We start from the raw sequence: 56604 nt of genomic DNA on the forward strand, positions 1-56604 counted from the left end.
TAGGCGACCTGAGGCGGCGTGCCGGGCCGTGCTGAGTGGTCGGGCTACGGTTGTGAACTTGTCTATAACCGTCTTGATTGCCTGAATAGAAAATCGTGACTCTATCCGGTTGGATACTGCGCATATACTCTCGGGCACAACCGTGATTCGGCGCGGCGGAGGCACTTGCTCAAAACACTTCTGCCGCGCAGACTCCTAGACAGCAAACCCATGCATTGGCATATTATGCCAATGCAACGCTGACAGGATGACTCTCATGGCGACGAGAAACATAGTGCTCACGGACCATCAATCCCAGGTAGTCGATCACCTGGTTGCCTCGGGCCGTTATCAAAATGCGAGTGAGGTACTTCGAGCCGGCCTGAGAATGGTCGAAGAAGCCGAGTCCCGATACGTCACGAAAATGAATGACCTCAGAGCCGCCATCGATGCAGGCCAGGAAGACCTGGAGGCTGGCAGAACAAGAACCTTCACGGGTGACGAGTTCGCTACGTACCTTTCTGGGCGTGCTAAGCAAGCCTTCAGGAAAAAACAGGGTGCTTGATTACTATGAAACCATGGAACGTTGTTTTCACAGAAGCTGCTAAAGCCGATCTCGACGATATTCTCAAGACCAACCTAGAATGATTCGGCAAACTGCATATTACGACCATCAGCTCTAGAACACAGATCTGCCCGGATTTCGACAAAGATACGCGAAACTAACATTTATCTTGGTACTAAAAGTACTCGATTCAGGAACCCAACGGAGCAAGAACTCTGGCGAGCCATCAGCTTCATTAGTCCAGAGTCGGACTTTACGATATAATTTCGCAAAAGCTTGAACGCACTACTAAGGACACTAATTGATTGAAATCAATAAGACTCCGCCGAAACCTTTCTTGAAGTGGGCCGGAGGTAAGCGATGGCTTACCCAAGGCAATTTCAATGTTTTCCCGGCGGACTTCAACACCTACATCGAGCCATTCCTAGGAGGTGGCGCTGTCTACTTTCACTTACAGCCTGAAAATGCAATATTATCTGACTTAAACAATGAATTGATATCTACTTACAAAGCGATAAAGGAAAACCAAGAGCTAGTTGTAAAGCATTTAAAAAAACACCACTCAAACCATAGCAAAGAATACTATTACAAAGTTAGATCAGAAAAGCCTAGATCTATCTTCACACGCGCCGCTAGGATGCTCTATCTCAATCGCGCTTGCTGGAACGGTTTATATAGAGTCAACCTTAAAGGTGAGTTCAATGTCCCTATTGGCACAAAAACCAACATTCTCTTTGATATTGATAATTTCAAAATCACTTCTAGCTCGCTCAAGAATGCTACGCTACTTAGCAATGACTTTGAAGAAACCGTAAATCTCGCTGGTCCTGACGACTTTGTTTTCGTGGATCCCCCATATACTGTAAAACACAACTGCAATGGCTTTATAAAATACAATGAGAGCTTATTCTCGTGGAAAGATCAAATACGCCTCCGGAACGCCATAGACCGCGCAGTAACAAGAGGAGCCAAAGTTCTCTTACTTAACGCAGCCCACCAATCGATTGTTGACTTGTATGACGGCTTCAACCAAATCACCCTTTCTAGAAAGAATGCACTATCGGGAGACTCAAGATATCGTGGAAGATATGAGGAGCTTGCTATCATTTGCGGGTACAATATCTAAAACTCAATCCCCCAACAAAGGCTCGCTTTTAACTGCCCTGCGCGAGATGCACTTTCTGGTTCCTCAAGCCAAACCCGTCTAAGATTTAATTCTGCCACTTCAACCGCTGCATCCGCGAAGCTCTCAGAACTCCCTGCAACATCTTCTCTCGACACATCGTCATGTAATACACCAGATTCTTCCAGCCATCTCCGAATCCATTCTAGAGCTTGCTGGCATTTGCTTTTCGATAAATTAACGTTCAGCTTATTAGTTGCAAAGCGTGCTAATATAAACGCCCTTGCAACAACATTCTTTACGTCAGTACTACTAGATGCAGCGATATCGAAGAGATCAAACCTACTATCATCTTTATCGAAATCAAAATGCATTCGTAAAGACTCTATCGGAACTCCGGTATCCTTGCTAAGCTGTTCCAGTGTACTTTCTAGCTTCCTGTCAAACTCTGATTCTTCATCCTCAGCACCGGAACTATAGTCCTTGCAAGCGCCAGCTAACAAATATTGGGCATAAATCTTTTCAAAATATAACTGACCATCACTGCCAGTTGAAGACAAATGGCTCCAGATTAACGAAAGCAACTCCCCGTGCTTTTTCGAGTCCGAATCACCAATGCCGTTATAAACACGATAAACCTGATAGCTCGATCTATTGCGAGATGTGTGGTCTTTATCGAAGTTGAGCAGTTCATAACCCCATTTAAGAAGGCTCTGACTAGGGCTCTGCCTCAAATTAAGAGAGTTATAAACGTCAAAAAGGGTGACTGAAGGCAATACTTTAAGCGAAGTGAATGCTTCAACAGTATCAGGACGCTTACACCAGTCGTGCCAAACATCTCTCACAAACTGATGGGTCTTCACCCTACGTGCCCTTCGCTTTTGATTTGAATCTATGAAATAACTCTTATTTTCCTTATTTGCGATCCCTGTAGCAGCCAGTAGCGAATTTGCAGAGCGAAGCTCTGAATAATAGGCCATGTGAATAGCTATATCATCTTGGCAACCAAGCATTGCCAAGATCGCTTGCGATAGATACTCCCACGCTTCCAAGCAATGCTCGATTTGTCTTGCAGCGAGATCGGCTTGCATTTCACTTACTACGTTCGATGAGGATTTTTGATCTACCAATATATCGCCGAACTTTAACTCTGGAAACCCTTTCAAGGATGCATCCAACAACGCTTCTTTAGCAGCTTTAATTGCGAACTGCACATCTGGATCTGTCTTTCTAGCCATTTTATTTAGCCTTAACCAAAACGCTACCAACGGCCTTAGCTATTTCCCTAACTTTCTGATCATTCTCGTATTCGGTCAAAACATGGACCAAATCAAGGAGCAAGTCTCCGTATCCGCTACTGCCTCGATATGAAGCTTGAATTTTCTTTTTTTCTCGATCTAGTCCTGGAGCCGTAGAAAGCCTCCAATCGAAATTATCAACTAGCGTAGATGAAATTGTTTTTATCGCATGATTTGCAACATTCAGCTTTTGAAATGATTTAAGTGCCTCTATAACAGCTTCTTCTGTCGGCTCTCCACTTTCAACTCTCCACTTATCTAGTTCAAAATAGTCCGGTTCGTGCTGAAAAATCGCATTAAAAATACTGTGAATTGCCCTCACACCTTGATCGGTTGCAATCAAGGTATGAGGGCCAGCAAACGCCGGATGCAAATCCTCAAAAAGACTAGCTTGCGATTCATTTTCGAGCGATTTAGCCCAAGCGGCATCTGTACGTTTAGTCGCCGATGCTACCGCGCTCCAAATTTTTATGAGAAAGGCTGCCTGCTGTGCTCTATTCCAAGGAATAACCCTTCCTAGCTGACCCAATGAGCCAAACAGACCACCAATTTTATCCCCCTCGACCCACTTTTTGATGAAACTACTATTCAGAGATCTAATAAATGCCGCATTCGACACATGCCCTCTAACCCGCTTTCCATGCAATTCAATTCTTCCATTCCACGGGCTCAGTGAATGCGACCAGAGAATCTCCGTCATTTCTTGAGATCTATGCTCTTGATATATTTTTATTGATTCAGACTGATCAAGCCACTCTTGTCTTCTCAATTCCGGATATAGGTCAAATGCAAGGCTCGCGTTAATCTTTTTGGGCTCAACATTTATTGTCCAAAAAAGGTACGCCTGCCAACCTAGTGATAAGTTATTAAATACTACAACGGGGACATCATAGTCTCCCTCATAGGCACTACTATAATCAGAAGCAAAAAGACGATGTTGTCCGTCAATTATTTCGATAGGCTCAACAAAATCATTTTTTCCAAGCCTATATTGCTCGACCTCAGAAATCGATGGAAACTCCATACTAGAATAATCACCATCATTGATAGTAACTTCAACCTCTTTCGGCACAGTCACCATCTCACCGTTTCGGAAACGAGACTCTCCAGCCGGAATAATATTGACAATTATTGCATTTGGTAACCAGCCCGGGTTAATCAACTGTTCATGCTCTTCTGGCGACAAGCCTGAACTAGTAGATAGTGGGTAACCATACTTTACATATCTATTGATTTTTCGGGAGCGAATTTCCTCATGAGCACGCTGATATCCATGAATAGCGTTGGGATCTTTACGTTGCTCCACATCTCGCTTCGTCACGCCAGCGAGCGCTCGAAGCTTTTCAAGAGAAATTGCACCTACAAAAAAATGATCTGAAGGTTTTCCGAGACCTTTCTCATCATCCCAGTGAGCCTTATCCCATGTTCTTAACCACTGGTTTACACGAATTAAAGGTATCTTCTCTCTCGACATAATTAACCCAGAATAAATTAATTAAATAGACTAGTTTCAGAATTATCGAAGCGATTATCTCGGGCAGCCATAAATTAAACACATGGCAGACATAACCCACAATACTTGAGGGCACTTTCGTTTTGATCCACTTTTGTCTTACCCGTCCTACATCCATCGCCAAGCAACGTCATTTTTTTTGCGCGATCGCTTAAAGGCCACGCAGGGCCCTGAGGAGCTACCCCTGCACCACGACCTCCTACCATAGCCTATGAATTTACTCGCGTCTCGCCCGATTACAAGATTTAAGACCCTCGCGTAGAAATTCTCTGACAGAGGTCTCTATCGACAACTATCTGATAATCTGCTTGGGCTATCTGAACTGCAGAAAGCGCGCCAGCATTTCTCTGCGTTGCTTACGTTTCCTTAAAACTGAAGCCGTGTTAGAGCAGTATCTGAGTTTGAGATCATATTCCAAGATTAGTTTGAGCTTCCTCAATTTAAACTGCGGAGTTCCTTAAATCCCTTGCACTGCCGGCGAACTCAGTCTATCCACATAGTTCATAACGGTCACTTGGGGGTACATTTGACGTTCAACGAAAGAGCATATTGCCATACAGTCAGACACTTCCTAAGCAATTCATTCGACAAACTCTTGATTCCCCTATCTGCATACTTCTGCACAACGAGTAGAGCTGCGAGTCCATCCTCGTCAATCACCCTTCGGATAGCCTCCCTAATCGGAGCCAAAATGTTCGGCTGCCCCCTCGCCCGACTCATCCCAAACAAGCATCTCTGACACAATCATCAGATCCCTTCCAATCGCCACAAGCGTTGGGAATTTTCTTACTAATTCCCTAGCAAGGCCAGGTCAGTGCGAAGGTCTTCTTCAGCGATCAGCAGGGGAAATATCCACATTCCCTGAGGAACACAGCCAATACCGAGGCTTGATCTACCCTCGCTTTTCATTTTGGTCGGTTCCAGGTCTTGCGCAAATTTGATGCTGCCGCTTTTGGTGGTTTCCTCCCCCATAACGCATTTCATCAGGGCGGTTTTGCTCACGCCTTTGCGGCTTTCGCAGTGAACCTAGGACACCTCTTTTGAAAGGAAATATAGAAAAAGCCGCGCGGTTTCCCGGGCGGCTTTTTCGTTTCTGCAGGGAATTACAGAATCAGGCAGCAGCCAGGTACGCTCCCGCCACAGCCAGAACTCCCCCAACGCCCCGACTAAACCGGCTATCCGCCCTCAGCATCAGACTACCCAGCCCACCGCCAACCAGCGTGATGGCCAGTGTGGCGATGGAGAAACCGACCAGGTAGGCCGCCAATGTAGCGCCTTCCGGCATTTCCGCCCCATGCGCAAAACCGTGAAACAGCATGAACGCACCAACCAGGGTGCCACCCACGGCGGTTGGCAGTTTGGCCAGGGTGGCGATGAGGATGCCCGCCACCAGTACCGAGAAGGTGATGCCGGTTTCCACGCCCGGCAGGGTCAGGCCGCCCCAGGCCAGGGCGGCACCGAATACCATGCCGCCGATGACGAAGGCGGGGGTGGCGTTTTTCATGAGTTTGCTCTGGCGCACGCTCCAGAAGCCGATGGCGGCCATGGCCAGCAGATGGTCCAGGCCCAACATGGGATGCAGCAGTCCACTGGTGAAGCCGCCTTCGGTGTGGCCGGGGTGGGCCATGGCGGTGGCGGAGGCGGTCAACAGCGCGGCGGCACTGAGCAATTTCGTTACGAGTTTCATATCAATTCTCCCAATTCGTGTATGCGGTATCTCGAAATTCACTATGTTGCACGAGCCTTAGGCGGTCTCAGCAGTCTTGTGTGGGCGTCGCTCGGGCAGCATGCCCCGCTCCAGAATGAAGCTGATGATGGTGTCCAGCCCTACCCCGTCGTACAGGTTGGTGAACACGAAGGGGCGTTCGCCGCGCATTCTTTTGCTGTCCCGCTCCATTACGTCCAGGGAGGCGTGTACCTGTTCCGCAATGTCGATCTTGTTGATGATCAGCAGGTCGGATTTGGTTATGCCTGGGCCGCCCTTGCGGGGGATCTTGTCGCCGGCGGACACGTCGATCACGTACAGGGTAAGGTCGCTCAGTTCCGGACTGAAGGTGGCGGAGAGGTTGTCACCGCCGGATTCCACCAGCACCAGTTCCAGGCCGGGGTGACGGCTTTGCAGGTCGTCGATGGCGGCCAGGTTCATGGAGGCATCTTCGCGGATGGCGGTGTGCGGACAGCCGCCGGTTTCCACGCCCAGGATGCGGTCTGCGGCCAGGGCTTCGTGGCGCAGCAGGAAGTCGGCGTCTTCGCGGGTGTAGATGTCGTTGGTGACCACGGCGATGTCGTAGTGGTCCCGCAGGGCGGTGCATAGCTGGCGCAGCAATGCGGTTTTACCAGACCCGACCGGGCCGCCGACGCCTACTCTCAGACAATGTGTCATGGCTGTATCTCCTTGATGTTTTTATTCAGCTTCTGAAAAGCCGTGAATACTGGGTTTCATGCAGGGCACTGCCGAGCGCGAGGCCCGGCAGGATGGGCCCGAGTTCGTGGTCTTGCCGTGCCAGCGCCAGGTCGGTGGCAATCACCAGGGCCGGGCGCAGTTGTTCGATAATCCGTTGGGCGGCGGTGTGGCCCAGGGGCAAGGCTTTGCAGGCCACCGCCAGCTGGTTTTCCAGCCAGGCCCAGGCAAAGCCCAGCAGGGTTTGCCGCACCGGCACCCGGCGCATCTGGGCGGCCCAGGCAAACAGGGTGATGTAGCCTGGCTCGGCCGGAATCAGGGTTCTCTCCGGCAGCAGGTTGAGGTTGCCCAGCAGGGTTTTAAGGGCACCGCCCAGGCGGGTGTCTTCGTCGCTCAGTTCGGCGGTTTCCCGGGTGGCGTGCAGCCACTGGTTCCAGTGCGCGATGCTGGCGCCGTCGTCGTTCGCCCAGGCGGTTTGCAGGCGGGCCAGTAAGGGCAGTTCACACCGGCTAAGGCCGTCTTCCAGCACGCCTTCAATCCACTCGGCCAGTTCCGCTTCGTTGTTCACCCAGCCCAGCTCAAAGGCACTTTCCAGGCCCTGAGACCAGGCAAAGGCACCGATTGGCAGGGCCGGGCTGACCAGCTGCATCAGCCCCAGCAAAGCCAGGTCGCCGCCGGCTTCGCCCTCACCCGCCATGGCTGCCGGCTCAGTGGGTGTGTTTGTGGCCGTGAGCATGGGTATGTCCAGCAGCGTGAGTGTGGTCATGGCTTTTACCGTGCGAGTGCCCGTGCGAATGGCCATGCCTATGACCGTGCGAATGGCCCTGGCCGGCCTGGTTGTAGGCTCCGGGTTCCGGGTCGAAGGTGCCGGTGTGGTGCACTACGGTGGCGCCCAGGCGTTCGGCCAGTTCTTCCAGTACGTGATCGGGCGGGAAGCGCACGAAGGCGCCCTGCTCGTCTTCACCAATGGCCAGGGTGACGTGGCGGTTGCCCAGGTGGTAACACAAGCGGGCCAGCGGCAGGCCGGTTTCTACGCGGGCGGTGACCACCGGCTCTTCCGCGGCGCGAATGCGGATGATCTCGCCGGATTTCGCTTCCAGCAGGTCGCCGTCTCTCAGCACCGGGCCCCGGTCCAGAAACAGGCCCACGTCCAGGTTGGTTTCGGTGGTTGCCCGCAGGCGGCCACGAATGCGCAGTTCGTAGGGCAGCACCAGGTTGTCGTGGATTTCGCTGGCGTCTACGTGGTTGATGCGTTTAGTCAGTTCCAACATGATTGTCTCCAGTGTACGGCTCGGAACAGCTTTAAGCTGTCTCGATTAAAAAAGGTGATAACGCTGGGCCAGCGGCAGTTCGGTGGCCGGCTCGCAGGTGAGCAGTTCGCCGTCGGCGTGCACTTCGTAGGTTTGCGGGTCTACGGTCAGGTGCGGGCAAGCATCGTTCAGTTTCATGTGCCGCTTGCGCACGTCCCGCACGCCTTTGCAGGCGGACAGCGGGCTGTCCAGGCCCAGTTCTTCACCAATATTGGCGTCCAGCGCCGCCTGGCTGACGAAGGTCAGGCGGGTGGCACTGGCGGCTTTGCCGAAGGCGCCGAACATGGGGCGGTAGTGCACCGGCTGCGGCGTGGGGATAGAGGCGTTCGGGTCGCCCATGGGGGCGGCGGCAATCATCCCGCCCTTGAGAATGCAGGCAGGCTTTACGCCGAAAAACGCCGGGCTCCACAGCACCAGGTCTGCCAGTTTGCCCACTTCCACCGAGCCCACGTCATGGGCGATGCCGTGGGTGATGGCGGAGTTGATGGTGTACTTGGCGATGTAGCGTTTGGCGCGGAAGTTGTCGGCGCCGCGCTCCTGGTCTTCCGGAAGCAGGCCGCGCTGCACTTTCATCTTGTGAGCGGTTTGCCAGGTACGGCAGATCACCTCGCCCACCCGGCCCATGGCCTGGGAGTCGGAGGAGATCATGGAGATCACGCCCATGTCGTGCAGGATATCTTCAGCGGCGATGGTTTCCCGGCGGATGCGGGAATCGGCGAAGGCCACGTCTTCCGGGATGTTCGGGTCCAGGTGGTGGCATACCATCAGCATGTCCAGGTGTTCGTCGACGGTGTTCACGGTGTAGGGCCGTGTCGGGTTGGTGGATGACGGCAATACATAGTCTTTGGAGCAGGCGGTGATGATGTCCGGGGCGTGGCCGCCGCCGGCGCCTTCGGTGTGGAAGGTGTGAATGCAGCGGCCTTTGAAGGCCGCCAGGGTGTCTTCCACAAAGCCGGATTCGTTCAGGGTGTCGGTGTGGATGGCCACCTGAATGTCGTACTGGTCGGCGACGGTCAGGCAGTTGTCGATGCTGGCCGGGGTGGTGCCCCAGTCTTCGTGCAGTTTAAGGCCGATCACGCCGGCTTTTACCTGCAGCTCCAGCGCTTCCGGCAGGCTGGCGTTGCCCTTGCCCAGGAAGCCGATGTTCATGGGCAGGGTGTCCACGGCCTGCAGCATTTTGCCAATGTGCCAGGGGCCCGGAGTACAGGTGGTGGCGTTGGTGCCAGTGGCCGGGCCGGTGCCGCCGCCGAGCATGGTGGTCACGCCGCTCATCAGGGCTTCTTCTACCTGCTGGGGGCAGATGAAGTGGATGTGGGGGTCGATGCCGCCGGCGGTGAGGATCTTGCCTTCCCCGGCGATGATTTCGGTGCCGGGGCCGATGACGATGGTCACCTCTGGCTGGGTGTCCGGGTTGCCGGCTTTGCCGATGGCGGCGATGCGGCCTTTCTGGATGCCTACGTCGGCTTTGACGATGCCCCACCAGTCGAGGATAAGGGCGTTGGTGATCACGGTGTCCATCACCGCGTCGTCGCAGCGCTGGCTCTGGCCCATGCCGTCGCGGATGACTTTGCCTCCGCCGAATTTTACTTCGTCGCCGTAGTGGGTGTGGTCTTCTTCCACTTCTATCCACAACTCGGTGTCGCCCAGGCGGACGCGATCCCCTACGGTGGGGCCATACATGTCGGCGTAGGCTTGTCTGCTGATTTTCATTTCGTGTCCTCCAACGGCCCCATTACTTCCGCCCGGAAGCCATAGATTTCGCGCGTTCCGACAAACGGAATCAGCGTCACGGACCGGGTCTGGCCGGGTTCGAAGCGAATGGCGGTGCCGGCGGCCACGTCCAGGCGGTAGCCGCGGGCTTTGGCGCGGTCGAAATCCAGAGCCGGGTTGGCTTCGGCGAAGTGGTAGTGGGAGCCGATCTGCACCGGGCGGTCGCCGGTGTTGCCGACGTCCAGCTGGATGCGTTCGCGGCCGGCGCAGAGTTCAATGTCGCCGTCTTTGAGTTGGTATTCACCGGGGGTCATGGCGCGCTCCTCAAACAATCGGGTTGTGGACGGTGACCAGTTTGGTGCCGTCCGGGAAGGTGGCTTCCACCTGGACTTCGTGCACCATGTCAGCCACGCCGTCCATCACGTCTTCGCGGGTGAGGATTTCGGTGCCGGCGCTCATCAGTTCGGCCACGGTCCGGCCTTCGCGGGCGCCTTCCATGATTTCGGCGCTGATCAGGGCTACCGCTTCGGGGTAGTTCAGTTTCAGGCCTTTGGCTTTGCGGCGTTCGGCCAGCAGGGCGGCGGTGAACAGCAGCAGCTTGTCTTTGTCTCTGGGGGTTAGCTCCATTACCTTTCTCCGTGTTTGTTCTCTTGTCGCGCCTGATCCACGCACAGAGTTTGAAGAAGCGAGCGGGTACGTCCCTCCGGGACCGTCGGCAGCATGGATGCTGCCGTCGAGCTTACAGGGATGTATTTACAGCGTGTCCCGGAGGGACGTACCCGCTCGCTTCCGGCTCCCATGGTCAGGTCATCCAGATTCTGGGTGTGTGGGCCGGTACGCCGGCGAGCAGGGGGCGCAGCAGGTGCCAGGCTTGTTCGCACAGGGCCCAGGCTTCGTTGCGGTCGGTGCCCAGGTAACGCAGGAGCAGCACGCCCCGGCGCCGGGTCACGGCCCAGCGGTTGTGGTCTGGTAACTGTGCTCTCAGCACTTCGATGGCGGCGGCTTCGTCGTCCAGGCCGACCGCCCAGAGGGTGGCCTGTACAGTGGCGCCGCCCTGGCCCCAGGGGCCGTTGAATCGCCGGTGTTTCGGGTCCAGAAGCTGGCGCTCCAGCCACAGCGGCTGGCCGTCCAGGCTTAAATGGAAACGCTGTTCCAGTTCGCCGGTGGCAAACGGCAGGTCGCTGGCCGGACGGCCCAGCGCGAGCACTTCCCAGCCCAGAGTTCGGGCGCCGGTTTCCAGTTCAATGGTGGTGGTTTGCAAACCACGGGAGCCGTCGAAGGCGATGGTTTCCTGGGGCAGGTATTCCAGAATCGCGTCTTTGGCTACCAGCAACCGGGTGTGCTGGCCCCAGGCCACGCCATGGCTGTCGGCCTTGTACAGTTTCGCTGCGGCCGGGGTGGTCAGAAGCGCGTGGCCACCTTCGGCCACAGAGGCTTCGATGCGCAGTTCGTCGCCGCTCACCAGGCCACCCGGGGGGTGCAGCAGGTACACATGGCAGCAGCCGGTTTTGCCTTCCGGGTAGAAGGGGCGCTGCACCCGCAGGGGGCCGTGGTGGCGCCGGCGTACCAGCCGGGTTACCGGCGTGGGTTCACTCTCGGCGCGGGCTTCAAACCCCAGTTCCAGGGCCGCCGCCCAGCGCCGTTCGGTGTCGAAACGGTGGCCGGAGGCGTGGCGGTCGATGGCTTGGTAGGCGGTCATACGGTCAGGTGCTGTTTGATGAGTTCATCGGTCAGCCCGGCAATGTCGCCTTCGGCCACGCGTCGGCCCCGGTCGAGGATGGCAAAGCGGTCGGCGTATTTGCGTGCGAACGGCAGTTTCTGTTCCACCAGCAGCACGGTCAGGCCGTCTTCTTCAATCAACCGTCGAATCACCTCGCCAATCTGGGCCACGATGTTGGGCTGGATGCCCTCCCCCGGCTCGTCGAGGATCAGCAGTCTCGGCTCAATCACCAGCGCCCGGCCAATGGCCAGCTGTTGCTGCTGGCCGCCGGAGAGGTCGCCGCCCCGTCGGTGTTTCATTTCTTTCAACACCGGGAACAGCTCGTAAATGCGTTCGGGGATTTGCTTGCTGCCGTCTTTGCGAACGGCCAGGCCGGTGCGCAGGTTTTCCTCCACGGTCAGCAACGGGAAGATCTGCCGGCCCTGGGGCACGTAGCCGATGCCCAGGCGGGAGCGGTCTTCGATTTTCTTTTTGGTGAGTTCCACATCCCGGGCAAACTCGATGGAACCGCTTTTCACGGTTTCCTCGCCCATGATGCATTTCATCAGCGTGGTCTTGCCCACGCCGTTACGGCCCATCACGCAGGTGCACTGGCCCTGGGGCACGTCCAGCTCCAGGTCCCACAGGGTGTGGCTTTCGCCGTAGAACTGGTTGAGCTTTTCAATCTTGAGCATCAGGCCTCCTCCCCGAGATACACCTTGATCACGTCCGGGTCGTTGGAGACCTGGTCCATGGTGCCTTCGGCCAGCACGCTGCCCTGGTGCAGTACGGTGACTTTGCGGGCGATGGAGCGCACGAAGCCCATGTCGTGTTCCACCACCACCACGGACTGTTTGCCCGCGAGACTGGTGAGCAGTTCAGCGGTGCGTTCCATTTCCTGTTCGGTCATGCCGGCCACGGGCTCGTCTACCAGCAGCAGCCGGGGTTTCTGCATCAGCAGCATGCCGATCTCCAGCCACTGTTTCTGGCCGTGGGAGAGGATGCCGGCGGGCTTGTCGCGCAGCGCCTGCAAACCGATCATTTCCAGGATTTCGTCGATGCGCTCCCGGTACTCGGGCTTCATGATGGCGGTCAGGGTGGGCAAGATGCGTTTGTCGGCGGCCATCGCCAGTTCGAGGTTTTCGAATACGGTCAGGGCCTCGAACACGGTGGGCTTCTGGAACTTGCGACCAATGCCCAGGGTGGCAATGTCCGGCTCGTTCATGCGCAGCAGGTTGTGGCGGCTGCCGAACCACACCGAGCCGTTATCCGGGCGGGTTTTACCGGTGATGATGTCCATCATGGTGGTTTTACCCGCCCCGTTGGGGCCGATGATGCAGCGCAGTTCGCCGTCGTCGATGGTGAGGTTGAGGTTGTTGATGGCCTTGAAGCCATCGAAGCTCACACTCACGTCTTCCATGTACAGGATCGGGCCGTGGCGCACGTCAACCGGCGAGGCCACGGGGGTGAGAAACTCAAACACCTGGTCCCGGTTGGCAAGTTGTTCAAAGATGCTCATGCGGTGGCCTCCTGAGCGCCGGGTTGGTCATCGTCCTTCTGGCGGCGTTTCTGCAACAGCCCGGCAATGCCCTTGGGCAGGAACACCGTCACCAGCACGAACAGCGCGCCCAGGGCGAACAGCCAGGCGTCCGGCATGATGCCGGTGAACACGGTCTTGGCGTAGTTCACCAGCAAGGCGCCGATAACCGCGCCATACAGGGTGGCGCGGCCACCGAGGGCAACCCACACCACGATTTCGATGGAGAACAGCGGCGAGAATTCGCTGGGGTTGATGATGCCCACCTGGGGCACGTACAAAGCGCCGGCCACACCCGCCAGCATGGCGGAGACCACGAACACGATCAGCTGCACCCGTTCCACCCGGTAGCCGAGGAACCGGGTACGGGCTTCAGCGTCACGGCAGGCCACGCTGACCCGGCCCAGCTTGCTGGTCACAATGGCACGGCACACAACATAGCCCACCGCCAGCGCGATGCCGGTTGCCAGAAACAGGCCAAGCCGGGTGGCATCGCTGCGCAGGTCGAAGCCGAGGATGTCTTTGAAGTCGGTCAGGCCGTTGTTTCCACCGAAGCCCATCTCGTTACGGAAGAATGCCAGCATCAACGCAAAGGTCAGCGCCTGGGTGATGATGGACAGGTACACGCCGGTTACCCGGGAGCGGAAGGCCAGGAAGCCGAACACCAGCGCCAGCAGGCCCGGGGCCAGCAGCACCATAATGAAGGCGAACCAGGCCATGTCGAAGCCCTGCCAGTACCAGGGCAGCTCCTGCCAGTTCAGGAACACCATGAAGTCTGGCAATACAGGATCGCCATACACGCCGCGATCACCAATCTGGCGCATCAGGTACATGCCCATGGCGTAGCCGCCGAGGGCAAAGAAGGCGCCGTGGCCCAAGCTGAGAATGCCCAGATATCCCCACACCAGGTCCACTGCCACCGCCAGCAGGGCGTAACAGAGGTATTTGCCCAGCAGGGTAACGGTGTAGGCGCTTACGTGCAGGGCACTGTCTTCCGGCATAAACAGGTGCAGGAAGGTAACCACCACCAGGGCGGCGAACAGCACACCGAGGAAAAGCTGGGTGGAACGCTCCTGGAAGGGCCGGAGCAGCCAGGTTTGTGATGTCGCCATAACTCAGCCCTCCGCCGCACGGCCTTTCTGCGGGAATAGCCCGCGTGGCCGCTTTTGAATGAACAGGATGATCAGCACCAGCACCATGATTTTGGCGAGGACCGCCCCCGCCCAGGGTTCCAGCAGCTGGTTGATGGTGCCCAGGGAAAGCCCGGCAATGAGGGTGCCCCACAGGTTGCCCACGCCACCGAACACCACCACCATGAACGAATCGATGATGTAGTTCTGGCCCAGGTTGGGGCCGACGTTGGTGATCTGCGACAGGGCCACGCCCGCCAGCCCGGCCACGCCGGAGCCCAGGGCGAAGGTCATGATGTCCACTTTGGTGGCTTTGATGCCCATGGAGCGGGCCATGGCCCGGTTCTGGGTAACAGCACGGACTTCCAGCCCCAGGCGGGTCTTGCGCATGATCAGCATCAGCCCGGCGAATACCACCAGGGCAAAGCCGATCACGTACAGGCGATTCAGGGTGAGCGACAACGCCTCGTTCACCATGATTGAGCCGCTCATCCACTCGGGCGTGACCACGGTGCGGTTGAGGGGGGAAATCACGGTACGCACCAGTTGCTGAAGAATCAGGCTGATGCCGAAGGTGGCCAGCAGGGTTTCCAGCGGACGGCCCTTCAGGTACTGGATAACGCTGCGCTCGATGGCGATGCCCGCCAGCGCCGCCACCAGGAAACCGGCCGGGATGGACAGGATCAGGGCCAGGCCGGGCTGGCCCGGGAACAGCTGCTGCATGCCCCAGGTGGTGTAGGCCCCGAGCATGATCAGCTCGCCATGGGCCATGTTGATCACGCCCATCACACCAAAGGTGATGGCCAGGCCAATGGCGGCCAGCACCAGTACCGAGCCGAGGGACAGGCCAAAATACAGGGTCTCGGCAGCGCGGTTGAGTTTCAGTTTCTGTTCAATGCTGGCCAGGGCTTTTTCGGCCGCCGCCGCCAGCGCGGGGTCATCGCTGTTCACAGCATTATTCAGGGCGGCACGCACGGTCGGGTTCAGGCTGCCAGACAAAGTGGCTACCGCCTCAACATCGCCCTGCTCCACCTGGTAAATGGCCAGGGCATTGGTGAGCATGTCACGCACCTGGCCGTTGTCTTCCACCTGCAAACGGGCCTGGAGCTGAGTGGCCAGCGCTTCATTCACTTCACCCAGCAGATTGCGCGCGGCATCGAGGCGTTGGCCTGGGTCGGCCACGGTCAGGTCGATCACCGAGAGGATGCCCTCGATGTCGGCCCGCAGGGCATTGTTCACCCGCAGGCTTTGCAGATCCCGGCGCGACATTTCACCCAGGTCTTCGCCGGTCAGGGCGTCGGCGATCTGCCAGTCACGGCCCCGGTTGTTAACCACGATCACCAGGGCACCGGTGTCTTCAATCATCGCGAGTTTGCCGTCGCGAACGGCTTCCAGCCAGCCCCGGGCGCGTTCATCGCCGGTTTCGGAGAGGGCTTTGAGTAAGTCGGTTTTTTCAGCTTGCCCGGCTTCTACGAGCCGTTTCAGCAGCGCTTCGGGCGCATTCGTCTGCGCCTGGGCATTCGCCAGTGTGGCCCCTAGGGCCAGACAGACAGCCAATACCATCCTGGCGAGCAATCGGTGAATGCTCATGATTCATTCCTGTTAGCTTGGGAATTCGGGAGCGGTGCCGGGCAGGCTCTGACCTGCCCGACTGTGCCCGGTTGGAGCTTAGTTGGAGGCCACGTCAGCCGAGCCACCACCGCACTTGCCGGTGACCACGTTGAAGTTGCCGCAGCGCAGAGGCGCTCGCCAGTCACTGATCAGGCCCTTGGAACCTGGCAGGAAGTCAGACCAGGCATCGCCAGCCACGGTAGACGGGGTTTCCCAAACCACGGAGAACTGGCCGTTGTCCTGGATCTCGCCAATCAGCACCGGTTTGGTGATGTGGTGGTTCGGCATCATGGTGGCGTAGCCGCCGGTGAGGTTAGGGACGCTCACGCCGATGATGGCGTCTTTCACTTCATCCACGTCGGTGGTGCCGGCTTTCTTCACCGCTTCCACGTACAGGTTGAAACCGATGTAGTGGGCTTCCATCGGGTCGTTGGTGACGGCGGCATCGTCGCCCTTGTAGGCAACCCAGGCATCGATGAAGTCGTAGTTGGCGTCGTTATCCACGCTCATGAAGTAGTTCCAGGCAGCCAGGTGGCCAACCAGCGGAGCGGTGTCGATGCCGGAGAGTTCCTGCTCACCCACGGAGAACGCAACCACGGGAATGTCGGTGGCGGAAATGCCCTGGTTGCCCAGTTCACGGTAGAAGGGCACGTTGGCGTCGCCGTTGATGGTGGAAACCACGGCAGTCTTCTTGCCGGCGCTGCCGAACTTTTTGATGTCAGACACGATGGTCTGCCAGTCAGAGTGGCCGAAAGGCGTGTAGTTGATCATGATGTCGCCAGCGGCCACACCTTTGTCTTTCAGATAGGTTTCCAGAATCTTGTTGGTGGTGCGAGGGTAAACGTAATCGGTGCCCGCCAGAACCCAGCGTTCAACACCCAGGTCGTTCATCAGGTAATCCACCGCAGGAATCGCCTGCTGGTTGGGCGCCGCACCGGTGTAGAACACGTTTTCAGAGGATTCCTCGCCCTCGTACTGAACCGGGTAGAACAGCAGGCCGTTCAGTTCCTCTACCACCGGCAGAACGGATTTACGGGACACCGAGGTCCAGTTACCGAAGATAACGTCGACCTTTTCTTTCTCCAGCAACTCGCGGGCTTTCTCCGCGAACAGCGGCCAGTTGGACGCTGGATCCACCACCACCGGCTCCAGCTGTCGGCCAAGCACGCCACCGGCCTGGTTCTGCTTTTCGATCAGCATCAGCATGGTGTCTTTCAGTGCGGTCTCACTGATGGCCATGGTGCCGGACAGGGAATGGAGAATGCCTACTTTAATGGAGTCTTCGGTGGCAACCGCTGTATTGATAGAGCCTAGTGAGACCGACAGCGCCAATGCAGAGAGGCCCAGTTTCACGTGTTTGTTGATGCTCATGTTTGTGCGTCCTTTTCGTTGGTTTTGGGTCGTCAACGTAAACAGCACATAGCACCCGCCGTTCCAAAGGCATGACATTCGCTTGTAAAACAAACACTTGAATAAAAGCACGAGGCACTCAGACTCAATCTCAGTTTCCCTGAGGCTTCATGCTGGTGCCTATCAAAAATAGGACGCTCTCTCCTGGTGCACGCCGGGCAGCCCGCAAAAATCATCATGGAAAAGCCCACCCACTCATAGTGAGTGTGGATTAACCGAAAATCGCACACCCTTGTGAGAGATATCTCACACCACCCGAAGCCATTCTCCTATTTGAGAAACTTTCTCAGGTGCTATTCTGTGAATCGTCAGGGATGGCAGCCAGCACGGACGTTGGCTCATGGAAGAAAACTCCACGGATTCAGGAGTTGCCCGAAGGATCAGGGCGGCAGGGATGAAGGCAAGGATGAAACGCTCAGGAGGATGCGTGCCTGATGGATCAGGCTGGGGTCAGCCACGGAATCTTGGGACAACACGGACTGTCGTCCCGTTCCGTGCATGATCATCAACCCTTCGAAGTTCCCATCGTTTTCGCAGTTTCCATTCTCAGCAACCGCACCGGTTGTCACGCCTGACTGTTTATAACAACGTTATTACACTCAGGAGTTATCCGATGAAATCCACATCCTTGTTTGCCACACTGGTTCTGCTGTTTAGCCTGATGACAGGCTCCGTCGCATTTGCCAACGAGCCGCCAACCATCAATATCAATACCGCAGACGTTGCCACGCTGGCATCTTTGTCTGGTATCGGTGAGAGTAAAGCCGAGGCGATTGTGGCCTATCGCGAGGCCAATGGCCCGTTTGCATCGGTGGAATCGCTTGCACAGGTGAAGGGCATTGGCGCCCGCACGGTTGAAAAGAACTCATCCCGTCTGGCCATCAAGTAAGCCGCTTTAAAGGGGCAGCCTGGCTGCCCTTCCCTTCGGCGACCTTCGCCCTCCGTTGTATCGCTTTTTCCCCGTAAATTGTTAGGCTTACCGGTTTGATGTTCTCAACCGGGTGCGGCCCATGCTTCAAGGTGCTTTGTTAATCGCGTTTGCCGCCATGCTCTGGGCGACCACGGCCATTGTGGCCAAGTTTCTGTTTGCGGGTTCGGGTCTTGCCCCGATTACGCTCGGTTTTCTGCGCTTGCTGGTGGCCCTGCCGTTTTTCTGGTTACTGATGCACCGTGAACAGCGTTACATCAAGGCCAAAGCGATAAGGTCTGGCGAGAGCATTCCAGCCACCACGCCGGGCAGACAGGCCTTTATTCCTTTGCTGGCGCTTGGGGCATTTCAGGCGTTGTATCAGGGCAGTTACCTGGTGTCGGTGGATCTCACCGGAGCGGGCATTGCCACACTGATTTCCCTGTGTTTGCCACCGGTTCTGGTGGCTATTCTGGCATCGCCACTGCTCGGTGAAAAACCCAGCCTGCCCACGATACTGGCGGGCCTCGCCGCGATTGCGGGTACTCTGTTGCTGGTGATCAGCGATATGGACACCGCTGGCACACTGCGAGTGGCGGGCATTCTGATGGCGCTGCTGGCGGCCGCGGTTTATACCGGATTTACCCTCACCAGCCGGTACAACTCCGCAGGCACACCGGTCTTTACTACAGCGTTCTGGTGTTTTCTGACCGCCGCTATGCTGTTGTTGCCGGTTGCCCTGGCCACTGGCGGCTGGGCCGGGGTTCAGTCCATGACCCTGAAGCACTGGCTGATGGTGGCCTACATCGGAGTGGTGCCTACCTGCATTGGCTATCTTTGCTACTTCAAGGCGATGCAAAGCACCCCGGCGACGCTGTCCAGCATTATCGTAACGCTGGAGCCGCTGTTTGTGGCGCTGTTGGCGTGGCTGATCCTGGAGGAGAAACTCGGGCCCATTGGCCTGGCCGGGGCCTGCATTCTCACCGTGGCGGTGATTGTCGCCTCGCGCTACGGCAAGGCATCGGGCGCCAGCCAGGACGGCTGACTCCCGTGTTCAGGACAACTCTCAGCTGTCCTTGCGTTGTTTTTCCAGCATGTTTGGTTGCAGGATTTCGATCCAGTAGCCGTCCGGATCTTTGATGAAAGCCAGGCCCTTCATCTTGCCGTCATCCGGTTTTTTCACGAAGTCCACATCCAGTTTCTGGAAGCGCTCACAGGCCGCATAAACATCCGGTACTGCAATGCCGATATGGCCAAAGCCTTGGGGCTGGTCGTTGCCGTTGTGGTACGCAAACTCGGGATCGTTCTCGGTTCCCCAGTTGTGGGTAAGCTCCAGCATGGCTTCGCGGCCAAAGGTGTAGGTGGTGCGGTGGCCGTCATCGCTGGGCACAGACTGGGCCTGTTTGTCATCCAGGTACCCGAGGAAATACAGGGTAAATTCCATTTCCGGGAAATCCAGTTTGCGCACCAGGCGCATGCCCAGTACCCGGGTATAGAAGTCCAGGGAGCGCTCCGGATCTTTGATACGCATCATGGTCTGGTTGAATACGTACCCTTCGGTTTCCGGCACGGGAGCGTGGTGAAGGCCCGGGGCCTGTTCGAAATGCTTGGGCATGATGGTTCCCTGTTTTGCGAAATTCAGGGTGTCTAACATGGGTGCGAAGAGCGTAAATTCAAGGGGGGGCGCACGATGCGCTAACTTGTGACCAGGCGCACAGACGCACTGCACCCACGGCGCTAATGTAACGCTGTGTAACTTTTCAGCACCGCAGTCCTGGTTAGGCTGTCCCTGCGGCCCACCGATGGCCTTTGGCCTTCGGTTTGAATCAATAACAACAACCTGTCGAACCAACCGGGGCCCCTATGCTGTTGTCAACGCTGCGTAACCAGTCACCCTGTATTCTTTGCGGGCTGCTCTCTCCCCTTCTGACACCCTTCGCCAACGCCGAGATTCACCCCCTGAACGATGCCGCTCTCGCTGGCGTTACCGGCCAGGGTGGCGTTACCGTAGAACTGGAAACCAAACTCTCCATTGACCAGTTCTCCTGGACGGATGAGGGCATTCTGGCGGTGAATGGCCTGCGACTGTCGGGCAAAAATGATTCCGTACTGGATAACCTGAAACTCACCATCGACATCGCCGGTCAGGACGAAGTGCTGGAGCATGGCTTTTCGGAGATTGCGCGGCGGGCCAATGCCGGGCTACTGGACACCAGCAACCCGGATGTGGCGAATGCCCTGGCCAACTATTCAGTGGCCGGTGAGTTCGGCAAACAGTTCAACAAGGGCGACCTGGTGATTCACCTGGGCGCGGTGGATACCGGCGATCCCACCAGCCTGAACGATTACCTGGGAGCGGTGGATTTCGAGTTATCGGTGGATAGCATCACCAGCCGTGGCAGCGGCGGTTCGGCCACCTTATTCTCTAACGTACTGCTGCAAGGAAATCTTGGCCCTACCGACCTGGTTATCCGCAATGGCGGCAGCGCTATGCGCACTCTGGCCAACGGCAACAGCGTATCGGGCTCGGAGCTGCAACTGGACACTCATTTCGAGATTACCAATGGCCGTCTGAACTGGGACGCCGCCGACGTCATCCTGTTGTTCAACTTTGCGGCTGTGGGCATTGAAGGGCTGCAAATTCACAACCGTCGGGGCGCCGACACCCTCGGTCATTTCGGTATGGCGAATGCCACCGCTAAGCTGTCCCGCGGCACCAGCGCCGGGTCTGGCAAGAACGGACTGTCGATACACGATGTCGAGTTTCGGGCTGATATCGACATGCCGGTATTCAAAGTGGGCGGCACCAGTATTGGTACCGTGCAGTTCACGGATTTTGCGATTACCGACACCACTATGATGGTTTACGGGCATTGATCAGCAGTTTTTGCTGAACGGCTTGTAATTGCACTCTCTGGACAAGCACCTGCACGGCTGCGTTACACTTCTCGCCCTGACCATGAAAGGTGGGGCATGACACAAAGCACAGACAGCGGTTACCAGAAACGGACTTCCTGGCAAAGGCTCACCGCCTTCACGCTGCTGTTCTTGGCGATGACAGCCGCTGGCCTGTACGCAGTGTACGACAAATTTGCGGGCCGCAGCTTCAGCTTCGATGATCGACTTCTCTCTCCCTCTGTACTGGCCTCAGTTTTGGCACTGCTGACGATCTATTTTCTCGCCGATGGACTGCGCCTGCACTTTACGTTGCGAGCTCTCGGGCATCGGTTACCGCTGGTTCAAATGATGCGGCTGGTTTTTATCAACCTGTTTTTCTCCAACGTCACGCCCATGGCAACCGGTGGCGGCTTTGCCCAAATCTGGTATCTCACCAGCCATGGCGTGCCTCTGGCGCGGGCAACAGCGGCCACCACTATCCGTACCCTGCTGGCGGTGGCGTTCATCTTCTCACTCACTCCGGTATTCCTGTTAACGCTCGACGCCCTGGACGGGAGCCTCTGGTCATCCGGTATCGGAATGGCCCTGGCGGTATTTGTGGGGCTTTACCTGGGTTTTTTTACCATTCTGCTGCTGAAAACCCGGTGGCTGATTCTGCCGCTGGATGCCCTGTTATCGGTGCTGCAAAAAACTCACCTGCTCACTGAGCAACGGCATAGACACTGGCAGTTCCGGCTGCGCCGGGAAGCCCTCCGGTTTTCCCGTTGTTTCCGGGAGTACCTGCAAGGTCGGCCACGGGATATTCTGCTGTCGGTGTTGTTCACTGCACTGTTTCTGCTCAGCCTGTTCAGCTTTCCGGCACTGCTAATCCACAGCCTGGGTTATTCCGTGGACTATCTGACTACGGTCGGGCTGCTGGTGATTACCACGTTCATCATGTATTTCTCGCCCACGCCCGGTGCTTCCGGCATTTCCGAGGGGGTCTTCGGCAGTTTTTTCCAGGCTACTCTGTCGGGCAATCATCTGGTACTGGTCACCATTGCCTGGCGCTTTCTCACTATTTACCTGGGAATGATCATTGGCCTGCTGGTGATGCAGAGAGAGCTGATCAAACGCCACCGGAGTCGAACATGATCCGCCGTAACCCACTCAAACTGCTGTTTTATCTTTGCCTGGCGATTGTGGTGGCCCTGGTGGGCTACAAGGTGTACCTGAATTTCTTCAAGCAAGATTTCGAGGCCCTGCACAGTGACCAGGTGGAGCGCATACACCAGCGCACTCCCCCGGGGTCGGGCATCCGTTTTGCCGTGGTGGGTAACATCAATAATTCGGTGGGTATTTTCGAGCGGCGGTTTATTCCTGAACTCAATCAGGCAGATCTGGACTTTCTGGTGTCGGCAGGCAATGCTGTCAGCAGCGGCGGGGAGGACAAGTACCGGGCACTGTACGGCACCCTGAGCCATCTGGATATGCCCTACCTGCTCACTTTCGGCCCCCACGAATACCAGAATTTTGGCAGTTTTCGGTTCTATGACCACTTCGGGCCGCATTTCTACACGGTGCGCGCGGGTAACACCCGTCTGATTTTTCTCGACAGTACCGGCAAAACGCCCTGGCGCTGGCAGATTCGCTGGCTGAGAGACCTTCTTGCTCACGACACCAGCAATGCCCACATTCTGTTTATTAGCCACCCACCCGTTGCACCAAAAACGCCCACGATGTTCGCCGACGATGAGGATTTTCTTCAACCCGTCGAGTTTCGCGACGAACTGATGGCCCTGGTAAACGAACAGGAAGTTGACCTGGTTATTTCCAGCAATCTTTCTCTGTTTGATCAGCAGGCCATCGACGGCACACCATACGTTACCACCGGTGGCGCCGGCGGCCTGGTACTGAACACCGACACCAGTTTTTATCACTACCTGGAAGTAAGCGTGTCACCCGATGGCGAGGTGGCGCACACCATGAAACGCCTGGAAGTGGGCCAGCACCCTGTCTGGAAGCGTTTGGAAAGCCTGTGGTTTTTCATTTATTCGCTGTTCTATACCGGCTTTATGAACTTTATTCTGCTGGTCTCCGTGTTTGCCGCCCTTGCCATCAAGCTGTACCAGGTGATTTTCATCGGCAAGAACTACTACCCGGATTACGACCTGGATCCAACGCCCTGGCTGAATAAACCTTTGCGGGTGGCAATGTTCACCAACAACTACCTGCCCTTCATTGGCGGCGTGCCCATTTCCATTGAACGCCTGCGCCGGGGGCTGACCAGTCTGGGCGACCACACGCTGGTTGTGGCGCCGCGCTACCAAAACCAGCCGGATCAGGAAGATGCGGTGGTTCGGGTACCCTCGTTGCTGGCCATGGGGGAAAAGCGCGAGTTTCGTCTCGCCAATATTTTTCTCGCCAGTATTCGTAAACGGGTGCGGGCATTCAAACCCGATGTCATTCACCTGCACCACCCGTTCTGGCTCGGCAGCCTGGGCCTGTTTCTGGCCCGCCGGTTGGGCGTTCCCGCCATCTACACCTATCACACCCGCCTGGAACACTACGCGCATTTTGTGCCTTTGCCGGGCATGCTGTTCCGCAACCTGATTTCTCACTGGCTGATCAAACGCTTCGCCAACCGCTGCGACGGCGTCATCGTGCCCACCTACTCCACCGAGGAGTACCTGCGCATGATCGGGGTGACCACACCCACGGTCGTGCAACCCACCGGTATTGAGTACGAGCGTTTTCAGGTTGTTTCTGATGCCGACCTTCAAGCGCTACGCCGTAAACTCGGGTTAACCAACGAAAAGGTGTTCATCAGCGTCGCCCGTCTGTCAAACGAGAAGAACATCGATTTCATGATCGAAGCCATTCACCGGTTGCGCCAGGAAACCCATATCCCCTTCCGGTTCCTGATGATTGGTGATGGCCACCAACGGGAACGCCTGCAACAGAAGATCGACAGCCTCGGGCTTGGTGATTGCTTCAGCCTGGTGGGCGCGGTACAACCCGAAGACATGGCGCTCTGGTATAACCTGGGGGATGCGTTTTTGTTTGCATCCAAATCGGAAACCCAGGGCATGGTGATTCTGGAAGCCATGTCGGCCGGGTTGCCAGTGGTGGCGGTGCGGGCCAGTGGCATTGAGGATGTGGTGCGCGATGGCCAGAATGGTTTCAAAACGCCAGAGAATCAGGCCCGCTGGACAGACCGGGCGCGTCAGTTACTGGAACAGGACAGCCTGCGTGCGGATCTTTCTGCCAAGGCCCGTCGGTTTGCCGCCGACTACGCCATTGATCAGTTTGCCCGGGATGTACGAGGGATTTATGCCACCGCGCTGGCAGCCCGGCACAAGCGCAAGGAACAACAGAACTCCCCGGCCCCGCCGCAATCTTAGCTATCCTCTGCTGATCGGTTTAGACTGAGTTCACGTAATCGCTTTGGTAAGACGTTTCTGGATTGGAGGCTTTGGTGAGCGGTATTCCTGTTGGCATCAGTACCTGCCTGTTGGGCAAAGAGGTTCGTCACGACGGCGGGCACAAGCACTCCCGTTACTGCACTCAGGTGCTGGCCCGATATTTCGATTTCCGCTCGATCTGCCCGGAACTTGAAGCCGGGTTAGGCGTGCCCCGCCCTGCCATTCATTTGCGCGAATACCCCGACGGCATGAGGTTGATCGAAACCAAAGGCCGGGCCGATCATACCGCGGAGATGCAGGCTTTCATTGATGGTGTTCTGCCGGGCTTGGCCGGGTTGCGTGGTTACATCCTGATGGCCAAGTCGCCCAGTTGTGGTATGGAGCGCATCAAGGTTCACAATGCCGAGGGCCAGTTCATGAACCGGGATGGCCGGGGCATGTTTGCCGCCGCGCTGATGGAGGCTTACCCCCTGATGCCGGTGGAAGAAGAAGGCCGGCTGCACGACGACATGCTGCGGGAGAACTTCATCGAGCGGGTTTTTGCTTACGATGACTGGATGCAGAATGTGGCGGGCGACAACCTGAACAAGCAAGCGTTGATCGACTTTCATACCCGCCACAAGTTTACACTGCTGGCGCACTCCGAAAAGATTTACCGGCAGCTCGGGCCGATGCTCGGCGACTTGAAATCCGAACCGTTGGAAACCATTGCCAACCGCTACATCACCCAGTTCATGGAAGCCATGACCCAGCGTGTTAAGCGGGGTTCCCATGTGAATGCCATGCAGCATTTGCTGGGTTTTCTGAAAGACGGCATGTCTGGCGAGGAGAAAACCGTGCTGCTGGAGCAGATCGAGGCATACCGGCGCGGTGAAATTCCGCTGATTGTGCCCATGACGCTGCTACGCCTGGCTCAGCGCAAAGAGCCGGTGGACTATCTGCACTCACAGAAGTATCTCACCCCTTACCCGGATGAGCTGGGGTTGCGAAACAACGTTTAAGTTGAAGCTCAGGGTTAAACGCAAAAGGGGCAGAGAGTCTTATAACCCTCCGCCCCTTTTCTATCAGCCACGGTTAGATCCACTTAGAAGCCGTAGAGCAGTGATACCGCCAATTCGGTGTCGGTGCTTTCTGAATCATCAGGCGCATCCGATACGTGCTTGACCCGATACGCGACCTTCATGGACAGATTGTTCATGATGGAGCTTTGCAGCGAGGTTTCTGACCGGGAGACCGTGTTATTGTCATCCAACCCCATTTCAGTGCTCAGCTTCTGCCGGAACAGAGAGTTTTCAGACAAACCATAATCGAATTGCGCAGCGAGGCGGGCAATGGCATCTTCTTCCACGTCTCGCCCGGTATCCGGATCAACGTCCATGCGTTTGTTGTAGCGATAACCCGCACCTGCAGAGAGGTCGAGAAAGGAGCGCTTTCCTGATCGCCAAACCCGGTTTCCATAACCAGTGGTAACTGAGGATTCAAACTCGTAGCCCGAGAAGCGGTCGTCTTCCCAGTTACCGCGCAAGAACCAGTACTGCTGTTCATCGAACTTGTAGTTGGTTGCCAATTCGGCCCTGTACTCTTCAGCGGTGGTTTCGTCATCAGCTTCGGTGTACTTGGTGCTGAACTCACCACTGTTGCGCCAGAATTCCTGTTCGTTGATCAGGCCCAGGCGGCCGTTTGCCTTGGTTTCGTCGGTGTTGCCTGAGGTCATCAACACGCCCAACTCTGCCTCGCCTTCCCAGCTTTCATTTGCTTGAGCCTGCACCATGGGTGCCAAGGCCAGGCAAGCGATAACGAGCGGCTTCCTGATCAACATACTGCCTCCTTGGTTCGGTTTAATCTTACGATGACGCCGATCGACGGATGCGCTCGCCCTCCAGACTTTTTTGCGCCTGGCGCTCGCGCTCTGCCTGCTTGCGCGCTTTCCGCTCGGCAATAATTCGGGCTGCTTCGCCACCTACGTGGGCTTCGCCCCGTTGTTCGGCCAGGCGCATTTGACGTTCGCGCTCTTTGAAGCGGGCTTTCTGTTCTTCCGTCAGTGACTCGATACACTGATGGCAGCTCACACCCTGTTCGTATTCGGGGCGTAGCTTGTCGTCTTCGGTGATCGGGCGGCGGCAAGCATGGCACTGGTCATAATCACCCCGTTCAAGATTGTGATTAACCGTGACACGATCATCAAATACGAAACATTCACCTTTCCACAAGCTTTGCTCTTTAGGTACGTCTTCCAGGTATTTAAGAATCCCACCCTTCAGGTGATACACCTCTTCAAAGCCCTGTTCTTTCAGGTAGGCGGTGGATTTTTCGCAGCGGATACCGCCGGTGCAGAACATGGCTACTTTTTTGTGTTTCTGCGGGTCCAGGTTCTGTTTTACGTACTCCGGGAACTCGCGGAAGGTGTCGGTGGCCGGGTTAACGGCGTTTTTGAAGGTGCCAATTTCGACTTCGTACTGGTTGCGCGTATCCACCAGGATAACGTCCGGATCTGAAATCAGGTCGTTCCACTCTTTGGGCTCTACGTACGTGCCCACCACCCGTTTGGGGTCGATGCCTTCCACGCCCATGGTGACGATTTCTTTCTTGAGTTTGACCTTAGTGCGTTTGAAGGGCTGGATATCAACGTAAGATTCTTTGTAGTCAATGCCGTTAAAGCGCTCGTCGCTGCCAATCCAGGCTTTGACGGCGTCTATGCCTTGCCGGTTGCCAGCGATGGTGCCGTTAATGCCTTCCCGGGCCAACAGCAGGGTGCCGTGTACACCTTTGTCGAGCATCAGGCTCAGCAGTGGCTGGCGGAGGTCTTTGTAATCATTCAACACTGCGAACTTGTAGAGCGCGCAGACAACAACGTCGTTGCTCATGGTTTTCTCCTGCGGGCCGGATCGTAAATCCGGAGCATGAATTGATGAATATCACGGACTAGTGTCCCGTGAGGGCGCAAAGTTTAACCAACTGGGCGATGGGTGCAAGTGGTCAATTGCCTTCCTTCTTGAGCTCCCTCTCTACCACCGCCGAGAGCTGCCCCCAGCCCGGGCGGGTGAGCGGAATGTTGTCTACCAGTACCGTGGGTGTGCTGGTCACGCGCAGCTGCACGGCCACTTGCAGGCTTTGCTCAACGGCTTCTTTGTGCAACTCGGTGTCCATGCAGCGCCGGAAACGGCGTTCTTCCAGGCCCAGGTCGTTGGCGTAGCGGGTGAAGGTGGCGGTCGGGTTGTTAGAACCACTCCAGTCGCTCTGCGATGCGTAGAGCTTTTCATGCATGGCCCAGTACTGGTTCTGGTCACCCGCGCAACGGGCGGCCTGGGCAGCTGGCATGGCGTTAGCGTGCATTCTCAGGGGCAGGTCGAAGTAAACGAAGCGAACCTGGCCCGAGCTGACATAATCGTCTTTCAGGCGTTTGCTGGCTTCGGCGAAGCTGGCGCAGGCCGGGCACTGGTAGTCGGCGAATTCTCGCACCACCACCGGAGCGTCCTCTGGCCCCACCGAGACGCCATACTGGTCGAGCACGGCCGGAAAAGGTTCCGCATCGGGCGCAGCGACCGGCAGGCTATCCGATCCGGTGCCCGGCGGCTGGGTGGCGAAGTAGAGGCCTGCAACAAGCGCCACGCCAACCACCAGCGCACCGACAATGATCAGAGGCTTTCGGCCCTGCCTGGTTTTTGGCGACGGGGCGCCGGTTTGTTTGCGTCGTTTGGCTTCGCCCATGCTTGGCTCCTTTGTGGAATATGCGCCTGCCGTTTAACTTATGGCTGCGCTGAGGTTGTTGGGTATTGTCTGGCGAATTGCTGAAGCTCAGGGAAGAATGCCAGAAAATTCTCCTCCAGCTCCGGTTCATGATCGCGGATTTCGTGGATGATGCCGGTGAACCGGTTGGGAAACCGGATGCGCCCGGCAACACGATCCAGTGCCTGGCCGATGTTGTCCAGGTTTTCATAAGCACCAAACCAGTCGTGAGTCACCATGTGCCGGGTAACCCGAACCATGGTCTGAGGCATCACGCCCTCATTTTCCTCCAACTCGCGATACACCCGCGCCACAAACTCAGCCCGGTCACATTCGGCAAAGCGGCACCAGTGCCGTAGCAGGAAATGATCGTAAAGGATATCCAGAGCAACTCCGGCAAAACGCCGCCGCTGCCGTGAGAACAGTGTTTTACTGGCCAGTACCTGCGGATGCTGGTCGGTGAAGGTGTCCACAGCAAGATGATGGCGAACGCCTTCCAGCACGGGCCCGGGCAAATCTGCCCAGTCGACGCCCCTGGTGAAGTCGCCAAGTATGCTGCCTACCCTCGCTCCGGCAGAGTCCGGTGCGAGGAAGGTGTGGGCCAGGTGGTTCATGCGCTAGTCAGTCCTTACACTCCACTTCCGTTGCCGTATATCCGCCTGTACCGGAACTCCGGTACTTCACTTTTACCGCATCGCCATCACACGCCTGCAGTTCGTCCAGATCATCTTCATCCGTTATCCGGATCCGGGCCCCAAGTATCGAAAGTACCTGCCCCTCAAGGTTGTCCCGGGTGAACTTGCCACGGGCATGGAAGCTCTCATCTTGGTCGGCATCGTCAATGTCCAGCGACACCGCTTCGATAAAGATGTTGCCCTGGCTATCGGCGCGCTCGCGACCTTCAATCTCAAGGAAACTGCCAACGGCGAGCACCGTCTGCCAGTCACCGTCGAAGTCGATCAGGGTTCGCCCATCGTTGATATGTACAGCGACACCGCCAACCTTCAGCATACCGCTCGCCAGATCAATACTTTCAACTCGGGCCTCCAGTTCGGCATCGTCTTCAAGCAGCTCCATTTCCCCGGCGATCAGAACGCCATTGCGGAATTCACCCTCCACCTCGATCAGCACGCCGCTGGACAGATCCGCCTCAACAAAGTCGTCAAATTCCGTCTCGCTGCTGTAACGAACCAAGAGCCCGTTAACCCGGAAGCTGTTTTCTGCAATCTGTAATTCGCTGATCGGACCCGAAATTTCAACCTCACCGTCTTCACGGTCGAGGAAACGGCGCTCGTCATCACTCAGGCGAAGAGTGCGCGCCAGCAAAACACCGTCTGCCCTCAGTTCGCCCTCTACCTCAATCCGTTTGCCCGCAAGCTCATCGTCATCCAGCGAGTCGAAATAGTCGGCGTTATCAGACAATACAATGCGCTGCCCGCTGATACTGAACTCTCCCTGTGTAAGCGATCCGGCAACACCTTCAAGCTCAACCCAGCCATTGGGCAACGCATCCAGCACTCCTACGTAACTGGCCCGATAGCCCTCGCCGGTGCGCCAGGCGCTGACTCTGACATGGCCACCTGTGGCCACAACCTGCTCCAGCGAGGTGTTGTTGCCAAGGCGCATGACGGTGCGCCGATCAAAGCGAATGGTCTGGCCGAACATCGTAAACTGGCTGCCGCTATCCGCTCCGGTTGCTACACGGTCAATCGGTCCCCGGAAAGTGTCATCATAGATCAGCTCACGGGCTTCGCCGGTCAGGCTGTCGTCCCAGTTGCCTTCAACCCGCAGTATCATCCCCTTGTCGAGGTCACCCTCGGTGGCAATACCATCGTTGCTGATTACCTGCCGGTTCTGGATGCCATCGGTGAAGAATTCGATGCCGTTAACAAACACACTGCCAAACCCGGATACCGGCCCGACGCTGGAGCCGGTTCCCCGAATTCCGCCATCGGCAATCTGGGCACCAGCGCCACCACAGGCCGACAAAATACCGGTGAGACAAGCAACACCTGTAGAAAGCAGAATTCCGGCGTGTTTCCGGGTCATGGTTCACTCCTGTCAGTCGTTTCCGGCGCAGAACTGCCTGCCTGCCCGGCCGGGGATTCTTCAAAATAGAAAATACTCACGCCGGTACGCACGGCGGGGGTGCGGTCTCCGGTTCCGGAAACATCCTGATCGTGAGGGCCCAGCCAGTCGTCCAGGTGCTCCAGCAATTGCTGCGAGCGATCCGCCGCCAGCGCACGCCACTGTTCAATAACTGACACCGGAATGTTGTTATAGGTAAGGGTGCGCTGGAATAGCGGTTGGTGGTCCTGCTTGAGGCCGGTAAGATTGTGGTCAATGGTTCGGATAAGGTCGGCTACGTCTTCACCGAAGATCGCCAGCATTTCATCACTGTCTCCGGCAGGCACGTAGGCCCTTTTTTTCAGGATCAGATAACCATCGGCTTCATCGCTGAACACCACACCCACCCGGATCAGCTCATCCAGTACCGACCGGGGCGGCATATCACCGCTGTACTGGCGCACCAGGCTGGTAAAGCTGCGCTCTCCTTCAAAGGGTAGTCGTGCAGGCTGGCCATCGTTGCCGTGATAACGGGCATCGTGTACCCAGCCGGATACCACCCGGGAAGCCCGGTTGGTGTTTGCCGACGGCTTACTACTGAGGGTCTGGCCTGCGAGAATTTCTCGTTGGCGCTTTACTTCTTTGCGGGTGAGGCCGGTCAAAACCGCAGCTTTGGAGTCGGTGGTTCTTCGGCGGCCGTCGGAAAAGTCTTCAAATGCGGCCTCAACGTAGGCGCGCTTAACCAGCTCCGTGAACTCGCCATAAGGAATTCCATTGCGCAGCAGCAACCTCGCCAGAGGGCGAAGAATACGCAGCAGTGCCTGGTTCAGCGGTGAGAAGGGAGCCTTGTTCATCTTTGGGATTGTATTCCCATCAATACCGGGTTACCAGCAACTCCCTCAGGAGCTGCTGGCACAGAGCGACAAATCAGTCGTCCTGCCCGTCGTTGTCGATGTCGGAAATCAGGTATTCGCCACCGTTGCTTTTGGTGTACTCCACTTCAACCTGATCACCCACCTGATAACCATCGAAGAGACCGCCGTCCGCACGTACCAGGGTAAGCCCCATCAGGCTGATGGATGAGAAGTCCGCCGCAACGGCCGACACCCTTCCTTCCAGCTCAAAGCCGTCATCGCAGTCGTCTGCGTCTTCACGTTCAACGTGGTAAGCCATCAGGCTGCTGCCATCTACAGATACACGGCCTTCGATTTCAACACAGTTTCCAATGTTCAGGCTGTTAAGATCCTCAGTACGCAGCGTCAGGTACTCCTGATCATCCTCAAGATCATCATCTTCAATGAGAGTGCGGTTGCTTAGCTGAACGCGGACACCGCTGACCGTCAGCACTTCGCTTTCCACCGTTGCCTGGATGCGGCCTTTCAGTTCCGCATTGGCCTCAAGCAGTTCAATGTCCTCGGCCACCAGAACGCCGTTGCGGTATTCGCCTTCCACTTCTATTTCCACACCCTCTACCAGGTCAGCAAGGCTAAGGTCATCGAACTCCGTGTTGCTATCGACAGCAACGTCAACTCCGTTGACCTGAAAGCTTCCGGTCTGCCCGGAATAGGCACCGGTAACCGCACCGGACAGCTCAACATCCTCAACGCCGTCAAACAGATCCGACTCGAAATCAATATGGCCCGCCGTCAGGGTACGGTTGCCTTGAATGGCTGCCAGCCGCCCCTCTACATCGACCCGGGCACCGACTTTCAGGTCGTTTGCAGTGCCATCCTCAAAAGTTGCGCTGTCAAACACGACGGTCAGGTTGTTGTTCAGCTCGAACGAACTATCGATTTCACTGACCGCCGTCACCACGCCCTCTACTTCAACAGTTTTGAACGTACCTGCAGACTCCTGACCGATAATACCCACAAAACTCGCCTGGAAGCTGTGATCCGGAAGTCTCCAGCCACTTACCCGAACAAGGTCATCCGCAGCCAGCCGCTCGGGCGACTTGCCTTTAAAAACAGTGCGGCTGTTCAAATGAACGGTCTGACCGGCGATCACCAGAGCGCCTTCTTTTACCGCCGGATTCCAGGGGCTGCTTACCGCGTCAATCGGGCCTCTGAGCGTGTCGTCGTAATAGATGACGTTCGCCACGCCTTCGCGGTCGTCACCCCAGGTGCCCTCAACTTTAAGAATCATGCCCTTCTCGAGTTGGCTTTCACGCTCGATACCGTCCGCGCCCCTGATCACGGCGTTGTTGGTATTGAAGTGCGTGCCGTTCACGTACACGCTGCCGAAACCGGTAACCGCACCAACACTGGCACCATCCTTTGACACCGCCGCGCTACTGTCAGAGCCCGACCCTGAACCGCCACACGCCGCCAGGCCACTCACCAGAGCACCTGTAACCACTAGCTGAATCGCCTTTGAGAGAGCTTTCTGTTTCATCACTATTCTCCACTTATCGGGTCTATCGGCACGCATTAGACGCACCCAAACAAGGATTGGGATTTTTATCCCAAACTTATAAATGGGAAAATAATCCCAAATAATCACCTTGTCCAGCATAATTTTGTAACCACAAGACATAAAAACACCCACCTGTGGCAGATACAGGCGGCAGCAAAAAAATTAGCAAACGAAATCAGAGAGAAAGGCGCAGACAAGGCTACTTTATAGCTATTTTTACTTATATAATTTTATACCTAACAAAAATCAAGGAACCTGCACCATGTCGCTGATTTCCCGGGCGCTCGGCCGCCTGTCGTTGTCCATCGGTCAAAAAATGGCTGTCGGCTTCTCACTCCTGATCGCTCTGTCAGTCACAACAGGCCTGATTGGGGGGCTCGCGCTGGAACGCTATGGCGAGAGCGCCCGCACGGTCGCCCTGACAAGCAAACTTCAGGCAGGGTTCCTGGCGGCAAGGACAGAAGAAAAGAACTTTCTTCTGCACCAAAACCCCGAGGCCATTGCACGGGCTCAGGGTGAACTGGATAGTATTCATTCCGTCTCTGAAGAACTTCTGACCACCCTTCCGAAAGCTGGCCAAGCTCTGGTGGCGGAGATTCAGAGCGAGGCTCGAAAGTACAGCGGCCTTCTGCAAGACGTGGTGGTTACCTTGGAAGACCTGGGCCAGTCCCGGGATGCCCTTGCACTGGAAGAGCAGATACTGGCAGCACACCTGAGTAATGAATCGCGCCTACAGCTTGCGCCCGCCATGTTCGCCCAGATGCAAAGAGACGAACGGGACTTCCTGGTAACAGGTGCGCCGGAAACCTTGCAAGCATTCATGGATCGCCTGAAGCGAACCACTGCGTCCATAGAAGCTTCGTCCCTATCCCTGTTCGAACAACGACAGGTAACAGAATTGTTCCAGGGCTACGGAGCAGCTCTGCAGAATGCTGCTGACCTGATGGCGACATCGCGAACGCTGGAAGGCCGGATGGAAGCGTCTGCAAATTCGGGCGTAGCCGCAACCAGCCAGCTCCAGACGGATCAGGTGTCACGCATGACGGGGGATCGCCAACTCGCCACTCTAGCCATTGCAATCGCGACTCTGGTTTCTATTTTGCTGGGCGCCCTGCTCGCCTGGTTCCTGACCCGGTTGATCGTGAGACCAATTCGCGATGCCGTTAAAGCCGCCCAGAAAGTAGCGGAAGGCGACCTGAGGGATGAGCTGACCAGTAGCCGAAAAGATGAATCCGGTTTATTGCTGAACGCCCTCGGCCGTATGATCGACAACCTGCGGGATCTGATCCATCAAATTGACGGAAACGCCCGCGAGATTGCCTGAACCTTCAGATTGCTGCCGCCGCAGAGCAGCAAAGCGCAGTGGCAGAAGACATCAACCAGAACCTCACCCGCATCCGGGATGTCAGCGATACAACCGCTTCGTCTACGGAGCAGGTCTCAACCGCAAGTACGGAGCTTGCGTCGCTCGGTGGTGGCCTGCAGTCCCGGGTTGCGCGGTTCGCCGTGTAGCTTTCGATTGAATCAGAGATCCCCGGCCAACTGGCGAATACGCTGGTTTAGCCGGGCCATTTCCCGACGCATGTCCTGCACTTCATCCAACAGGTCCAGCGACATCGCCAGGCCGGGCAGATTGAGTTTGAGATCCCGCTGCAACCGAAGGGCTTTGTGCAACCGGTTGAGGGCGATCGCATCAAACTGCCACTGACGAACTTCCGGGCTCTCGTTCACAGGCTCAATCACGCCGTAACTCACCAGCTTGATCACAAACTCGGCGTGACAATCGCCCCGCTCGCAGATCTCCCGCAGAGTGAAACGGCTGCCATCGGCCTCCAGCACTTCCACAGTCAGGGTTTGTTTTTTATTCGCCATAGTTCCCCCCACTCACACATGCAGTTTGCTACGCGGATTAAAGCCATGCTCCAGCTCGGCCAATTGCTGGTAGAGCTTTTCCGCTTCCGCTGAATGCGCCTCTGGCATGGCCACCTGCAGTATCACGATCTGATCGCCCGGGTGTTTGCCCGGAAAGCCCTTACCCTTTAGCCGCAGCTTCTGGCCGCTGGTCGCGCCTTTGGGCACTTTGACTTTCACTTTACCGCCGACCGTTGGTACCGTAATGGAAGCACCTAACGCGGCTTCCCAGGGCGCTACCGGCACCGTCACCAGAATGTCCCGACCTTCGGTGACAAAATGCGGGTGAGGCGCAAACCCCACTTCGATAAACAGATCGCCTGGTTCACCACCGCCTGCCCCCGGAGCGCCCTGGCCTTTCAGGCGGATATGCTGGCCTTCCCGCATTCCGGCAGGGATTTTCACCTTTAGCGTTTTCTGGCGAGCCCGCATACGGCCCTGGGCATCAGGCTCATGAACGGTAAAGGTTACCTGCTTTTCGCACCCGTTGAAGGCCTCTTCCAGAAACAGTGCGAGCCGGGCGTGAACATCTTCACCACGCATCCGCATGGAATGTTGGAAACCGCCACCGAAGCCACCCCGGCGACCACCGCCGAAGATCTCTTCAAAAAAGTCACTGAACTGCCGGGCATCGGCGTCTGTATAGCCGCCACCACCAAATCCGGAGGCGCTCTGCCAGCCGGGTGGTGGCTGGAATGAGCCGTCTGCCTGCGCACCATATTTTCGTAACTGGTCGTATTCCGCGCGCTTTTCCGGGTCTTTGAGCACTTCATAGGCTTCACCTACATCCTTGAACTTGTCGCTGGCGTCTTCTTCCTTGCTGACATCCGGATGGTATTTGCGCGCGAGTTTGCGGTAAGCCTTTTTGATGTCTTCCGGCGCGGCCGACTCACTCACACCGAGCACGGCGTAATAGTCTTTGAAATCCATGAAAGCCCTCGCATCTGAGCAAAGATTGTTCTCTGATAACTAATAATCGGCCCGAACCGCAAAAATGCAAGCAGCCCTGAACAGGCCTGCCGGAGCTTTGCTCAACCCCGGCGATTGCCAGCCAGCTCCTGCTGCAAGGCGTCATCCAGATAATCCATCAACATGCGTACCTTCGGCGACAGATGGCGGTTGTGGGGGTACAGCGCCCAGATGCCATCATCCGGCTCTCGCAGGTGTTCCAGCAACGACACCAGCTGGCCGGATTCGATGTAGGGCAGCACGTAGTAGTCCGGCAGCTGCACGATGCCGATACCACGCAGCGCGGCATCCACCAGCGCCGGCCCGCTGTTGCAGGCCAGACGACCTTTCACCTTGATGTTGCGAACGGTCCCGGCTTCCTGAAAGCGCCAGTAGTCCAGGGTGCCCGGCAGACAATGATGCTGATCCAGCTCTGACAAAGAGTGGGGTTCGCCATAGGTCTGCAGGTAAGCGGGCGACGCACACACGTACTGTGTGCGGGTAGCCAGGCGTTTCGCCATCATGCTGGAGTCGCCCAGCTTGCCCAGCCGGATCGCCAGGTCATAGCCCTCTTCAACCAGATCCAGCTTCTGGTTGGTCAGATGCAGGGTGACGGACAACTCCGGATAGCGCACCAGAAACCGGTTCACCAACGGCGCGATGGTGCGCTCTCCGTAGGTGACCGGCGCGGTCATTTTCAGCCGCCCGGTGGGTGTATTCTGCAAATTGGTGATGGTGCGCTCGGCCTCTTCCAGCCCATCCAGCAGTTGCCTGCACCGCTGGTAGTAGGTGTTGCCAAGCTCTGTTACCGACACCCGCCGGGTGGTTCGGTAGAGCAGTTTCGCCGATAACCGCGTTTCCAGGGCGCTTACCTGACGGCTCACCTGGGCCGTCGAAATCCCCAGTCGCTTGGCAGCAGCGGTGAAGCCCCCGGCCTCCACTACCGCCACGAATTCGCTGACCCCTTCCCACTGAAACATGGCAATTATTCCTGTACAGAAAAATTGATTTTACTATTAGCCTGATTATTACATGGAAAATGCCAGCTACAATGTTTTCATATCGAGCGATATTCGTGCCGCCCCTCTGAACACACCAGACACAGGACACTGACTATGACTGACATGATCAAATCCAAAGCCGCCATTGCCTGGGGCCCCGGCCAGCCTCTTTCTATTGAAGAAGTCGATGTGATGCCGCCTAAGGCGGGCGAGGTGCTGGTGCGCATTGTCGCTACCGGCGTGTGCCACACCGATGCGTTTACTCTGTCCGGCGATGATCCCGAGGGCATTTTTCCGGCGATTCTCGGCCACGAAGGCGGCGGCATTGTCGAGCAGGTTGGCGAAGGGGTTACCAGCGTTGAAGTAGGCGACCACGTGATTCCTCTGTACACCGCCGAATGTGGCAAGTGCAAGTTCTGCACCTCTGGCAAAACCAACCTGTGCCAGGCGGTTCGGGAAACCCAGGGCAAGGGCCTGATGCCGGATGGCACCACCCGCTTCTACAAAGACGGCCAGCCGATTCACCACTACATGGGCTGCTCCACCTTCTCCGAATACACCGTATTGCCAGAAATCTCCCTGGCGAAAGTGAACAAGGAAGCCCCGCTGGAAGAAATCTGTCTGCTGGGCTGTGGCGTCACCACCGGCATGGGTGCGGTGATGAATACCGCAAAAGTTGAAGAGGGTGCTACCGTGGCCATCTTTGGCCTGGGCGGTATCGGGCTGTCGGCCATCATCGGTGCCACCATGGCCAAGGCCAGCCGCATCATTGCCATCGACATTAACGAAAGCAAGTTCGAGCTGGCCCGCCAGTTAGGGGCTACCGACTGCATCAACCCGAAGGACTACGACAAGCCGATTCAGGAAGTGATTGTGGAACTGACTGACGGCGGCGTGGACTACTCCTTCGAGTGTATCGGTAATGTGGATGTAATGCGGTCGGCGCTCGAGTGCTGCCACAAGGGCTGGGGCGAATCGATCATCATTGGTGTGGCCGGTGCCGGCCAGGAAATCTCTACCCGTCCGTTCCAGCTGGTGACTGGCCGGGTCTGGAAAGGCTCCGCGTTTGGCGGTGTAAAAGGCCGCTCCGAGCTGCCCGGCATTGTTGAGCGTTATATGAATGGCGAGTTCAAGCTGAACGACTTCATTACCCACACCATGGGCCTGGAAGACATCAACAAGGCGTTTGACCTGATGCACGAAGGCAAGAGCATTCGCTCTGTCATCCATTTCGACAAGTAAGTCGTCACCGCCCCGGGGCCATTTTCGGGCTCCGGGGCGGATATTTGTATCACCTTGGAGAATCATGGAATGAACATCGAAAACCTGAGCTGCAACAAGAGCTTTGGCGGCTGGCACAAGCAATATAGCCATCGCTCTGAGACGCTCAATTGCGACATGCGTTTTGCCATCTACCTGCCACCCCAGGCTTCCGGCAACCAGAAAGTGCCCGTGCTGTACTGGCTGTCCGGCCTGACTTGTACCGATGAAAACTTCATGCAGAAAGCCGGTGCACAACGGGCTGCCGCCGAACTGGGCATTGCCATCGTCGCCCCGGACACCAGCCCCCGCGGCGACAACGTGGCCGATGACGAGGCCTACGACCTGGGTAAAGGCGCGGGCTTTTACGTGAATGCCACCGAAGCCCCATGGAACCGCCACTACCGGATGTACGATTACATCGTGAACGAGTTGCCGGAGCTGATTGAAGCCACCTTCCCGGTTAGCCAGCAGCGCGCCATTTCCGGGCACTCCATGGGCGGCCACGGGGCCCTGATGATTGCCCTGCGCAATCCCGAGCGCTATTGCTCGGTCTCGGCGTTCAGCCCGATCAGCAACCCGGTAAACTGCCCCTGGGGGCAAAAGGCGTTCTCAGCTTACCTGGGCACAGACGTGCAACGCTGGCGGGAATACGATGCCAGCGTTCTGATGCGCGACGCGGAGCAGACGGTTCCGGCGCTGGTGGACCAGGGCGAGGCCGACAATTTCCTGGCCGAGCAACTCAAGCCGGAAGCGCTGGATGCGGCGGCCAAGGCCCGGGAATACCCGCTGGAACTGAGGCGCCATGAGGGCTACGACCACAGCTACTACTTCATTGCCAGCTTCATTGAAGAGCATCTGAAGTTCCATGCGGATTACCTGAGCCGCTGATCGCTGGCGCTAGCTACTCCCGAACCGAACCCGCTCGAAATGCGGGTTCGGTTCCAGAGCGACCATCTCACAGGCGCCGTCAATCACCACCCACTGCTCCCCCCGATCCGCCAGCCGCATTCGCAGCGTCTCCCGGCGCTGATCGTCATAACCGGTATCCAATGGCACCCCCTCCAACATCCGCCCGTCCGGCCAGTGCAGCGCGACCGGAATCCGGTACATGCAGGCAATTTCGATAAAGTCCGACTGATGGCAGGTGATCATAACGACACCTCGTTTCTCTCGTTTCAGTCATTATGATTCATTTCGGTTAACCAGTAGAATAGGCGCCCTCAAAATGGGCCTCGACAAGCGCAGACAGAGTTACCGAACGGATGCACAAGCCACCGGTGGCGCAACCAAGCCACGCACACAGATTACTGAACCTGTTGGCAGATTACGGAGCGCTTAAGTCTCCGGGCGAGCTGCCGTGTTTCGGTGAGCGGCTAAGCCGATTGTTCGGCCTGGGCGACACCATGAAGCTGGACGCGGCCACGGCCCATCGGGCGCGCCCAACAGGTTTTGCACAACCCGCGGCAGTTGACCGCCTGACTGCAGAGCTGGCCAACACCCGCAAGGCTCTGATTCGTCGCATTCAGTCATTCACTGAAACCCTGGACACCGGAACGGAACCCGACCCGGAGACGGCACTGAACGCCTGGCTGGCCCTCCAGCGCAAGGTCGCCTCCAGCAGTCGTCAATTGCGGGACAAGGTGCGAAACGACATGAAAGACCAGGGTCACTCCATGGCCCGGCTGGCGCAACTGGACGCTGTTTTTGATCACACCATGGCCGGGTACACCAGCCAGTGTTTTGCACAGATTCCCAGGCTTCTGGAACAGCAATTCCGCAGCCTGCAAACACCCTCTGATGCATCCCCCGATACCGGCACTGCGCCGGACAACCGGCTGCTCTGTTACTGCGAGAAAGCGCAGAATTTATTACTCGCTGAACTGGATGTTCGGCTGGAGCCGGTACTGGGGTTGCTGGAGGCCTGCCACAACGAGGTAAACCACTCTCCATGAGCAGACTTTTCTTTTTTTTCGCGTTTGTTACAGGTTTGGCCGTAACCGGCTGGATTGGCCAGCGTTTTATCGGCTCCGATCTGCTGGCGCTCTCTGTCACCCTCATCATTGCCGTGGTGTATAGCCTGGGCTTTGTGGAGCTGATGGGCTTTCGCGGTACCACCCGGAAGCTGGCCAACAAACTCAACAGCACTCCGGAAAGTCGTGAACAACTTAACGGCTGGTTAGCTGGCCTGCCAGAGCCAGTTCAATTCTCCGTGCAGCGGCGCATTGACGGCCATTTTGCCGCCCTGCCCAGCCCGCAGTTCACGCCTTATCTGGTTGGTCTGCTGGTGATGCTGGGCCTTCTGGGCACCTTTGCAGGCATGATTGTGACTCTGAGCGGCGCCGCCTCGGCACTGGATGGCAGCACCGAACTCAGCGCCATCCGCAGCGCGCTGGCCGCGCCCATCGCCGGGCTGAGTCTGGCCTTTGGCACCTCCATTGCTGGTGTGGCGGCGTCCGCCATGTTGGGGCTGGCCTCTACCCTGAGCCGACGTGAACGGTTACAGGTTTCCCGCCAACTGGACAAAACCCTGCGCCAGCGGCTGCATCACCTGTCGACAGATTATCAGCGCGAGCAAGCCTTCAAAGCACTGGAGTCGCAAGCAGAAGCCCTACCGCAAATGGCCTCAGCCATGGAGAGCATGACGGCCCGAATGGAGCAGCTGGGCCAGCAACTGGCGCAATCTCTGACCCAAAACCAGCAGGAATTCCACAGTGCAGTGGGCGATCACTATCAGTCCCTGGCCGCTTCGGTGGCGGAATCGCTCGAGAAGGCACTGGAATCCAGTACACACCTGACTGCGGATCGGATCGAACCGATTGTCACCGGGGCCATGGATAACCTGCAGTCCAGCGCCGGCAAGCTTCATGAACACTGGGCGGCAACCACCCAGCAACAACTGGCCAAGCTGACCGATACGTTCCAGAAAACCACCCTTGAGGCCAGCGAGCACTGGCAGCAGAATCTTCAGGCGCAGCAGCAGGCCTCCGCTGAACACCAGCAAGCCTTGCAACAGAGCTCGGAGCAAGCCCAGAAGCAGCTGTTGGAGCAGCTTCAAAACGCCACAGAACAAACCGCCCAGCACTGGCAAACCGGTGTTGCACAACAACAGCAAACCGCCGAAAAGCTGGTAACCGATCTGCAGAACACTCTGCAGGAATACCAAACCCGGTTCCAGTACGAGAGCGCAAAGATTGCAAGCCAGCAACAGCAAGGCCTCGACGTACTGATCACCCGTGTCTCCGAACAGCTTACATCACTGCATGAACAAGAAGTGGCACGCGGTGAAGCCGCCAACCATCAGTTGGCCCAACTTGAAAGCACCGTCACCAAACACCTGACCGAGCTCGGCGCAGGGCTGGAAGCGCCCATGACTCGCCTGATCGAAACCGCGTCGGAAACGCCAAAAGCGGCGGCGCAGGTAATATCTCAGCTGCAATCCGAAATGGCCCGCAATAGCGAACGGGAAAACCAGTTACTGGAAGAACGTCAACGCCTGGTGCAAGAGCTGGACATCCTGTTGGCATCCCAGCGCAGCAATGCCGATAGCCAGCGCCAGGCGGTGGATTCACTGATCAGCGGTGCCAGCGAAACCCTGACCGGCATCAGCGAACGTTTCAACCTGTTGATTGAAGCGCAGAGCCAGCAACTCGGCAAACTGGGTGAAAACCTTACTGGCAGCAGCCAGGAAGTGGGTGCGCTCAGCGATGCTTTCCTCAAAGCGGTAGAACTGTTCAGTACATCCAATACACAACTTCAGGATAACCTCCTGAACATCCAGAAAGCGCTGGATGCCGCCGGTCATCGCCACGATGAGCAACTGGCCTATTATGTCGCCCAGGCCCGCGAAGTCATCGATCTGTCCGTGAGCTCGCAAAAAGACGTTATTGATGCCGCAGCGGCCCTGCGCCGTGGCGAGCTTGAGGCCAGCGGAGCGGACTGATGGAACATCTGGAGGGCAGCGAACAGCAATCCACACCGATCTGGGCCATTTTCTCTGACCTGATGGCCGCGTTGGTGGGCATTCTGGTCCTGATACTGGTGTGGGTGATCGGGGTACAACTGGAGCTCAGCCAGTCTCTGGCAGACGAAAAAGCCAAAAGGGAAGCCGAAGAAGAGCGCCGGATTGCGCTGGAACAAGCGTTGGAAGACCCACTGACCAAAGGCCTGGTGACCTTCCGCAATGGCCGCATCGGCATCAGCGGCAACGTGCTGTTCCAGTTGAACTCGGATCAATTGCAAGCCGATGGCGTGGCGGTGCTTGAATCACTGGTCACCCCACTGAAAACCTACCTGGCCCAGCACGATGAATTGCTGATGGTGAGCGGCTTTACCGATGACCTGCCCATGCATCGGAGCAGCCGGTATCAGGACAACTGGGGCTTATCGGCACAGCGTTCGCTCACCGTTACGCGCACTCTCATGGAACTGGGCCTGCCGAACGACCGGATTTTCGCCGCTGCTTTTGGCGCACACCACCCCGCCGTACCCAATGTGGATGCCGAATCCCGCGCCCAGAACCGGCGGGTGGAGATCAGTACCGTGCCTCGGGCGCCTGCCAATACTGTGTCTGCCAAAGATGGGGAGCAAGCAATTGGCTCTGGAGCCAATGCACCATGACCGTAGACAGCTTACCGGTTTCGGTTCTTGATGAACTTCGCCAGTCCGATGCCCCTGCGACCGACCCGGTGCGCTTTTGCTACCTCGAATCCCTGGAGCAACGCCTTGTTGCCTGCGGCCTGCAACACAGCTCGCACTGGCAAAAGCTGGAGCAGGCAGTACGGCAATTCCCACGTGGTTCCGGCATTCAGCCTCTTGAGCAAGCCACAACTGACGCGCCCCGATCAAATGATTCAGGGCTTAATTCGCTATCGGCACTGGTGGGAGAGCTCAATACGCCTTCGCAACCGTCCACTCCGATGTACCGGACGGCTCTGGAGCAACGCATCTTTGGCGAGCAAAATGCCCCAGAGAACGGCAACTCACCTGTGGAAATGGAAACTGTCCCGAAATCTTTGCGTACGCTCACGCGGGTGCAGGCAGATCAGGGTAATCTGATGCTCCGGGAGCGGGTTCGCCATGCTATCGAAAACTCTCCGAGAGGCGCTGGCCCGATGAACGCCCAACGGCTGGTGAGCCGGGCATTGTCCGAGATGCAGCGATTATCACCGGAATACCTGGAACGGTTTGCCCGTTATACCGACAGCTTGCTGGCACTGGAGCAACTGGCGAAGAAAAATCAGGACAGATAAAACAAAAAGCCCCCGTAGAACGGAGGCTTTTTTGCGATTACAGGCGGCTTACTTGACCTTGGGGTCCAGTTCACCCGCGGCGTAACGCTCGAACATCTGCTCGAGGTTGATCGGCTTGATCTTGCTGGCCTGACCGGCACACCCAAAGGCTTCGTAGCGGGCTACACAGATGTCGGTCATGGCAACCATGGTGGCCTTAAGGAATTTGCGCGGGTCAAATTCGGCCGGGTTCTGAGCCATGAAGCGACGAACCGCTCCGGTAGAGGCCAGACGCAGGTCGGTGTCGATATTGACCTTGCGCACGCCGTGCTTGATGCCTTCGACGATTTCTTCCACCGGCACCCCGTAGGTTTCCGGAATCTCGCCACCAAACTCGTTGATCACCTTCAGCCACTCCTGGGGAACGGAGCTTGAGCCGTGCATGACCAGGTGCGTGTCCGGGATGCGGGCGTGGATGGCTTTGATCTGGTCGATGGCGAGGATGTCGCCCGTCGGTGGGCGGGTGAACTTGTAGGCGCCGTGGCTGGTGCCGATGGCGATGGCCAGTGCGTCTACGTGGGTTTTCGCCACGAAGTCGGCGGCTTCTTCCGGGTCGGTCAGCATCTGGCTGTGGTCGAGAGTGCCTTCGGCGCCGATACCATCTTCTTCACCGGCCTGGCCAGTTTCCAGGGAGCCCAGGCAACCCAGCTCGCCTTCTACGGAGACACCACAGGCGTGGGCCATTTCGACGGTGCGGCGGGTTACGTCGACGTTGTATTCGTAGTCAGTCGGGGTTTTGCCGTCTTCACCCAGGGAGCCGTCCATCATCACGGAGCTGAAGCCCAGTTGAATGGAGCGCTGGCATACGGCGGGGCTGGTGCCGTGGTCCTGGTGCATGACCACCGGGATGTGCGGCCATTCCTCAATGGCAGCCAAAATCAGGTGACGCAGGAAGGGCGCACCGGCGTATTTGCGGGCACCGGCGGAGGCCTGGACAATGACCGGGGAGTCGGTTTTGTCGGCGGCTTCCATGATGGCGCGCATTTGTTCAAGGTTGTTTACGTTAAAGGCTGGCACACCGTAACCATGCTCGGCGGCGTGGTCGAGAAGTTGCCGCAGCGATATCAGGGCCATGGGTTGTCTCCTTTGTTGACTTTTGATGTTGGGATTCTTTTGTTTGCCGCTGGCTCCTTGCCTGCTTTCAAAGCTTGGAGTCTGCTGCGGAGGGTGCGTCAGGCCCTTCCGGGACACGCTGTGAATACGTCCGTGTACGCTTGAGCGCAGCATCCCTGCTGCGCACAGTCCCGGAAGGGCCTGACCCACCCTCCTTGCGATTTGGCGCTATGCTTTGCCGCCGGCTTCTGGCGACTGATCAGAACTTACTGACTTCTTTCTTCCAGTACTGCTACGGCTGGCAGGGTTTTGCCTTCCACGAATTCCAGGAACGCGCCGCCGCCGGTGGAGATATAAGAGATCTTGTCAGCTACGCCGTATTTGTCAACGGCTGCCACGGTGTCACCGCCGCCCGCCAGGGAGAACGCAGAGCTTTCGGCGATGGCGTTGGCCAGGGCCTTGGTGCCGTTGCCGAACTGGTCGAATTCGAACACACCAACCGGACCATTCCACAGAATGGTTTTGGCATTTTTCAACAGTTCCGCAAACTGGCCAGCGGTTTCCGGGCCGACGTCGAGAATCATGTCATCGGCGCTGACGTCGGTGGCATTCTTGGTGGTGGCGGTGGCGGTTTCCGCGAACTCGCTGGCGACAACCACATCCACCGGCAGCGGGATTTCCACACGGCTGGCGATGTCTTTGGCGGTGTCGATCAGGTCGTGTTCGCACAGGGATTTGCCCACCGGCTTGCCCGCAGCCGCCAGGAAGGTGTTGGCGATGCCGCCACCAACGATGATCTGGTCGCAGACTTTTTCCAGGGCGTTGAGCACGTCCAGTTTGGTGGAGACTTTAGAGCCGCCAACGATGGCTACCACCGGCTTGGCCGGGTTATCGAGGGCTTTGCCCAGAGCTTCCAGTTCTGCCGCCAGCAAGGGGCCTGCACAGGCTTCGGGGGCGAATTTGGCCACGCCGTGGGTGGAGGCCTGGGCGCGGTGGGCGGTGCCGAAGGCATCCATTACGTAGATGTCGCAAAGGGCAGCGTACTGTTTGGCCAGTTCTTCGTTGTCTTTCTTTTCGCCTTTGTTGAAGCGGACGTTCTCGAACAGAACCACTTCGCCATCGGCTACTTCAACGCCGTTCAGGTAATCCGTGATCAGGCGAACTTCCTGGCCCAGCAAGGTCGACAGGTGCTCGGCCACCGGCTTCATAGAAGAGGCTTCGTCAAACACGCCTTCTTCCGGACGGCCCAGGTGGGACATCAGCATGACTTTGGCGCCCGCGTCTTTGGCTGCTTTGATGGTGGGCAGCGATGCGCGGATGCGGGCATCGCTGGCTACTGTGCCGTTTTTGACCGGTACGTTCAGGTCTTCACGAATCAGAACCCGCTTGCCGGCGAGGTTCAGGTCAGTCATCTTTTTGATGGCCATAATCAAGGTCCGTAGTTATGGATTCATAATCTGTCTGGGTGGGGGCTCCAGTCTGGCGCTCCCCCTCAATCGTTCAACTGGGTCAACCAGCTCTTGCTCACATCCAGCATCCGGTTGGCAAAGCCCCATTCGTTATCAAACCAACACAGCACTTTCACCATGGAGCCACCGGTTACCCGTGTTTGCCCGCCGTCAACCACGCCGGAATGGCTGTCGTGGTTGAAATCGGAACTTGCCAGCAACTCGTCAGTGTAATCGAGAATGCCCGCCAGCGGGCCCTCTGCGGCGGCTTTCAGTATCTGGTTTACCGCTGCCACATCGGTGCTTTGCCGAACGTTCACCACCATATCGATGGCGGACACGTTCAGGGTGGGCACGCGAATGGCCACGGAGCTGAAGCGGCCCTCCATGTGCGGCAATAGCCGCTCGATCCCGCGCGCCAGCCCGGTATCCACCGGCACCATGTTATGCAGCGCACTGCGGGTGCGGCGCAGGTCTTTATGGTGGTAGGCATCGATCACCGGCTGGTCGTTCATCGCAGCGTGAATGGTGGTGGTACTGCCCTGCTCCACACCCAGCGCGTCATCCAGCACTTTGATCACCGGCACCAGGCAGTTGGTGGTACAGGAGCCAGCTGCTACGATGACATCACTCGGGTTCAAGGCCCGGTCGTTGATACCAAACACCACCGTGCGGTCGACATCGGCCTCTCCCGGCTGGGAGAACAGCAGTCGTTTCGCGCCGGAGGCGATGTGCTTTTCTGCCGTGGCCCGGTCGGAATAGGCGCCGGAACACTCCAGCACCAGATCCACATCCAGCAGACGCCAGGGCAGATCCTCCGGGTCGGGATGACGGAGAACGCGAATGCGGTCTCCGTTCACTATCAGATGATCGCCATCCACCGCCACCTTTCCGTTCAGCCTGCCATGGGTAGAATCGTACTTGGTCAGGTGGGCGATGGTGTCGATGTCCGACAACTCGTTGATGGCGACCACCTGCAGGTGGTCGCGAAAGCCGTTCTCATACAACGCCCGCAACACGCACTGGCCAATACGACCATAGCCGTTGATGGCAATCCGGAAAGGCTTTGAGTCGGTCATCAGGCGTCCAGCAGTTCGTCAGCCACTTCAAGGATATTTTCAACGGTGAAGCCGAATTCCTTGAACAGTTCGCCAGCCGGAGCAGACTCACCAAAGGTAGTCATGCCAATCACCCGACCGTCCAGGCCGACATACTTGTACCAGTAGTCAGCGATGCTGGCTTCGATGGCGATGCGGTTGGTCACTTCCAGCGGCAGTACCTGTTGCTTGTATTCGGCACTCTGGGCGTCGAACACGTCGGTCGACGGCATGGACACCACACGCACGGCCTTGCCCTGCTCTCGCAGTTGGGCGGCCGCGTCCTGGGCCAGACCGATTTCACCGCCGGTGGCAATCAGGATCAGTTCCGGTGTGCCATCGCTGTCCGACAGGATGTAGCCACCCTTGGCCACATTGGCCAGCTGCTCGGCATCGCGCTGCTGGTGAGGCAGTCCCTGGCGGGAGAACACCATCGCCGTGGGGCCGTCTTTGCGCTCAAGCGCGGCTTTCCAGGCCACCGCAGATTCCACGGTGTCGGCCGGGCGCCAGGTGCTCATGTTCGGTGTGGTGCGCAGGCTGGCCAGCTGCTCGATCGGCTGGTGTGTCGGGCCATCTTCACCCAGGCCAATGGAGTCGTGAGTGAATACGTAGATGGAGCGCTGCTTCATCAGTGCGGCCATGCGCACGGCATTCCGGCAGTATTCCATGAAGATCAGGAAGGTGGCGCCATAGGGCACGAAGCCGCCGTGCAGGGCGATGCCGTTCATGATGGCCGCCATACCGAACTCACGGACACCGTAATAAATGTAGTTACCGGAGGCGTCTTCTTTGGTGACCCCTTTACAGCCAGACCAGATGGTCAGGTTGGAACCGGCCAGGTCGGCAGAGCCGCCCATCAGTTCTGGCAGCAGCGGGCCATAAGCGTTCAGGGAGTTTTGGGACGCCTTGCGGGAAGCCACAGTTTCGCCTTTATCCTGGCATTCCTGAATGTAAGCTTGAGCTTTTTCAGAGAAGTCTGCCGGCAGATCACCCGCCATCCGGCGCTTGAACTCGGCGGCCAGTTCCGGCTCGGCTTTCTCGTAGGCAGCGAACCTGGCATCCCACTCGCTCTGGGCCGCGGCACCTTTTGCTTTGCCATCCCAGGCCGCGTAAATGTCTGCCGGCACTTCGAACGGGCCGTGGTGCCAGCCCAGGGCTTCCCGAGTCAGTGCGATTTCATCATCACCCAGCGGCGCGCCGTGGCAGTCTTCTTTGCCCTGCTTGTTGGGAGAACCGAAGCCGATGATGGTCTTGCAGCAAATAATGGTGGGCTGCTCGGTGTTGGCGCGGGCCTGCTCCACCGCCGCACGAATGGCGTCGGCATCGTGGCCGTCAACCGCCGGAATCACCTGCCAGCCGTAGGATTCAAAACGCTTGGGCGTGTCATCGGTAAACCAGCCATCGACCTCGCCATCAATGGAGATACCGTTGTCGTCGTAGAAGAAAATCAACTTGCCCAGCCCCAGGGTGCCCGCCAGTGACGCCACTTCATGGGAAATACCTTCCATCAGGCAGCCGTCGCCCAGGAAGGCGTAGGTGTAGTGATCAACAATCTCGTGGCCGGGGCGGTTGAACTGGGCCGCCAGTGCTTTTTCCGCCAGCGCGAAGCCTACCGCGTTGGCAATGCCCTGCCCGAGCGGGCCGGTGGTGGTTTCAACGCCGGGGGTGTAACCGTATTCCGGGTGGCCCGGGGTTTTGGAGTGCAGCTGACGGAAGTTTTTCAGGTCATCAATGCTAACGTCGTATCCGCTCAGGTGCAGCAGTGAGTACTGCAGCATGGAGCCATGGCCGTTGGAAAGCACAAAACGGTCGCGGTTGGCCCACTGCGGGTCGGCCGGGTTGTGGCTGAGGTAATCGTTCCACAGCACCTCGGCGATATCCGCCATACCCATGGGCGCACCCGGGTGGCCGGACTTGGCTTTCTGAACCGCATCCATGCTCAGCGCGCGAATGGCGTTGGCGAGATCTTTACGGGACGGCATTGACAATTCTCCAGTGTTTTTCAGGAAAAGACTTCAAGCTGCAAAAACTGCTCAAAAAGAAGGCGCGTATTTTCGCCGATTACAGTGTGCGGGGGCAAATCCATATGTAGCAGTTTTCCGATAAAGGGGAGGCAAAACCACCAAAACGACTGATTTCACAGAATTCATAAATCTATATCAAAAAATTTTGATATGGCTATTGATAGACCATCCCAAGCCCCCTACACTTACCCGCCATGACCTCAATGAATGCACACGCGAACGAACTGGCCTTTGCCGAAGTGCTGGCCCCCATCTTCAAGGCAAGCGGAGACCCGCTGCGCCTGGAGATCCTGCGGGTATTGCGCCGGGACACATTCGGAGTGCTGGAATTGAGCCAGATGTTCGACATGCGCCAGTCTGGTATGAGCCACCACCTGAAGGTGATGCACAAGGCCGGGCTGCTGGAACCCCAGCGGGAAGGTAACGCCATCTTCTATCGTCGCCCGCTGAACCTCGACAGCGGCAAGCTGGCAGACGAAACCATCCGGCAAATCTTTGAAACCGTCGACCGGGTGCCACTGCCCCGACCGCTGGAAGCGAAAATTGAAGCCGTCCGGGAGCAACGGGCCGAACAGTCCCAGGCGTTTTTCTCCCGACATTCGGAACAATTCCGGGAGCAGCAAGAACTGATTGCCGCCTTTGACCTGTACGCCGAGCCCACCGCCGAACTGATCCGCAAACGTGCGGCTCGGCAACGCTGGCAAAGCGCACTGGAAATTGGCCCGGGCGAAGGAGGGTTCCTGCCCGTGCTGGCAGGCCTTTTTCCTCATGTAGTGGCCCTGGATAACAGTAAAGACATGCTGGCCAAAGCCACCCGGGTCTGTATTGACCAGGGCCTCAACAACGTTGACTTGATTGAAGGCGTTACCGATACCCTGTTGGCCCGGGGCGATGCCTTTGACCTGATTGTCGCCAATATGGTGCTGCACCATGTACCCAGCCCGGCGGATATTCTGCTGGACGCTGCCGCTCTGATGCACAACGGAAGCTGCCTGATTGTCAGCGACTTGTGCAGCCACGATCAGGACTGGGCCAAGGCCAACTGTGGTGATCTGTGGCTGGGTTTCGAACCGGAAGAACTGACCGCCTGGGCTACCGATGCAGGCCTGACGGCGGGTGAGCAGCTGTTTATAGGCCTGCGCAATGGCTTCCAGATTCAGGTACGAGAATTCTGGAAAAGCCCGGCTAATGCCTGACAGGCCAGACGGTATGGGGAATATCAAAGAATTTTGATACAGGTGTAGGTAAAAATACGTACACCCAACAACAACCAGAAACATCCGGCAAGGCACACGTGACGACGCCGGAACGATTTTGCCATCGCTCAAGAGGAGCAAAGCTATGTCTGACTACAACATCTTCACCTCCGAATCGGTCTCTGAAGGCCACCCGGACAAACTGGCGGATCAGATTTCCGACGCGGTGCTGGATGCGATCCTCACCGACGACCCACACGCGCGCGTAGCCTGTGAAACCATGGTCAAAACCGGGGTTGCCATTGTCGGTGGCGAAATCACCACCAGCGCCTGGGTCGACCTGGAAGACCTGGTTCGGGGTGTGATCAAAGACATCGGCTACACCTCCTCTGAAGTGGGCTTCGACGGCGACACCTGCGGCGTGATCAACATCATCGGCAAGCAGTCGGTGGATATTGCCCAGGGCGTTGATCGCCAGAAGCCGGAAGACCAGGGCGCGGGTGACCAGGGCCTGATGTTCGGCTACGCCAGCAACGAAACCGACGTACTGATGCCTGCCCCGATCACCTTCTCTCACCGCCTGGTACAGCGCCAGGCCGAGGCCCGCAAGAGCGGCCTGCTGCCGTGGCTGCGCCCGGATGCCAAGAGCCAGGTCACCTGCCGCTACGAGAACGGCAAGGTTGTTGGCATCGACGCCATCGTGCTGTCGACCCAGCACGATCCGGACGTGAGCCAGGCGGATCTGAAAGAAGCAGTGATGGAGTTGATCGTCAAGCACACACTGCCAGCCGAACTGCTGCACAAAGACACTCAGTTCCACATCAACCCGACCGGCAAGTTCGTAATCGGCGGCCCGGTGGGCGACTGTGGTCTGACCGGCCGCAAGATCATCGTTGACACCTACGGCGGTATGGCACGCCACGGCGGCGGTGCGTTCTCCGGCAAAGATCCGTCGAAGGTTGACCGTTCGGCCGCCTACGCTGGCCGTTATGTTGCCAAGAACATTGTGGCCGCTGGCCTGGCCGAGAAATGTGAGATTCAGGTGTCCTACGCCATCGGTGTGGCCCAGCCGACCTCCATTTCTTTGAACACTTTCGGTACCGGCAAGATCAGCGACGACAAGATTATTGAACTGGTGCGCCAGAACTTCGATCTGCGCCCCTATGCGATTACCAACATGCTCGACCTGCTGCACCCAATGTACCGGGCCACGGCAGCCTACGGCCACTTTGGTCGCGAGCCCCATGAAATGACGGTGGGCGGCAAGACCTTCACCGCCTTCCCATGGGAGAAGACCGACCGCGCCGCGGCTCTGAAAGACGCTGCGGGAGCCTGACACTTCCGGGCCTGACTCTTGGAGTTGGGCCTTTGTTTTGACCCAGCCCGTCACCGTCTGGAGGTGGCGGCGCTGAGGTAAGTCCTTCGGGGACACGCTACAAGCACATCCATGTGCGCTTGTTTCGGGCCGTCCATGGCCCTCAACAGTCCCCGAAGGACTTACCTCACCACCGCGTTCAAACGTTCGGTGACAGTTTATCCAGTAATAATCGGAGGCTACTCAATCTCCGTAAGAGATTCAGGCGTACCGGAGACGACGTACGCCCAAGGTTATAAAGAGGAGGCGGGGAATGTCTTTCGCGGAATTTCGGAGGCCATGGATGGCCGGAGAGAAGCGCACATGGATGTGCTCGTAGCGGTTCCGCGAAAGACATTCCCCGACTCCGACCACACCCATGCAGGCGGTACTCGCAACATTCCGGGACCGCAAGAAAAGACCAACAGGAGATCACCATGAGCAGCTTCGAAGACTACAAAGTCCGCGACATCACCCTCGCCGACTGGGGCCGCAAGGAAATCAACATCGCCGAAGGCGAAATGCCCGCGCTCATGCGCCTGCGTGAAAAATACAAAGCAGACCAGCCCCTGAAAGGCGCCAACATCATGGGCTGCATCCACATGACCATCCAGACCGCCGTGCTGATCGAAACCCTGATCGAACTCGGCGCCAACGTTCGCTGGTCCTCTTGCAACATCTTCTCCACCCAGGATCAGGCCGCTGCGGCCATCGCCGCTGCCGGCATCCCGGTGTTTGCCTGGAAAGGCGAAACCGATGAAGAATACGAATGGTGCTTGCATAAAACCGTGGGCGCAGACGTAGACGGCTGGGAGCCCAACATCATCCTGGATGACGGTGGCGACCTCACCGAACTGTTGCACAAGGAATACCCGCAGATCATCGCCAAGTGCCACGGCGTGACTGAAGAAACCACCACCGGCGTACACCGCCTACAAGAAATGCTGCGCGACGGTACCTTGAAGATTCCGGCCATCAACGTGAACGATTCCGTCACCAAATCCAAGAACGACAACAAATACGGTTGTCGCCACAGCCTGAACGACGCCATCAAGCGCGCCACCGACCACCTGCTGTCGGGTAAGAAGGCACTGGTGATCGGCTACGGCGATGTCGGCAAGGGCTCTGCCCTGTCGCTGCGTCAGGAAGGCATGATCGTAAAAGTGACCGAAGCCGATCCGATCTGCGCCATGCAGGCCTGCATGGACGGCTTTGAAGTGGTGTCTCCTTACATCGACGGCATCAACACTGGCACCGAGCAAGGTGTCAATGCCGAGCTGCTGGGCACCACCGACCTGCTGGTGACCACCACCGGTAACGTGAACGTGTGCGACGCCAACATGCTGAAAGCCCTGAAGAGCGGCGCTGTGGTGTGCAACATCGGCCACTTCGACAATGAAATCGACACCGCCTACATGCGCAAGAACTGGGAATGGGACGAGGTTAAGCCGCAGGTCCACGTGATCTATCGCGACAAGGCCGCCAACGACCACCTGATTCTGCTGTCGGAAGGTCGCCTGGTGAACCTGGGTAACGCCACCGGCCACCCGTCCCGCATCATGGACGGCTCTTTCGCCAACCAGGTGCTGGCCCAGATGTACCTGTTCGAGCGCAAATTCGCCGACCTGCCGGAAGATGCCAAGGCCAAGGGTGTCTACGTGAAGGTGCTGCCCAAGCAGCTGGATGAAGAGGTGGCCCGCGCCATGGTGGAAGGTTTTGGTGGCGTGATCACCAAGATGACTCCGGATCAGGCGAAATACATCGGTGTACCGGTCGAAGGCCCGTACAAGCCGGAAAGCTACAGGTACTAAGCGGAAACGATCATGGAATCCCAAAAACAATTCAAGCGCCGCTTCAGCTTCGAGTTTTTCCCGCCCAAGACCGAGCAGGGAAAAGAAAAGCTGCAGACGGTTCGCAACCAGCTGGCCGAGGTGAACCCGGATTTCTTTTCGGTCACCTTCGGTGCGGGCGGTTCCACCCGGGATCGCACCATCGAGACCGTACTTAACCTGCACAAGCAGGGGATTTCCACCGCACCACACCTGTCGTGTGTGGGCGGAACCCGCCAGGAAATCGGCGAGTTGCTGGATGTCTATAAAGAGAACGGCATCAACCGGATCGTCGCCCTGCGCGGCGATCTGCCCTCGGGCATGGGCGCCTCTGGTGAGCTGCGTTACGCCAACGAACTGGTGGAGTTTATCCGGGAGCACAGTGGTGATCACTTCAACCTTGAAGTAGCCGCCTACCCGGAGTTTCACCCCCAGGCCCGAAATGCCGAAGAAGACCTGAAGAACTTCGCACGAAAAGTACAGGCCGGTGCCAACAGCGCCATTACCCAGTACTTTTTCAATGCCGACAGCTACTTCTACTTCATCGACCGCCTGGAGAAGATGGGGGTCACCATTCCGGTGGTGCCGGGCATCATGCCCATCGTCAACTTCTCCAGCCTGGTGCGTTTTTCGGATATGTGTGGCGCGGAAATTCCCCGCTGGATTCGCAAACAGCTGGAGTCCTACGGCGACGACACCACCAGCATCCGCAAGTTCGGTGAAGAAGTCATCACCGAGATGTGTGAGAAGCTGCTGAAAGCGGGCGCGCCTGGGCTGCACTTCTATACCCTCAACCAGGCCCAACCCAGCCTTTCAATCTGGGAGAACCTGGGCATCAGCGATCGGGAAAAGATCGCGTTCTGACCCCTCGTTGTCGCTACCTTGCTGCCCCGTCTCTGATTACGGAACCGGGGCAGCTTCCTGCCCCCTGCTTTTGTCTAACCTTATGATTTCCTGAAATTCTGATTTGCATCAGCTAAACTCTGCCTGTTGTTCACTCATCCATGCTCCCCTGGAGCCGCAGTTATCAAACTCGTCACCGGGCTGTCTTACCGGGCAGATAGAGCACAATAAGAAGCGAAAAGGAGAAGACATGAACACGAAATGGCTGAAAACTTTTAGCGCAGGCCTGGCGCTTTCCGTTGCAGCATCCACTGTCAGCGCAGAGACCCTGCGAGTGGTTACCGACCCCAGCTTTGTGCCATTTGAAATGATGGACCAGGAAACCGGTGAAATGATCGGTTTCGATATGGAAATCATCCGCGAAGTTGCAGAGCGTGCCGGTTTCGAAATCGACCTGAACACCATGGACTTCAACGGCATTATTCCTGCTCTGCAAACCGGTAATGTGGATATCGCCATTGCGGGCATTACCATTACCGAAGAGCGTGAAGAGATCGTCGACTTCTCAGACCCTTACTACGATTCCGGTCTGCGTATTCTGGTCAGCCAGAACAATGACAAGGTCAACGAAATTTCAGACCTCGAAGGTATGAAAATCGGCACCAAGATCGGCAGCACCAGCTACGACTTCCTGATGGACAACCTCGACAAAAACGACGGTGTCACCCCCTACCCGGGCAGTTCCGACATGTACATGGCGTTGATGTCCGGTGCCGTGAATGCGGTCTTCTACGACGCACCGAACGTCGGCTACTTCGCCAGCACCCGTGGCAAGGGTAAAGTAAAAACGGCTGGCCCCCTGTATGAAGGCCAGCAGTACGGCATCGCTCTGAAAAGCGGCAGCAAATGGGTAGGCGCGGTGAATGAAGCTCTAGCTGACATCAAGGAAGACGGCACCTACAAGAAGATCTACGAAAAGTGGTTCGGCCCAATGCCTGAGGCCAAATAACCGTCCACTGGTTCCGGCTGCGGCACACAATGCCGCAGCCGCTTCCTCCCAACTCATCGGAGAAACAACACTGTGGATTCCCAGTTTCAGTTTGACTGGCAGGCAGCCATTAATTCCATTCCCTACCTTGCGAAAGGTATACCCTACACCCTGATGATCTCCTTTGGCGGTCTGGTGATCGGGTTTGTACTCGGGATCATCTTCGGCCTGCTGAGCATCAATAAAAAGTGGTACTTGCGCTGGCCCGCTACTGCCTATATCGAGATTTTCCGCGGCACCCCCATTCTGGTTCAGGTGCTGTTTATCTTCTACGGTCTGCCCGACCTGATAGGCGGCCCCATCGATCCGATTACCGCTGGTATTGCCGCGATCGCCCTGAACTCCGGCGCCTACATCTCGGAAGTGGTTCGTGGTGGCGTTCAGTCCATCGATAAAGGCCAGAGCGAAGCCGGCCTGTCACTGGGGCTGTCACGCACCCAGACCTTCTGGTCGATTATCTGGCCCCAGGCCTTCCGGCGGATGATTCCACCTCTGGGCAACCAGGGCATTGTCAGCATCAAAGACACCTCACTGTTCTCGGTCATCGGCGTGGGCGAACTGGTTCGCCAGGGCCAGGTGTACATTGCCAACACCTTCACCGCGTTCGAGGTCTATTTCGTGGTGGCCATCATGTACCTGGCCATTACCCTGTCACTGTCCCTGATCCTGCGGCTGCTTGAGCGCCGTGGTGTCGCCTCTGCCTGAAGGAGCCCGGAATGAGCCAGATTGTAAAAATAAAGGGCATGAACAAGTACTTCGGCAAGCTGCATGTCCTGAAAGATATTGACCTGACCGTCGAGCAAGGCGAAGTGGTGGTGATCATCGGCGCCAGTGGCTCCGGAAAATCCACCCTGATCCGTTGTGTCAACGGCCTCGAAGAGTACGAGCGTGGTGCGCTGGAAGTCGACGGCTTCGGGCTGGCACCCAAAGGCGGCAACCAGAAGAGCCTGGCGGAGATCCGCAAGGAAGTCGGCATGGTGTTCCAGCAGTTCAATCTGTTTCCGCACCTGACCGTGCGCAAAAACATCATGCTCGCCCCCATGAAGGTGAAAAACACCTCGGAAGTGGTGGCAAAAGCAACGGCCGAACGTCTTCTGGAGCGGGTAGGCATCGGCAATCAGGCCGATAAGTTCCCCACCCAACTGTCTGGCGGCCAGCAGCAGCGGGTAGCGATCGCCCGGGCCCTGGCCATGGAGCCCAAGCTGATGCTGTTCGATGAACCCACCTCTGCGCTGGATCCGGAAATGATCGGTGAAGTGCTGGATGTTATGCGGGAGCTGGCTAAAGAAGGCATGACCATGATGGTGGTCACCCACGAAATGGGCTTCGCCCGGGAAGTGGCAGATCGGGTGATCTACATCCACGAAGGCCAGATTGTGGAAGAAGGCAAGCCTGACGATGTCTTCGACAACCCCCAGAATGAGCGTACTCAGGCGTTCCTGTCTCGGGTACTGGCGCACTAACCGATATCTGAAACGAAGCTCTCAGTTGGCAACACCCCCGCAAGGGATGCTGCCAGCTGATTTCATACCGCATTCCCGGGCACCCGGAACACGCGGCGGTTCGCCCGGGCACTCACCATCACGCGCGTTCGCGGC

54 protein-coding genes are annotated in these 56604 nt (G+C 57.4%); 23 read left to right on the top strand and 31 right to left on the bottom strand.

Features of this window, described 5'->3' with window-relative positions:
- The first annotated feature begins 256 nt into the window (after positions 1 to 256).
- Both C7H09_RS09560 and C7H09_RS09565 read left to right on the top strand, forming a co-directional pair.
- A complete protein-coding gene (locus C7H09_RS09560; protein ID WP_106762299.1) occupies positions 257 to 544 on the top strand; it encodes a type II toxin-antitoxin system ParD family antitoxin in 288 nt (95 codons plus the stop codon).
- 301 nt (positions 545 to 845) lie between these two features.
- Positions 846 to 1670 carry a DNA adenine methylase gene (locus C7H09_RS09565; protein ID WP_106762300.1) on the top strand — a complete coding sequence of 275 codons (825 nt, stop codon included), beginning with the start codon at positions 846 to 848 and terminating at the stop codon, positions 1668 to 1670.
- Here the strand turns inward: C7H09_RS09565 and C7H09_RS09570 are convergent.
- The 15 genes from C7H09_RS09570 to urtA form a co-directional block, all read right to left on the bottom strand.
- On the bottom strand, positions 1667 to 2905 hold the full coding sequence (locus C7H09_RS09570) for a hypothetical protein (RefSeq protein ID WP_041654961.1): 1239 nt from the start codon (positions 2903 to 2905) through the stop codon (positions 1667 to 1669). The genes C7H09_RS09565 and C7H09_RS09570 overlap by 4 nt on opposite strands.
- A gap of 1 nt (position 2906) precedes the next feature.
- The gene (locus C7H09_RS09575) at positions 2907 to 4439 is read right to left on the bottom strand and encodes a DGQHR domain-containing protein (protein ID WP_106762301.1); all 1533 of its coding nucleotides are present in this window, start codon (positions 4437 to 4439) and stop codon (positions 2907 to 2909) included.
- A gap of 1150 nt (positions 4440 to 5589) precedes the next feature.
- Positions 5590 to 6165, bottom strand: a complete 576-nt coding sequence (locus tag C7H09_RS09590; protein WP_106762303.1) for a HupE/UreJ family protein — start codon at positions 6163 to 6165, stop codon at positions 5590 to 5592.
- A gap of 57 nt (positions 6166 to 6222) precedes the next feature.
- A complete protein-coding gene (gene ureG, locus C7H09_RS09595) occupies positions 6223 to 6861 on the bottom strand; it encodes an urease accessory protein UreG (protein WP_106762304.1) in 639 nt (212 codons plus the stop codon).
- A 25-nt stretch (positions 6862 to 6886) separates the two neighbouring features.
- Positions 6887 to 7615 (bottom strand): urease accessory protein UreF, encoded by a 729-nt coding sequence (locus C7H09_RS09600; RefSeq protein ID WP_106762305.1) that lies wholly within the window; start codon positions 7613 to 7615, stop codon positions 6887 to 6889.
- A complete protein-coding gene (gene ureE / locus C7H09_RS09605; protein WP_106762306.1) occupies positions 7587 to 8150 on the bottom strand; it encodes an urease accessory protein UreE in 564 nt (187 codons plus the stop codon). The genes C7H09_RS09600 and ureE overlap by 29 nt, the downstream gene beginning before the upstream one ends.
- Positions 8151 to 8195: 45 nt before the next feature.
- Entirely contained in the window at positions 8196 to 9899 is a 1704-nt protein-coding gene (ureC, locus tag C7H09_RS09610) for an urease subunit alpha (protein WP_106762307.1), read from the bottom strand.
- Positions 9896 to 10213 (bottom strand): urease subunit beta, encoded by a 318-nt coding sequence (locus C7H09_RS09615; protein ID WP_106762308.1) that lies wholly within the window; start codon positions 10211 to 10213, stop codon positions 9896 to 9898. The genes ureC and C7H09_RS09615 overlap by 4 nt, the downstream gene beginning before the upstream one ends.
- 10 nt (positions 10214 to 10223) lie before the next feature.
- Entirely contained in the window at positions 10224 to 10526 is a 303-nt protein-coding gene (gene ureA, locus C7H09_RS09620; protein WP_022992779.1) for an urease subunit gamma, read from the bottom strand.
- A gap of 175 nt (positions 10527 to 10701) precedes the next feature.
- Complete coding sequence (locus tag C7H09_RS09625) at positions 10702 to 11598, bottom strand: urease accessory protein UreD (protein WP_106762309.1); 897 nt, start codon at positions 11596 to 11598, stop codon at positions 10702 to 10704.
- Positions 11595 to 12293, bottom strand: coding sequence for an urea ABC transporter ATP-binding subunit UrtE (gene urtE, locus C7H09_RS09630; RefSeq protein WP_106762310.1), 699 nt, complete (start codon positions 12291 to 12293; stop codon positions 11595 to 11597). The genes C7H09_RS09625 and urtE overlap by 4 nt, the downstream gene beginning before the upstream one ends.
- The gene (urtD, locus tag C7H09_RS09635) at positions 12293 to 13117 is read right to left on the bottom strand and encodes an urea ABC transporter ATP-binding protein UrtD (protein ID WP_106762311.1); all 825 of its coding nucleotides are present in this window, start codon (positions 13115 to 13117) and stop codon (positions 12293 to 12295) included. Before urtD ends, urtE begins: the two co-directional genes overlap by 1 nt.
- A complete protein-coding gene (gene urtC, locus C7H09_RS09640; RefSeq protein ID WP_106762312.1) occupies positions 13114 to 14247 on the bottom strand; it encodes an urea ABC transporter permease subunit UrtC in 1134 nt (377 codons plus the stop codon). Before urtC ends, urtD begins: the two co-directional genes overlap by 4 nt.
- Before the next feature lie 3 nt (positions 14248 to 14250).
- Positions 14251 to 15855 (bottom strand): urea ABC transporter permease subunit UrtB, encoded by a 1605-nt coding sequence (gene urtB / locus C7H09_RS09645; RefSeq protein ID WP_106762313.1) that lies wholly within the window; start codon positions 15853 to 15855, stop codon positions 14251 to 14253.
- A gap of 78 nt (positions 15856 to 15933) precedes the next feature.
- A complete protein-coding gene (gene urtA, locus C7H09_RS09650) occupies positions 15934 to 17247 on the bottom strand; it encodes an urea ABC transporter substrate-binding protein (RefSeq protein WP_106762314.1) in 1314 nt (437 codons plus the stop codon).
- A gap of 652 nt (positions 17248 to 17899) precedes the next feature.
- On the opposite strand from urtA, the gene C7H09_RS09655 reads away from it, so the two are divergent.
- Positions 17900 to 18175, top strand: coding sequence for a ComEA family DNA-binding protein (locus C7H09_RS09655; RefSeq protein ID WP_106762315.1), 276 nt, complete (start codon positions 17900 to 17902; stop codon positions 18173 to 18175).
- A gap of 121 nt (positions 18176 to 18296) precedes the next feature.
- A complete protein-coding gene (locus C7H09_RS09660; RefSeq protein ID WP_106762316.1) occupies positions 18297 to 19238 on the top strand; it encodes a DMT family transporter in 942 nt (313 codons plus the stop codon).
- Positions 19239 to 19259: 21 nt separating this feature from the next.
- Here C7H09_RS09660 and gloA read toward each other — a convergent pair whose 3' ends face one another.
- Complete coding sequence (gene gloA, locus C7H09_RS09665; protein ID WP_106762317.1) at positions 19260 to 19808, bottom strand: lactoylglutathione lyase; 549 nt, start codon at positions 19806 to 19808, stop codon at positions 19260 to 19262.
- 248 nt (positions 19809 to 20056) lie between these two features.
- Here gloA and C7H09_RS09670 point away from each other — a divergent pair, with 248 nt between their 5' ends.
- From C7H09_RS09670 to C7H09_RS09685, 4 genes are all read left to right on the top strand, one after another.
- The gene (locus C7H09_RS09670; RefSeq protein ID WP_240616550.1) at positions 20057 to 21070 is read left to right on the top strand and encodes a DUF6160 family protein; all 1014 of its coding nucleotides are present in this window, start codon (positions 20057 to 20059) and stop codon (positions 21068 to 21070) included.
- Between the two features lie 96 nt (positions 21071 to 21166).
- Positions 21167 to 22225, top strand: a complete 1059-nt coding sequence (locus C7H09_RS09675; RefSeq protein WP_106762318.1) for a lysylphosphatidylglycerol synthase transmembrane domain-containing protein — start codon at positions 21167 to 21169, stop codon at positions 22223 to 22225.
- The gene (locus C7H09_RS09680; protein ID WP_106762319.1) at positions 22222 to 24474 is read left to right on the top strand and encodes a glycosyltransferase; all 2253 of its coding nucleotides are present in this window, start codon (positions 22222 to 22224) and stop codon (positions 24472 to 24474) included. Before C7H09_RS09675 ends, C7H09_RS09680 begins: the two co-directional genes overlap by 4 nt.
- Before the next feature lie 74 nt (positions 24475 to 24548).
- Positions 24549 to 25496 carry a YbgA family protein gene (locus C7H09_RS09685; RefSeq protein ID WP_106762502.1) on the top strand — a complete coding sequence of 316 codons (948 nt, stop codon included), beginning with the start codon at positions 24549 to 24551 and terminating at the stop codon, positions 25494 to 25496.
- A gap of 83 nt (positions 25497 to 25579) precedes the next feature.
- On the opposite strand, the gene C7H09_RS09690 is transcribed toward C7H09_RS09685, so the two are convergent.
- From C7H09_RS09690 to C7H09_RS09720, 7 genes are all read right to left on the bottom strand, one after another.
- On the bottom strand, positions 25580 to 26314 hold the full coding sequence (locus tag C7H09_RS09690) for a DUF481 domain-containing protein (protein WP_106762320.1): 735 nt from the start codon (positions 26312 to 26314) through the stop codon (positions 25580 to 25582).
- A gap of 25 nt (positions 26315 to 26339) precedes the next feature.
- A complete protein-coding gene (gene trhO, locus C7H09_RS09695) occupies positions 26340 to 27359 on the bottom strand; it encodes an oxygen-dependent tRNA uridine(34) hydroxylase TrhO (protein WP_106762321.1) in 1020 nt (339 codons plus the stop codon).
- Between the two features lie 112 nt (positions 27360 to 27471).
- Positions 27472 to 28203 (bottom strand): DsbA family protein, encoded by a 732-nt coding sequence (locus tag C7H09_RS09700; protein WP_106762322.1) that lies wholly within the window; start codon positions 28201 to 28203, stop codon positions 27472 to 27474.
- Positions 28204 to 28241: 38 nt separating this feature from the next.
- On the bottom strand, positions 28242 to 28835 hold the full coding sequence (locus C7H09_RS09705) for an acyl carrier protein phosphodiesterase (protein ID WP_106762323.1): 594 nt from the start codon (positions 28833 to 28835) through the stop codon (positions 28242 to 28244).
- Positions 28836 to 28842: 7 nt separating this feature from the next.
- On the bottom strand, positions 28843 to 30270 hold the full coding sequence (locus tag C7H09_RS09710; RefSeq protein ID WP_106762324.1) for a DUF5666 domain-containing protein: 1428 nt from the start codon (positions 30268 to 30270) through the stop codon (positions 28843 to 28845).
- Entirely contained in the window at positions 30267 to 31142 is an 876-nt protein-coding gene (locus tag C7H09_RS09715) for a DUF6502 family protein (RefSeq protein WP_106762325.1), read from the bottom strand. Before C7H09_RS09715 ends, C7H09_RS09710 begins: the two co-directional genes overlap by 4 nt.
- Before the next feature lie 73 nt (positions 31143 to 31215).
- Positions 31216 to 32682 (bottom strand): DUF5666 domain-containing protein, encoded by a 1467-nt coding sequence (locus tag C7H09_RS09720; protein WP_106762326.1) that lies wholly within the window; start codon positions 32680 to 32682, stop codon positions 31216 to 31218.
- Positions 32683 to 32965: 283 nt separating this feature from the next.
- Between C7H09_RS09720 and C7H09_RS20405 the strand changes: the two genes are divergently transcribed.
- Entirely contained in the window at positions 32966 to 34027 is a 1062-nt protein-coding gene (locus C7H09_RS20405) for a HAMP domain-containing protein (RefSeq protein WP_106762327.1), read from the top strand.
- A gap of 38 nt (positions 34028 to 34065) precedes the next feature.
- Positions 34066 to 34215 (top strand): hypothetical protein, encoded by a 150-nt coding sequence (locus C7H09_RS19880; RefSeq protein ID WP_165794812.1) that lies wholly within the window; start codon positions 34066 to 34068, stop codon positions 34213 to 34215.
- A gap of 12 nt (positions 34216 to 34227) precedes the next feature.
- Here C7H09_RS19880 and C7H09_RS09730 read toward each other — a convergent pair whose 3' ends face one another.
- From C7H09_RS09730 to C7H09_RS09740, 3 genes are all read right to left on the bottom strand, one after another.
- Positions 34228 to 34575 (bottom strand): chaperone modulator CbpM, encoded by a 348-nt coding sequence (locus tag C7H09_RS09730; RefSeq protein ID WP_106762328.1) that lies wholly within the window; start codon positions 34573 to 34575, stop codon positions 34228 to 34230.
- Positions 34576 to 34587: 12 nt separating this feature from the next.
- Positions 34588 to 35544 carry a DnaJ C-terminal domain-containing protein gene (locus tag C7H09_RS09735; protein WP_106762329.1) on the bottom strand — a complete coding sequence of 319 codons (957 nt, stop codon included), beginning with the start codon at positions 35542 to 35544 and terminating at the stop codon, positions 34588 to 34590.
- 101 nt (positions 35545 to 35645) lie between these two features.
- Positions 35646 to 36542 carry a LysR substrate-binding domain-containing protein gene (locus C7H09_RS09740; RefSeq protein WP_106762330.1) on the bottom strand — a complete coding sequence of 299 codons (897 nt, stop codon included), beginning with the start codon at positions 36540 to 36542 and terminating at the stop codon, positions 35646 to 35648.
- A gap of 144 nt (positions 36543 to 36686) precedes the next feature.
- Between C7H09_RS09740 and C7H09_RS09745 the strand changes: the two genes are divergently transcribed.
- The gene (locus C7H09_RS09745; RefSeq protein WP_240616558.1) at positions 36687 to 37805 is read left to right on the top strand and encodes an S-(hydroxymethyl)glutathione dehydrogenase/class III alcohol dehydrogenase; all 1119 of its coding nucleotides are present in this window, start codon (positions 36687 to 36689) and stop codon (positions 37803 to 37805) included.
- Between the two features lie 69 nt (positions 37806 to 37874).
- On the top strand, positions 37875 to 38714 hold the full coding sequence (gene fghA, locus C7H09_RS09750) for an S-formylglutathione hydrolase (RefSeq protein ID WP_106762332.1): 840 nt from the start codon (positions 37875 to 37877) through the stop codon (positions 38712 to 38714).
- A gap of 9 nt (positions 38715 to 38723) precedes the next feature.
- Here the strand turns inward: fghA and C7H09_RS09755 are convergent, their stop codons facing one another.
- On the bottom strand, positions 38724 to 38978 hold the full coding sequence (locus tag C7H09_RS09755) for a Rho-binding antiterminator (protein WP_106762333.1): 255 nt from the start codon (positions 38976 to 38978) through the stop codon (positions 38724 to 38726).
- A 110-nt stretch (positions 38979 to 39088) separates the two neighbouring features.
- Between C7H09_RS09755 and C7H09_RS09760 the strand changes: the two genes are divergently transcribed.
- Genes C7H09_RS09760 through C7H09_RS09775 form a run of 4 tightly spaced genes read left to right on the top strand, consistent with a single transcriptional unit; the run spans position 39089 to position 43075 of the window.
- Positions 39089 to 39778 carry a DUF3348 family protein gene (locus C7H09_RS09760; RefSeq protein ID WP_106762334.1) on the top strand — a complete coding sequence of 230 codons (690 nt, stop codon included), beginning with the start codon at positions 39089 to 39091 and terminating at the stop codon, positions 39776 to 39778.
- The gene (locus tag C7H09_RS09765) at positions 39775 to 41766 is read left to right on the top strand and encodes a DUF802 domain-containing protein (RefSeq protein WP_106762335.1); all 1992 of its coding nucleotides are present in this window, start codon (positions 39775 to 39777) and stop codon (positions 41764 to 41766) included. Before C7H09_RS09760 ends, C7H09_RS09765 begins: the two co-directional genes overlap by 4 nt.
- Positions 41766 to 42443: an OmpA family protein gene (locus C7H09_RS09770; RefSeq protein WP_106762336.1), complete on the top strand. Its 678-nt coding sequence runs from the start codon at positions 41766 to 41768 to the stop codon at positions 42441 to 42443. The genes C7H09_RS09765 and C7H09_RS09770 overlap by 1 nt, the downstream gene beginning before the upstream one ends.
- Positions 42440 to 43075, top strand: coding sequence for a DUF2894 domain-containing protein (locus tag C7H09_RS09775; protein WP_106762337.1), 636 nt, complete (start codon positions 42440 to 42442; stop codon positions 43073 to 43075). Before C7H09_RS09770 ends, C7H09_RS09775 begins: the two co-directional genes overlap by 4 nt.
- 48 nt (positions 43076 to 43123) lie before the next feature.
- Here the strand turns inward: C7H09_RS09775 and fba are convergent, their stop codons facing one another.
- From fba to tkt, 4 genes are all read right to left on the bottom strand, one after another.
- On the bottom strand, positions 43124 to 44188 hold the full coding sequence (gene fba, locus C7H09_RS09780) for a class II fructose-bisphosphate aldolase (RefSeq protein ID WP_106762338.1): 1065 nt from the start codon (positions 44186 to 44188) through the stop codon (positions 43124 to 43126).
- A 245-nt stretch (positions 44189 to 44433) separates the two neighbouring features.
- Entirely contained in the window at positions 44434 to 45594 is a 1161-nt protein-coding gene (locus tag C7H09_RS09785) for a phosphoglycerate kinase (protein WP_106762339.1), read from the bottom strand.
- A gap of 65 nt (positions 45595 to 45659) precedes the next feature.
- Positions 45660 to 46694 (bottom strand): type I glyceraldehyde-3-phosphate dehydrogenase, encoded by a 1035-nt coding sequence (locus C7H09_RS09790; RefSeq protein WP_106762340.1) that lies wholly within the window; start codon positions 46692 to 46694, stop codon positions 45660 to 45662.
- Entirely contained in the window at positions 46694 to 48694 is a 2001-nt protein-coding gene (tkt, locus tag C7H09_RS09795) for a transketolase (protein ID WP_106762341.1), read from the bottom strand. The genes C7H09_RS09790 and tkt overlap by 1 nt, the downstream gene beginning before the upstream one ends.
- A 236-nt stretch (positions 48695 to 48930) precedes the next feature.
- Here tkt and C7H09_RS09800 point away from each other — a divergent pair, with 236 nt between their 5' ends.
- From C7H09_RS09800 to C7H09_RS09830, 7 genes are all read left to right on the top strand, one after another.
- Complete coding sequence (locus C7H09_RS09800) at positions 48931 to 49932, top strand: metalloregulator ArsR/SmtB family transcription factor (protein WP_106762342.1); 1002 nt, start codon at positions 48931 to 48933, stop codon at positions 49930 to 49932.
- Positions 49933 to 50077: 145 nt separating this feature from the next.
- The gene (metK, locus tag C7H09_RS09805) at positions 50078 to 51268 is read left to right on the top strand and encodes a methionine adenosyltransferase (RefSeq protein ID WP_106762343.1); all 1191 of its coding nucleotides are present in this window, start codon (positions 50078 to 50080) and stop codon (positions 51266 to 51268) included.
- Between the two features lie 455 nt (positions 51269 to 51723).
- Positions 51724 to 53097, top strand: a complete 1374-nt coding sequence (gene ahcY / locus C7H09_RS09810; protein ID WP_106762344.1) for an adenosylhomocysteinase — start codon at positions 51724 to 51726, stop codon at positions 53095 to 53097.
- A 12-nt stretch (positions 53098 to 53109) separates the two neighbouring features.
- Positions 53110 to 53979, top strand: coding sequence for a methylenetetrahydrofolate reductase [NAD(P)H] (gene metF, locus C7H09_RS09815; protein ID WP_106762345.1), 870 nt, complete (start codon positions 53110 to 53112; stop codon positions 53977 to 53979).
- A gap of 229 nt (positions 53980 to 54208) precedes the next feature.
- Positions 54209 to 54967: a transporter substrate-binding domain-containing protein gene (locus C7H09_RS09820; protein ID WP_106762346.1), complete on the top strand. Its 759-nt coding sequence runs from the start codon at positions 54209 to 54211 to the stop codon at positions 54965 to 54967.
- 72 nt (positions 54968 to 55039) lie between these two features.
- Complete coding sequence (locus C7H09_RS09825) at positions 55040 to 55711, top strand: amino acid ABC transporter permease (protein ID WP_106762347.1); 672 nt, start codon at positions 55040 to 55042, stop codon at positions 55709 to 55711.
- Between the two features lie 11 nt (positions 55712 to 55722).
- Positions 55723 to 56469: an amino acid ABC transporter ATP-binding protein gene (locus C7H09_RS09830; protein WP_106762348.1), complete on the top strand. Its 747-nt coding sequence runs from the start codon at positions 55723 to 55725 to the stop codon at positions 56467 to 56469.
- Positions 56470 to 56604: the final 135 nt, after the last annotated feature.

Source organism: Marinobacter fuscus, assembly GCF_003007675.1.
GTDB classification, from domain to species: Bacteria; Pseudomonadota; Gammaproteobacteria; order Pseudomonadales; family Oleiphilaceae; genus Marinobacter; species Marinobacter fuscus.

What these genes read in the sequence shown, in the direction of transcription:
- C7H09_RS09560 (WP_106762299.1), top strand. Translation starts at nt 257, where the DNA reads ATGGCGACGAGAAACATAGTGCTCACGGACCATCAATCCCAGGTAGTC.
- C7H09_RS09570 (WP_041654961.1), bottom strand. Translation starts at nt 2,905, where the DNA reads ATGGCTAGAAAGACAGATCCAGATGTGCAGTTCGCAATTAAAGCTGCT.
- C7H09_RS09575 (WP_106762301.1), bottom strand. Translation starts at nt 4,439, where the DNA reads ATGTCGAGAGAGAAGATACCTTTAATTCGTGTAAACCAGTGGTTAAGA.
- C7H09_RS09590 (WP_106762303.1), bottom strand. Translation starts at nt 6,165, where the DNA reads ATGAAACTCGTAACGAAATTGCTCAGTGCCGCCGCGCTGTTGACCGCC.
- ureG (WP_106762304.1), bottom strand. Translation starts at nt 6,861, where the DNA reads ATGACACATTGTCTGAGAGTAGGCGTCGGCGGCCCGGTCGGGTCTGGT.
- C7H09_RS09600 (WP_106762305.1), bottom strand. Translation starts at nt 7,615, where the DNA reads ATGCTCACGGCCACAAACACACCCACTGAGCCGGCAGCCATGGCGGGT.
- ureE (WP_106762306.1), bottom strand. Translation starts at nt 8,150, where the DNA reads ATGTTGGAACTGACTAAACGCATCAACCACGTAGACGCCAGCGAAATC.
- ureC (WP_106762307.1), bottom strand. Translation starts at nt 9,899, where the DNA reads ATGAAAATCAGCAGACAAGCCTACGCCGACATGTATGGCCCCACCGTA.
- C7H09_RS09615 (WP_106762308.1), bottom strand. Translation starts at nt 10,213, where the DNA reads ATGACCCCCGGTGAATACCAACTCAAAGACGGCGACATTGAACTCTGC.
- ureA (WP_022992779.1), bottom strand. Translation starts at nt 10,526, where the DNA reads ATGGAGCTAACCCCCAGAGACAAAGACAAGCTGCTGCTGTTCACCGCC.
- C7H09_RS09625 (WP_106762309.1), bottom strand. Translation starts at nt 11,598, where the DNA reads ATGACCGCCTACCAAGCCATCGACCGCCACGCCTCCGGCCACCGTTTC.
- urtE (WP_106762310.1), bottom strand. Translation starts at nt 12,293, where the DNA reads ATGCTCAAGATTGAAAAGCTCAACCAGTTCTACGGCGAAAGCCACACC.
- urtD (WP_106762311.1), bottom strand. Translation starts at nt 13,117, where the DNA reads ATGAGCATCTTTGAACAACTTGCCAACCGGGACCAGGTGTTTGAGTTT.
- urtC (WP_106762312.1), bottom strand. Translation starts at nt 14,247, where the DNA reads ATGGCGACATCACAAACCTGGCTGCTCCGGCCCTTCCAGGAGCGTTCC.
- urtB (WP_106762313.1), bottom strand. Translation starts at nt 15,855, where the DNA reads ATGAGCATTCACCGATTGCTCGCCAGGATGGTATTGGCTGTCTGTCTG.
- urtA (WP_106762314.1), bottom strand. Translation starts at nt 17,247, where the DNA reads ATGAGCATCAACAAACACGTGAAACTGGGCCTCTCTGCATTGGCGCTG.
- C7H09_RS09655 (WP_106762315.1), top strand. Translation starts at nt 17,900, where the DNA reads ATGAAATCCACATCCTTGTTTGCCACACTGGTTCTGCTGTTTAGCCTG.
- C7H09_RS09660 (WP_106762316.1), top strand. Translation starts at nt 18,297, where the DNA reads ATGCTTCAAGGTGCTTTGTTAATCGCGTTTGCCGCCATGCTCTGGGCG.
- gloA (WP_106762317.1), bottom strand. Translation starts at nt 19,808, where the DNA reads ATGCCCAAGCATTTCGAACAGGCCCCGGGCCTTCACCACGCTCCCGTG.
- C7H09_RS09670 (WP_240616550.1), top strand. Translation starts at nt 20,057, where the DNA reads ATGCTGTTGTCAACGCTGCGTAACCAGTCACCCTGTATTCTTTGCGGG.
- C7H09_RS09675 (WP_106762318.1), top strand. Translation starts at nt 21,167, where the DNA reads ATGACACAAAGCACAGACAGCGGTTACCAGAAACGGACTTCCTGGCAA.
- C7H09_RS09680 (WP_106762319.1), top strand. Translation starts at nt 22,222, where the DNA reads ATGATCCGCCGTAACCCACTCAAACTGCTGTTTTATCTTTGCCTGGCG.
- C7H09_RS09690 (WP_106762320.1), bottom strand. Translation starts at nt 26,314, where the DNA reads ATGTTGATCAGGAAGCCGCTCGTTATCGCTTGCCTGGCCTTGGCACCC.
- trhO (WP_106762321.1), bottom strand. Translation starts at nt 27,359, where the DNA reads ATGAGCAACGACGTTGTTGTCTGCGCGCTCTACAAGTTCGCAGTGTTG.
- C7H09_RS09700 (WP_106762322.1), bottom strand. Translation starts at nt 28,203, where the DNA reads ATGGGCGAAGCCAAACGACGCAAACAAACCGGCGCCCCGTCGCCAAAA.
- C7H09_RS09705 (WP_106762323.1), bottom strand. Translation starts at nt 28,835, where the DNA reads ATGAACCACCTGGCCCACACCTTCCTCGCACCGGACTCTGCCGGAGCG.
- C7H09_RS09710 (WP_106762324.1), bottom strand. Translation starts at nt 30,270, where the DNA reads ATGACCCGGAAACACGCCGGAATTCTGCTTTCTACAGGTGTTGCTTGT.
- C7H09_RS09715 (WP_106762325.1), bottom strand. Translation starts at nt 31,142, where the DNA reads ATGAACAAGGCTCCCTTCTCACCGCTGAACCAGGCACTGCTGCGTATT.
- C7H09_RS09720 (WP_106762326.1), bottom strand. Translation starts at nt 32,682, where the DNA reads ATGAAACAGAAAGCTCTCTCAAAGGCGATTCAGCTAGTGGTTACAGGT.
- C7H09_RS20405 (WP_106762327.1), top strand. Translation starts at nt 32,966, where the DNA reads ATGTCGCTGATTTCCCGGGCGCTCGGCCGCCTGTCGTTGTCCATCGGT.
- C7H09_RS09730 (WP_106762328.1), bottom strand. Translation starts at nt 34,575, where the DNA reads ATGGCGAATAAAAAACAAACCCTGACTGTGGAAGTGCTGGAGGCCGAT.
- C7H09_RS09735 (WP_106762329.1), bottom strand. Translation starts at nt 35,544, where the DNA reads ATGGATTTCAAAGACTATTACGCCGTGCTCGGTGTGAGTGAGTCGGCC.
- C7H09_RS09740 (WP_106762330.1), bottom strand. Translation starts at nt 36,542, where the DNA reads ATGTTTCAGTGGGAAGGGGTCAGCGAATTCGTGGCGGTAGTGGAGGCC.
- C7H09_RS09745 (WP_240616558.1), top strand. Translation starts at nt 36,687, where the DNA reads ATGATCAAATCCAAAGCCGCCATTGCCTGGGGCCCCGGCCAGCCTCTT.
- fghA (WP_106762332.1), top strand. Translation starts at nt 37,875, where the DNA reads ATGAACATCGAAAACCTGAGCTGCAACAAGAGCTTTGGCGGCTGGCAC.
- C7H09_RS09755 (WP_106762333.1), bottom strand. Translation starts at nt 38,978, where the DNA reads ATGATCACCTGCCATCAGTCGGACTTTATCGAAATTGCCTGCATGTAC.
- C7H09_RS09760 (WP_106762334.1), top strand. Translation starts at nt 39,089, where the DNA reads ATGCACAAGCCACCGGTGGCGCAACCAAGCCACGCACACAGATTACTG.
- C7H09_RS09765 (WP_106762335.1), top strand. Translation starts at nt 39,775, where the DNA reads ATGAGCAGACTTTTCTTTTTTTTCGCGTTTGTTACAGGTTTGGCCGTA.
- C7H09_RS09770 (WP_106762336.1), top strand. Translation starts at nt 41,766, where the DNA reads ATGGAACATCTGGAGGGCAGCGAACAGCAATCCACACCGATCTGGGCC.
- C7H09_RS09775 (WP_106762337.1), top strand. Translation starts at nt 42,440, where the DNA reads ATGACCGTAGACAGCTTACCGGTTTCGGTTCTTGATGAACTTCGCCAG.
- fba (WP_106762338.1), bottom strand. Translation starts at nt 44,188, where the DNA reads ATGGCCCTGATATCGCTGCGGCAACTTCTCGACCACGCCGCCGAGCAT.
- C7H09_RS09785 (WP_106762339.1), bottom strand. Translation starts at nt 45,594, where the DNA reads ATGGCCATCAAAAAGATGACTGACCTGAACCTCGCCGGCAAGCGGGTT.
- C7H09_RS09790 (WP_106762340.1), bottom strand. Translation starts at nt 46,694, where the DNA reads ATGACCGACTCAAAGCCTTTCCGGATTGCCATCAACGGCTATGGTCGT.
- tkt (WP_106762341.1), bottom strand. Translation starts at nt 48,694, where the DNA reads ATGCCGTCCCGTAAAGATCTCGCCAACGCCATTCGCGCGCTGAGCATG.
- C7H09_RS09800 (WP_106762342.1), top strand. Translation starts at nt 48,931, where the DNA reads ATGACCTCAATGAATGCACACGCGAACGAACTGGCCTTTGCCGAAGTG.
- metK (WP_106762343.1), top strand. Translation starts at nt 50,078, where the DNA reads ATGTCTGACTACAACATCTTCACCTCCGAATCGGTCTCTGAAGGCCAC.
- ahcY (WP_106762344.1), top strand. Translation starts at nt 51,724, where the DNA reads ATGAGCAGCTTCGAAGACTACAAAGTCCGCGACATCACCCTCGCCGAC.
- metF (WP_106762345.1), top strand. Translation starts at nt 53,110, where the DNA reads ATGGAATCCCAAAAACAATTCAAGCGCCGCTTCAGCTTCGAGTTTTTC.
- C7H09_RS09820 (WP_106762346.1), top strand. Translation starts at nt 54,209, where the DNA reads ATGAACACGAAATGGCTGAAAACTTTTAGCGCAGGCCTGGCGCTTTCC.
- C7H09_RS09830 (WP_106762348.1), top strand. Translation starts at nt 55,723, where the DNA reads ATGAGCCAGATTGTAAAAATAAAGGGCATGAACAAGTACTTCGGCAAG.